Origin of the sequence: Phocaeicola coprocola DSM 17136, from assembly GCF_000154845.1 — a bacterium.
In the GTDB taxonomy this organism is placed as follows: Bacteria; Bacteroidota; Bacteroidia; order Bacteroidales; family Bacteroidaceae; genus Phocaeicola; species Phocaeicola coprocola.
Genome location: NZ_DS981460.1, coordinates 137,965 through 195,635, shown reverse-complemented (window position 1 = coordinate 195,635; position 57,671 = coordinate 137,965). Strand labels below are relative to the sequence as shown.

General features: G+C 39.5%; 36 protein-coding genes and 4 pseudogenes (1 of these 40 running past the window's edge). 17 read left to right on the top strand and 23 right to left on the bottom strand.

From position 1 onward, the window contains the following. The 4 genes from BACCOP_RS06605 to BACCOP_RS06590 all read left to right on the top strand — a co-directional run. On the top strand, nt 1-723 hold part of the coding region annotated (locus BACCOP_RS06605) for a transposase (protein WP_007567498.1) (this coding region is incomplete at its 5' end). The annotated region extends 452 nt beyond the left edge of the window; 723 of 1,175 annotated nt are visible. Between the two features lie 180 nt (nt 724-903). Next, entirely contained in the window at nt 904-4,101 is a 3,198-nt protein-coding gene (locus tag BACCOP_RS06600; RefSeq protein WP_007567496.1) for a SusC/RagA family TonB-linked outer membrane protein, read from the top strand. Between the two features lie 5 nt (nt 4,102-4,106). Next, on the top strand, nt 4,107-5,996 hold the full coding sequence (locus tag BACCOP_RS06595) for a RagB/SusD family nutrient uptake outer membrane protein (RefSeq protein ID WP_040311870.1): 1,890 nt from the start codon (nt 4,107-4,109) through the stop codon (nt 5,994-5,996). An 18-nt stretch (nt 5,997-6,014) separates the two neighbouring features. After that, nucleotides 6,015-6,722 (top strand): DUF3823 domain-containing protein, encoded by a 708-nt coding sequence (locus BACCOP_RS06590; protein WP_040311890.1) that lies wholly within the window; start codon nt 6,015-6,017, stop codon nt 6,720-6,722. Between the two features lie 333 nt (nt 6,723-7,055). Here the strand turns inward: BACCOP_RS06590 and nadB are convergent, their stop codons facing one another. Beyond that, on the bottom strand, nt 7,056-8,651 hold the full coding sequence (gene nadB, locus BACCOP_RS06585) for an L-aspartate oxidase (protein WP_007567490.1): 1,596 nt from the start codon (nt 8,649-8,651) through the stop codon (nt 7,056-7,058). Nucleotides 8,652-8,802: 151 nt separating this feature from the next. Here nadB and BACCOP_RS06580 point away from each other — a divergent pair, with 151 nt between their 5' ends. The 5 genes from BACCOP_RS06580 to BACCOP_RS06560 all read left to right on the top strand — a co-directional run bounded on the left by BACCOP_RS06580 (nt 8,803) and on the right by BACCOP_RS06560 (nt 13,350). Then, a complete protein-coding gene (locus tag BACCOP_RS06580) occupies nt 8,803-9,234 on the top strand; it encodes a PH domain-containing protein (protein WP_007567486.1) in 432 nt (143 codons plus the stop codon). 10 nt (nt 9,235-9,244) lie between these two features. After that, nucleotides 9,245-9,646, top strand: a complete 402-nt coding sequence (locus BACCOP_RS06575; protein ID WP_007567484.1) for a hypothetical protein — start codon at nt 9,245-9,247, stop codon at nt 9,644-9,646. 35 nt (nt 9,647-9,681) lie between these two features. Continuing rightward, nucleotides 9,682-11,022, top strand: coding sequence for a dihydrolipoyl dehydrogenase (lpdA, locus tag BACCOP_RS06570; RefSeq protein WP_007567479.1), 1,341 nt, complete (start codon nt 9,682-9,684; stop codon nt 11,020-11,022). Nucleotides 11,023-11,025: 3 nt separating this feature from the next. Further along, nucleotides 11,026-12,426 (top strand): D-alanyl-D-alanine carboxypeptidase/D-alanyl-D-alanine endopeptidase, encoded by a 1,401-nt coding sequence (dacB, locus tag BACCOP_RS06565; protein ID WP_007567477.1) that lies wholly within the window; start codon nt 11,026-11,028, stop codon nt 12,424-12,426. 129 nt (nt 12,427-12,555) lie between these two features. Beyond that, a complete protein-coding gene (locus tag BACCOP_RS06560) occupies nt 12,556-13,350 on the top strand; it encodes a gluconate 5-dehydrogenase (RefSeq protein ID WP_007567476.1) in 795 nt (264 codons plus the stop codon). A gap of 90 nt (nt 13,351-13,440) precedes the next feature. On the opposite strand, the gene BACCOP_RS06555 is transcribed toward BACCOP_RS06560, so the two are convergent. The 7 genes from BACCOP_RS06555 to BACCOP_RS06525 all read right to left on the bottom strand — a co-directional run bounded on the left by BACCOP_RS06555 (nt 13,441) and on the right by BACCOP_RS06525 (nt 24,438). After that, a complete protein-coding gene (locus BACCOP_RS06555; RefSeq protein ID WP_007567475.1) occupies nt 13,441-14,565 on the bottom strand; it encodes a PepSY-associated TM helix domain-containing protein in 1,125 nt (374 codons plus the stop codon). Nucleotides 14,566-14,574: 9 nt separating this feature from the next. Continuing rightward, nucleotides 14,575-15,972 (bottom strand): DUF4374 domain-containing protein, encoded by a 1,398-nt coding sequence (locus BACCOP_RS06550; protein ID WP_007567473.1) that lies wholly within the window; start codon nt 15,970-15,972, stop codon nt 14,575-14,577. A 23-nt stretch (nt 15,973-15,995) separates the two neighbouring features. Next, on the bottom strand, nt 15,996-18,386 hold the full coding sequence (locus BACCOP_RS06545; protein ID WP_007567470.1) for a TonB-dependent receptor: 2,391 nt from the start codon (nt 18,384-18,386) through the stop codon (nt 15,996-15,998). Between the two features lie 178 nt (nt 18,387-18,564). Further along, the gene (locus BACCOP_RS06540) at nt 18,565-19,176 is read right to left on the bottom strand and encodes a polysaccharide deacetylase family protein (RefSeq protein ID WP_007567466.1); all 612 of its coding nucleotides are present in this window, start codon (nt 19,174-19,176) and stop codon (nt 18,565-18,567) included. Nucleotides 19,177-19,293: 117 nt separating this feature from the next. Next, nucleotides 19,294-22,629: a DUF2723 domain-containing protein gene (locus BACCOP_RS06535; protein ID WP_040311869.1), complete on the bottom strand. Its 3,336-nt coding sequence runs from the start codon at nt 22,627-22,629 to the stop codon at nt 19,294-19,296. 179 nt (nt 22,630-22,808) lie between these two features. Continuing rightward, nucleotides 22,809-23,576, bottom strand: coding sequence for a metal ABC transporter ATP-binding protein (locus BACCOP_RS06530; RefSeq protein WP_007567459.1), 768 nt, complete (start codon nt 23,574-23,576; stop codon nt 22,809-22,811). A 4-nt stretch (nt 23,577-23,580) separates the two neighbouring features. After that, nucleotides 23,581-24,438 carry a metal ABC transporter solute-binding protein, Zn/Mn family gene (locus BACCOP_RS06525; RefSeq protein ID WP_007567457.1) on the bottom strand — a complete coding sequence of 286 codons (858 nt, stop codon included), beginning with the start codon at nt 24,436-24,438 and terminating at the stop codon, nt 23,581-23,583. A gap of 267 nt (nt 24,439-24,705) precedes the next feature. On the opposite strand from BACCOP_RS06525, the gene BACCOP_RS06520 reads away from it, so the two are divergent. The 3 genes from BACCOP_RS06520 to BACCOP_RS06510 all read left to right on the top strand — a co-directional run bounded on the left by BACCOP_RS06520 (nt 24,706) and on the right by BACCOP_RS06510 (nt 32,077). Further along, nucleotides 24,706-26,541, top strand: coding sequence for an alpha-L-fucosidase (locus BACCOP_RS06520; RefSeq protein ID WP_007567455.1), 1,836 nt, complete (start codon nt 24,706-24,708; stop codon nt 26,539-26,541). Nucleotides 26,542-26,700: 159 nt separating this feature from the next. After that, nucleotides 26,701-30,306 carry a glycoside hydrolase family 2 TIM barrel-domain containing protein gene (locus tag BACCOP_RS06515; RefSeq protein ID WP_007567447.1) on the top strand — a complete coding sequence of 1,202 codons (3,606 nt, stop codon included), beginning with the start codon at nt 26,701-26,703 and terminating at the stop codon, nt 30,304-30,306. Between the two features lie 151 nt (nt 30,307-30,457). Then, on the top strand, nt 30,458-32,077 hold the full coding sequence (locus BACCOP_RS06510) for a BNR-repeat neuraminidase N-terminal domain-containing protein (protein WP_007567446.1): 1,620 nt from the start codon (nt 30,458-30,460) through the stop codon (nt 32,075-32,077). A gap of 77 nt (nt 32,078-32,154) precedes the next feature. Here the strand turns inward: BACCOP_RS06510 and mnmD are convergent, their stop codons facing one another. The 6 genes from mnmD to BACCOP_RS06480 all read right to left on the bottom strand — a co-directional run bounded on the left by mnmD (nt 32,155) and on the right by BACCOP_RS06480 (nt 39,330). After that, nucleotides 32,155-32,808 (bottom strand): tRNA (5-methylaminomethyl-2-thiouridine)(34)-methyltransferase MnmD, encoded by a 654-nt coding sequence (mnmD, locus tag BACCOP_RS06505; RefSeq protein WP_040311887.1) that lies wholly within the window; start codon nt 32,806-32,808, stop codon nt 32,155-32,157. A gap of 29 nt (nt 32,809-32,837) precedes the next feature. Further along, on the bottom strand, nt 32,838-33,299 hold the full coding sequence (locus BACCOP_RS06500) for a YqaA family protein (protein WP_007567442.1): 462 nt from the start codon (nt 33,297-33,299) through the stop codon (nt 32,838-32,840). Continuing rightward, nucleotides 33,275-34,216, bottom strand: coding sequence for a hypothetical protein (locus BACCOP_RS06495; RefSeq protein WP_007567440.1), 942 nt, complete (start codon nt 34,214-34,216; stop codon nt 33,275-33,277). Before BACCOP_RS06495 ends, BACCOP_RS06500 begins: the two co-directional genes overlap by 25 nt. Before the next feature lie 97 nt (nt 34,217-34,313). Then, nucleotides 34,314-35,588 carry a phosphoribosylamine--glycine ligase gene (gene purD / locus BACCOP_RS06490; RefSeq protein ID WP_007567436.1) on the bottom strand — a complete coding sequence of 425 codons (1,275 nt, stop codon included), beginning with the start codon at nt 35,586-35,588 and terminating at the stop codon, nt 34,314-34,316. A 32-nt stretch (nt 35,589-35,620) separates the two neighbouring features. Further along, on the bottom strand, nt 35,621-37,903 hold the full coding sequence (locus tag BACCOP_RS06485) for a S9 family peptidase (RefSeq protein WP_007567435.1): 2,283 nt from the start codon (nt 37,901-37,903) through the stop codon (nt 35,621-35,623). Nucleotides 37,904-37,923: 20 nt separating this feature from the next. Then, nucleotides 37,924-39,330, bottom strand: coding sequence for a THUMP domain-containing class I SAM-dependent RNA methyltransferase (locus BACCOP_RS06480; protein ID WP_007567433.1), 1,407 nt, complete (start codon nt 39,328-39,330; stop codon nt 37,924-37,926). Nucleotides 39,331-39,585: 255 nt separating this feature from the next. Between BACCOP_RS06480 and BACCOP_RS06475 the strand changes: the two genes are divergently transcribed. Beyond that, nucleotides 39,586-41,619, top strand: coding sequence for a glycoside hydrolase family 65 protein (locus BACCOP_RS06475; protein WP_007567431.1), 2,034 nt, complete (start codon nt 39,586-39,588; stop codon nt 41,617-41,619). A 91-nt stretch (nt 41,620-41,710) separates the two neighbouring features. Here BACCOP_RS06475 and BACCOP_RS21030 read toward each other — a convergent pair whose 3' ends face one another. The 3 genes and pseudogenes from BACCOP_RS21030 to BACCOP_RS06465 all read right to left on the bottom strand — a co-directional run bounded on the left by BACCOP_RS21030 (nt 41,711) and on the right by BACCOP_RS06465 (nt 43,468). Further along, the gene (locus BACCOP_RS21030) at nt 41,711-42,061 is read right to left on the bottom strand and encodes a copper resistance protein NlpE N-terminal domain-containing protein (protein WP_227994775.1); all 351 of its coding nucleotides are present in this window, start codon (nt 42,059-42,061) and stop codon (nt 41,711-41,713) included. A 12-nt stretch (nt 42,062-42,073) separates the two neighbouring features. Beyond that, nucleotides 42,074-42,523, bottom strand: a pseudogene (locus tag BACCOP_RS21025) (copper resistance protein NlpE); the annotation flags it as partial. A 42-nt stretch (nt 42,524-42,565) separates the two neighbouring features. Next, nucleotides 42,566-43,468, bottom strand: coding sequence for a serine O-acetyltransferase (locus BACCOP_RS06465; RefSeq protein ID WP_007567427.1), 903 nt, complete (start codon nt 43,466-43,468; stop codon nt 42,566-42,568). 122 nt (nt 43,469-43,590) lie between these two features. On the opposite strand from BACCOP_RS06465, the gene BACCOP_RS21290 reads away from it, so the two are divergent. Further along, nucleotides 43,591-43,722 (top strand): hypothetical protein, encoded by a 132-nt coding sequence (locus BACCOP_RS21290; protein WP_260401375.1) that lies wholly within the window; start codon nt 43,591-43,593, stop codon nt 43,720-43,722. Between the two features lie 8 nt (nt 43,723-43,730). Here BACCOP_RS21290 and mnmA read toward each other — a convergent pair whose 3' ends face one another. Then, nucleotides 43,731-44,861, bottom strand: coding sequence for a tRNA 2-thiouridine(34) synthase MnmA (gene mnmA, locus BACCOP_RS06455; RefSeq protein ID WP_260401376.1), 1,131 nt, complete (start codon nt 44,859-44,861; stop codon nt 43,731-43,733). Between the two features lie 269 nt (nt 44,862-45,130). Between mnmA and cysS the strand changes: the two genes are divergently transcribed. Then, on the top strand, nt 45,131-46,609 hold the full coding sequence (gene cysS / locus BACCOP_RS06450) for a cysteine--tRNA ligase (RefSeq protein ID WP_007567421.1): 1,479 nt from the start codon (nt 45,131-45,133) through the stop codon (nt 46,607-46,609). A 76-nt stretch (nt 46,610-46,685) separates the two neighbouring features. Here cysS and BACCOP_RS06445 read toward each other — a convergent pair. Beyond that, a pseudogene (locus BACCOP_RS06445) lies at nt 46,686-49,253 on the bottom strand (glycoside hydrolase family 3 C-terminal domain-containing protein). Nucleotides 49,254-49,458: 205 nt separating this feature from the next. Here BACCOP_RS06445 and BACCOP_RS06440 point away from each other — a divergent pair. After that, nucleotides 49,459-50,319: a transposase gene (locus BACCOP_RS06440; RefSeq protein WP_040311868.1), complete on the top strand. Its 861-nt coding sequence runs from the start codon at nt 49,459-49,461 to the stop codon at nt 50,317-50,319. An 8-nt stretch (nt 50,320-50,327) separates the two neighbouring features. Here BACCOP_RS06440 and BACCOP_RS06435 read toward each other — a convergent pair whose 3' ends face one another. After that, the gene (locus BACCOP_RS06435) at nt 50,328-52,616 is read right to left on the bottom strand and encodes a GH92 family glycosyl hydrolase (protein ID WP_007567411.1); all 2,289 of its coding nucleotides are present in this window, start codon (nt 52,614-52,616) and stop codon (nt 50,328-50,330) included. Between the two features lie 235 nt (nt 52,617-52,851). Between BACCOP_RS06435 and BACCOP_RS21385 the strand changes: the two are divergent. After that, nucleotides 52,852-54,066, top strand: a pseudogene (locus tag BACCOP_RS21385) (transposase). A 476-nt stretch (nt 54,067-54,542) separates the two neighbouring features. Here the strand turns inward: BACCOP_RS21385 and tnpC are convergent. From tnpC to BACCOP_RS06415, 3 genes and pseudogenes are all read right to left on the bottom strand, one after another. After that, nucleotides 54,543-56,323, bottom strand: a pseudogene (tnpC, locus tag BACCOP_RS06425) (IS66 family transposase). Between the two features lie 88 nt (nt 56,324-56,411). Beyond that, complete coding sequence (gene tnpB, locus BACCOP_RS06420) at nt 56,412-56,756, bottom strand: IS66 family insertion sequence element accessory protein TnpB (RefSeq protein ID WP_007567398.1); 345 nt, start codon at nt 56,754-56,756, stop codon at nt 56,412-56,414. 177 nt (nt 56,757-56,933) lie between these two features. Beyond that, nucleotides 56,934-57,482, bottom strand: a complete 549-nt coding sequence (locus tag BACCOP_RS06415) for an ATP-binding protein (protein ID WP_235776948.1) — start codon at nt 57,480-57,482, stop codon at nt 56,934-56,936. Nucleotides 57,483-57,671 lie beyond the last annotated feature (189 nt).

Below are 57,671 nucleotides of genomic sequence, written 5' to 3'. Positions count from 1 at the left end.
AGCTATCTTATCTGTAGAAAAGACAAGCTACAGAGCCTGTCCAGAACGGTGGTTGCAGACGCATTCTTTTCCAAGGAAACATTCATAACACCTATGTGTGAGAACGATTTCCATGTCATCAGCCGCTTTCGGAATGACGTAATCCTGTACTATCCGACATTGGAGCAGAAAACAGGAAAACGTGGTCATCCCAAGTGGTTTGACGGCAGGATTGACTTTGCCAATCTGGATTTGACCCGGTGCAAGGAATACGAGGTGAACAAAGGAAAGCTATACGGATTGAGGGTATATGCAAAAGCTCTCAAAAGGTATGTTTCCTTAGCCGTCTGGTATCCGATGGACGGGAGGACAGACAAGTGGCAGCTTTACTTCTCTACAGACGATTCCATGGATGGACGTGAGGTGCTGGATTATTACAGAACCAGGTTCCAACTGGAATTTTGCTTTAGAGATGGCAAGCAGCATGCAGGAATCACCAACTGCCAGTCAACCGACTTCAGGAAGTTGGATTTTCACTTCAATGCATCGCTCGCAGCTGTCAACTTGGCCAAAGCGGCATGTAAGAGGCTCGGAATAGCCTATTCCATATCCTCTTGCAAGTCATTCATACACAATGCTTATATGCTTGAACGATTTATTTGCGTGTTCGGGATTAACCCAGACATGCAAGTTATTGACAAACTTTTCAAAGAACTCATTTTATTTACTGCCAGAGCCGCTTAGGCTTGGCGAATTTTTAACGAACTATTATAATTATAAATTGATTTGATTGTTTCTTTTGAATAGTTATTACCGTTTTTTGGATAGTTTTTATCTATAAAAATATTCATTGGTTACTAGTTTTGAAAAGTCTTAAAAATTAATATTAAACAATAAATTTTTGACCAATAAAATTTAGTTACTATGAGTAAAGAAGACAAATTTAATCTTTTGTTGCATGGCAATATGTGGCGAATACCTTTATGTATTGCTGCATTTACATTGTTTCCTAAAGGTAATTGCTATGCTGAAGCTAATGTTATGGCAGTTAATACTCCGGTTGAAACTTTACAACAGCAACGCACTGTCAGAGGAATTGTAGTTGATGAGAATGGTATTCCTATTATAGGTGCGACTATTAAGATTTTAGGTACAACTAATGGAACTATTTCCGATATGGATGGAAAATTCGAATTAAATGTTGACTCAAAATCTGTACTTGAAGTTTCTTATATAGGTTATTCTACGCAAAAAGTAAAATTAAATTCCTCTTCTTCTATACAGATTACATTAAAAGAGGAAACAGAGGTCTTAAATGAAGTGGTAGTTACTGGTTTTGGTATGGCTCAGAAAAAAGCTACTTTGACAGGAGCGGTATCTTCTGTAAAATCAACAGATATAGAAAGATCTTCTGCTGTGACAGCCAGTGGTGCATTGGTTGGTAAAATTGCTGGTTTAAATTCACGTCAGCAAGGAGGTGCACCGGGAGCAACAACCGCTTTACAGATTCGTAATATGGGTACTCCTTTGTTTGTAATTGATGGTGTTGTTTCTGATGAAGGTCAGTTCAATAATATGGACTTTAATGATATAGAAAATATATCTATTCTAAAGGATGCTTCTGCTGCTTTATATGGAGTACGTGCGGCAAATGGTGTAATAGTTGTTACAACTAAGAAAGGTCAAAGAAATACGCGAAATACAGTATCTGTTGATGCATATTATGGTTGGCAGAAAAATTCAAAATTTGTAGATCCAGCTGATGTAAAAGAGTATGTTCATGCTTATACTACAGCTGAAACTTTTTCAGGAAGAACGGATGGAAACAGACGTTATAGCAGAGAAGAATATGATAAATGGATGGCAGGTGCAACACCGGCTTATCAAGGATGGGATTGGGGAGATTATATATGGATTAGTGCTCCTCAGTATTATATTAATACTAATTTTTCAGGAGGAACTGATAAGGCAAATTATTATGTAGCTGTTTCACATATTAATCAGGATGCTACTATTCGGAACTATGGTGGATTCCGTAGAACGAATGCCCAGATAAATATTGAAATGAATGTAAATGAGAAGTTTAAAATTGGGGCTAGTATGAATGGACGTATCGAAGATCGGCGTCATCCTGGAGTGCCAGGTGTAGATGATACGTGGCTGCCTCGTTTTGCAACTTTGAAAAATCAGCCAACTAAACGTCCTTTTGCTAATGATAATCCTAATTATCCACAAAAGGTATCTGACCAACCTGAAACAAACTTTGCATTGCTGAATTACAATACAAGTGGACGTGTTTCTGATGTTTGGCGAGTAATTCAATTGAATGGTAATGCTGAATATGAAATACTGGATGGCTTGAAGGCAAAAGCTATGTTAGGATATTATTTTGGTCTTCAAGAATTTGATAATCAGGAATATAAATTTAATTTGTATGCATACGATGAAAAAACAGGGGAGTACTATGTAACCGATCGTATGACAAATCCTTATAGAGAAAGAAATCGTGATAGAGTAGAAGATCTGACGAGCAATATCCAATTAAATTATGATAAAAAATTTGGGAAACACGCAATAAATGTTGTTGCTGGCTTTGAGGCAACTAAGCGTAATCGTCCTAAAATGTGGATTCATTCTACTCCAACATCAGATGCTATGGATTTGATTCGTCTAAATGAGATTGTAGAATTTAATGATACAGGAAAAGGTACAGAAGCCCGTATGGGGTATTTGGCACGAGTCAATTATAATTATGCTGATCGATATTTAGTAGAATTTATTGGTCGTTGGGATGGATCATGGAAATTCCGTCCGGGTCATCGTTGGGGCTTTTTCCCTTCTGCTTCATTAGGATGGAGACTTTCAGAGGAAAATTTTTGGAAAGAAAATAAAATAGGTGAAATAGTTACTAATTTAAAAATTAGAGCTTCATATGGAGAAGTAGGTGATGATAATGTAAGTAATTATTCTCCATATGATTTCTTACCGGGATATACCTATAATAATGGTGGAGCTGTAATTGACGGTGAATGGGTTGTCGGATCTGCTACTCGTGGACTTCCTAATGAAACATTGTCTTGGTTAACAGCAAAGATTTTGGATATTGGTATAGATTTGGGATTTTTAAATAATCGATTGAATGCTCAGGTGGATTTTTTCCAGCGTAAACGTGAAGGACTACCTGCCCAAAGATATGACGTTCTTATACCTGTTGAAGCAGGTTTTAGCTTGCCACAAGAAAACTTGAATTCAGATATGCATCGTGGTTTTGATGCATCCATCTCATGGTCTGATAATATAAATGATTTTCATTATAGTATAGGTGCTAATATGACTTATTCTCGTTTTTGGGATTGGGAACAGTATAAGCCTCGTTTTAGCAACTCATGGCATGAATATAGAAACAGTATTTGGCATCGTGTAGGATATGTTAATTGGGGATATGAAGCTATTGGACGTTTTGAAAGTTGGGAACAGATTGCTAACTATCCAATAGATAATGACCGTAAAGGTAATCGTACTGTTGTTCCTGGAGATATTATGTATAAAGATCAAAATAGTGATGGAGTGATCAATGGATATGATGAGCGTCCTATTGGCTATCGAGTAGACAGTACTCCAACTTTGAATTATGGTATTAATCTATCTGCTTCTTGGAAAGGTTTTGATTTAGCAATGGATTGGACTGGTTCTGGAATGACTTCTTGGTGGCAACGTTATGAAACTGCTCGTCCATTTCAAAATGATGGAAACAATCCTAGTGAAGTCTTGACAGATGCTTGGCATTTGTCCGATCCATTTGATCCAGATAGTGAATTAATTCCAGGAAAATATCCAATGCTCCGTTTGCCTTCAGATGAGACAAGTGCATATGATAGCAGTACTTATTGGTTACATAATGTTCGTTATATAAAGTTGCGTAACTTAGAGTTTGGTTATACATTGCCTAAATCTTGGTTAACTCATACTGGTATCACTAATGTACGAGTATATTTATCTGCCACAAATTTATTAACTATATCTAATATTAAAAGTCTAATGGACCCTGAATGTGCTAGTGATAATGGATTGGATTATCCTCCAATGCGTGTAATAAATCTTGGTGTAAATCTTAAATTTTAAAAATGATGAAAACTAAATATTTGTATACTGCTTCTTTATGTCTAATGATGATGTTTGGCAGCTGCAGTGATTTTCTTGATCAAGAACCAGATACTATTTTGACCCAGGATCAAACCTATGGTGACGAAGCTTTGATGAAATCTGTATTGGCTAATTTTTATGGTCGTGTAATGTTTGGTCAGAAAATTGAAGATTCTGATGCTTGGCGTTTATTAGATGAAGTAATCACATATGACCGTAGCCAAGAAGGAGCTTGGGGACGTAATAATTGGAGAAACGGATATAATTACGTTTTGTTTCATGACCTGAATGTTTTTATGAATGGAGTACAGTCTTCTCCTGTTTTAAGTGAAGATGCAAAAAAAGCATATATTGCTGAAGCTAGATTTATTCGTGCTTGGACTTATTTCTGTATAGGTCGTTCTATTGGAGGAGTTCCTATTATTGGTGATCAGGTTTTCTCATATACTCCAGGAATGGATATTTCTACCTTACAGATTCCACGTAGTACTGAGTCTGATTTATACGACTACATTATCAGTGAGTGTGAGGAGGCTGCTAAAGGCTTGTCGAAGGAAACCAATAAAAATAATGCGCGTGCAAATTATTGGGTAGCCAAAATGCTTCAGGCGCGTGCTGCTTTATATGCAGCTTCGTTAGCTACTTATAATAATGTAGAAGAACATCCGGGACTTAGAACAAAAGGAGGAGAAGTGGGAATTCCTGCTGAAAAAGCAAAGGGATATTATCAAATAGCTTTAACTGCTGCTAAAGAAGTTATAAACGATGGTCCATATAAGTTAATGTTTTCAAATGATCAGAGCCATCAAGCTTTAGCTGATAATTTCTATAAGGCAGTATGTCAAAAGGATGGTAATAGTGAAGTTATTTGGACTTTTGACTTTGTTTCTCCTGGAAAAACTCATCAGTTTACCAAAAACAATCTGCCTAAGAGTATAGAACAGGATACAGGTAGTGATAGACTTTCAGTAATTTTGGAACTTGTTGAAGCGTTTGAACCTATTAATGCTGATGCATCACAGTTGGGTACATCTGTACAATTCGATGCAAGTAAATGGAATGAAGGTAATACCGAATTGAATAATCTGGTATTCTATGATTCTCCTACAGAGTTATTTGAACAGAGAGACCCTAGATTGATGGGGACAATTCTTGTACCGGGTTCTACTTTTGCAGGACAAAATATTGAAATACAGGCTGGACAGCTGATAAAAAAAGATGGAAAATGGGTTGAATTAACGGGAGCACGTAATTCATATGATGATGAACATCGATTGATTACTGCTAATAATGGTCCATTAGGAGGTGACGATCGAGAGATTAATCGTACAGGCTTCTATATTCGTAAATATTTGGATGAAACTCCTGCTGCTGGTACTATTGGTAGAGGATCTGCTATGTGGAATGTACATTTTCGTATTGCAGAGGCCTATTTAATTGCGGCTGAAACTCAGTGGATGATAAGTGGAGATGAAGGTGATTCTGAAGCTTTGTCTTATATTAATGAGGTACGTAAACGCGCTGGTGTAAATCCACTTACTTCTATTGATAAAAATAAGTTGATTCATGAGTATCGTGTGGAATTTGCATTTGAGGGACATCGCTGGTGGACTTTAAAAAGATTTATGGAGGCTCATAAGTTATGGAATGGAGATCCCAACTCGAGAACAGCACAGCGTCACGGATTATGGCCGTATAAAGTTGTTGCACCAGGAGATCCGAATGATGGAAAATGGGTCTTTATTGAAAAAGATATGGCTAAGTTAGGCTTGTGGACTAATCCATATAAGTGTACAGAAGCTGATTATTATGGAGAAATAGACAATGGATGGTTAAATAATAATCCTAAGTTAGTAAAGAATCCTTATCAATAATATAAAAATAATACAATGATGAAAAAGTTGATTAAAATATTATCATTTTTTGTTTTGATGATTGTCGTATTGTCTGGTTGTCGGAAAGATAATTATGATGAACCTGAATCTTTTATAACCGGACGAGTTGTATATCAAGGTAGACCACTTCAGTTAAAAGGAAATGAAGGTGTTGTTTTACAATTGTATCAAAGTGGTTATGAACTTCATGATCCATTTAATGTACATGTTAATCAAAATGGAGAATTTTCGATTTGTATTTTTGATGGGCAATATCAGTTGATAACAAAAGCAGGACATGGTCCATGGACTTCTGAAGGAAGAGATACAATATATATTGATCTGAATGGTTATGCTAATGTTGATGTAAATGTGCAACCATATTATTTGGTTGATAATGCAAAAATAACTCTTGATGGAAATAAGGTTAATGCTTCCTTCGATGTTAATAATGTTGCAGGAAAGGGTATTGACCGTGTGATGTTATTATTGGGAACTACACAGTTCTTATGTGATGATAATCATAATGTGGATAGATATGATGAAACTGATAACATGGCTGAATACAAAGACGGAGGTAAGACTTATGTATTTCAAACAAGAGATTATGCCGAACATCAAATGTTTCAAACTGCTCTGAAACGTGGTACTTTGTTTGGTCGTATTGCATTATGGCCTTCCGGTTCTGACCAAGCTATATATTCTGAAGTAATACGTTTAAAATGATAATGGTTATATCTTTCTAAATTTACATTTATAGGCTATAAAGGGACTTACTTTAGATATAATTTTAATGTAAGTCCCTTTTTGTATATAAATGAATAGAAAATGCCATTAATTGCACAATAATTATCGGTGAATGAAATAAGAACAATTTTTCTTTGCAATAAGTGAGTTGTTTTGTAAAAAATCTGTATTCTCATACAATACTTCGGTAAAAATTTACCGAAGTATTGGTTTAAAGAATAGGGATTTAAATCTAGAATTTTGGGATGCATAATATAAAAAGGAGTTGTATCAACGAGATACAACTCCTTTTTGTTTTATCAACAGTGGATTTTATAAAACTTCGGTATTGTCTTGTTGTTTGGCTGGATGCGGATAGTCTATGGTGTAATGTAGCCCTCTGCTTTCTTTACGTTCCATAGCCTGACGCGTAATTAAATAGCCGACATTAATCATATTACGCAGTTCACAGATTTCACGTGAAGCCTTTACACGCTTAAACAATCGTTCTGTTTCTTCGTATAAGATGTCCAGACGATTCCATGCACGAACAAGACGAAGATTGCTTCGTACGATACCTACGTATGATTCCATTATCTGATTTACCTCTTTCATGCTTTGAGTAATCAGGATGCGTTCTTCATTGCTGATTGTACCTTCTGCATTCCATTCAGGAATATCTTCATTGAAGTCATAACGGTCGAGAACGCTTAAAGCATGTTTCGCAGCAGAGTCTGCATACACGATAGCCTCAATAAGCGAATTGGAAGCAAGACGGTTTCCTCCATGCAATCCGGTACAAGAGCATTCTCCAATAGCATACAGACGTTTGATGCTAGATTGTCCGTCCAAGTCAACTTTGATACCGCCACACAAGTAATGAGCAGCAGGAGCCACCGGAATATAATCCTTGGTAATATCTATACCCTGGCTAAGACATTTTTTATAAATATTGGGGAAGTGTTTCTTTGTTTCTTCCGGATCTTTATGGGTTACATCCAAATATACATGATCTTCACCCCGTTGTTTCATTTCACTATCTATGGCACGGGCTACGATGTCGCGCGGAGCAAGTGATAAACGTGGATCATATTTTTGCATAAATTCTTCTCCGCCGAGATTTCTTAATACAGCTCCATATCCACGCATGGCTTCTGTTATTAAGAAACTAGGACGGTCTCCCGGATGATACAAGGCTGTTGGATGGAACTGGATGAATTCCATATCCTTTACAAGTCCCTTAGCACGATAAACCATTGCGATACCGTCACCAGTGGCAACCAGCGGATTGGTTGTATGGGTATATACAGCTTCACATCCTCCTGTAGCCATTACTGTGACTTTTGAAAGGAAGGTATCTACATCTCCTGTTTTTTCATTCAATACATAAGCACCAAAACATTTAATGCCTGGTGTATGACGGGTTACGATGATGCCAAGATGATGCTGAGTGATAATTTCTACAGCATAGAAGCTGGTAAATACTGTGATATTAGGATGTTTTTTTACAGCTTCGATCAGGCTCGTCTGAATTTCTGCTCCAGTATTGTCCTTATGGTGTAAAATGCGGAATTCGGAGTGCCCTCCTTCTTTATGTAAATCGAATTCTCCGTTTTCGGTTTTATCGAAGTTAACTCCCCAGTTTATTAATTCTTCAATCTGAGCAGGGGCATTACGCACTACTTTTTCTACAGCTTCCGGGTCGCTAATCCAGTCGCCAGCTACCATTGTATCGTGGATATGCTTTTCGAAGTTATCCACTTTCAGATTCGTTACAGAAGCAATTCCTCCTTGTGCATAGTAGGTATTGGCTTCTTCTAGTCCGGCTTTGCAGATCAGTGCAACCGAACCTTTATGCGCAACTTTCAGCGCAAAGCTCATTCCGGCAATTCCTGAACCGATAACGAGAAAATCGAATTTTCTTACCATAATAAAATATGTATATATTGTTGCAAAACTACAAAAAAACTGACATGAGAGCACTGTCTCTTTGTTTTTTTTCTAAAGAACCTTATGATAAGTATGGTTTTCGGTGATAAATTGCTATCTTCACAAAGAATTAATAAATCTTGTAGATATAATGGACAGGACTTTTCACTCTAAAGTAGACTGGTGGTACTGGTTACTGATGGCTGTAACTGCTTTTTTATTGTTCGATTTCTTTTGGTTTCATTATACCATAGCCACATTACTGGTTGCTGCTGTGATGATATTTGAAATTGAAATGTTAATACATACACGTTATATTGTTACGGGTAGTGGCAAGTTATTGATTGAAACAGGACGCTTTGTGGCTGATAAAACTATATTACTGAATACTATTGTCGGTATGTGCGAAGTAAATTCTTTCTCCATTGCTCCTGCCCTTTCTGTTCATCGAGTTGAGATAACTTATCGTGTCGGTGATAAACATGAAAAAGTTTTTGTCTCTCCTCAAAATGCGGAAGATTTTATCCGATGGGTACAGAAAAAAATGAAAAGTGGCGAAAATACAGATATGATCGATAACTAAAATATGTTTTATGAAAAATTTCAAACCTCGAAAATCGGTAAAGAGATTTATATGTGAAACTCTTATAAGTGCTCTTGTCCTGACTGTTATATTAGGTATAATCTATTATCAGGAAAGACTTTGGGTACTTGCTATGGTATTGATTTTTATACTTGATGTATTGTTCTGCATGTTCGAAGAAATAAAAGAATACCGGATAGATGATGATGGAACAGTACATGTAGTTTGTTATTTAGGCTTTTCAAAGGTCGTTTTGAAGGGAATTACCAAAGTGTATTTTGACCCCCAGCGTAAAGCTCTGCGTATCATTGCTGAAAAAAGTGACAGGTGGTATCCTTTACAGGAGCCGGAATTGTTTGTAGATACTCTATACGAATATTATCCGGATATGGAATACGAAAACTGGAGCTGATATAAATTGAAACCTATTAATCTAAATAAAATAATATGAAATTCCAACTTGCAATTATTGGTGGAGGTCCTGCCGGATATACAGCTGCCGAAGCTGCCGGTAAGGCTGGATTGAGTGTTGTTCTGTTCGAAAAGAATAGTTTGGGAGGTGTTTGTCTGAATGAAGGATGTATACCGACGAAGACATTGCTTTATTCAGCTAAAGTATACGATTATGCCCGTCATGCATCGAAATATGCTGTAAGTGTACCAGACGCTTCTTTTGATTTGCCGAAAATTATTTCACGAAAAGCCAAGGTTGTCCGTAAACTGGTTTTAGGGATTAAGGCTAAACTGGCAGCACAGCAGGTTACTGTTGTTAATGGAGAAGCTTATATTGTGGATAAGAATACTGTACGTTGTGCAGATGAAACGTACGAATGTGAACATCTGATTATTTGTACAGGTAGTCAGACTGTTATTCCTCCGATACAAGGTATTGATCAGGTTAGTTATTGGACTCACCGTGATGCACTCGATAATAAAGAATTGCCTCGTTCGCTTGCTATTGTAGGAGGAGGAGTTATCGGAATGGAGTTTGCTTCTTTCTTTTCCAGCTTGGGAGTACAAGTAACCGTCATCGAAATGATGAATGAAATCTTGAATGGCATCGATCGTGAACTTGCGGCTTCTCTTCGCACAGAATATTCAAAGAAAGGAGTTAAATTCCTGCTTGGCGCCAAAGTAACCAGTCTTTCACAGGATGACGAAGGAATACATGTACATTATGAAAATGCGGATGGAGCAAACAGTATATGTGCCGATAAGCTGTTGATGAGTGTAGGTCGTCGGCCTGTTACAGAAGGCTTTGGTCTTGAAAATCTGAACCTGGAGCTAACAGAGCGTAGGCATATCCGTGTCGATGCTCATTTACGTACCTCTGTTCCTGGAGTATATGTATGTGGTGATCTGAATGGCGTTTCTTTGCTGGCTCATACGGCTGTGAGAGAAGCAGAAATAGCCGTAAAAGATATTTTGGGTGAGCCGGAAGAAATGAGTTACCGTGCTATTCCAGGAGTTGTTTATACCAATCCGGAAATTGCTTCTGTAGGGCAGACAGAAGAGGTGTTGCAGGCAAATGGTACTTCATATCGTACAGTGAAATTGCCCATGGCATATTCAGGACGGTTTGTTGCTGAAAATGAAGGCTCAAATGGAGTTATTAAAGTTTTGGTAGACGATAAAGATACGGTGCTTGGCGTACATATATTGGGAAATCCTGCTTCCGAGTTAATTGTCTTGGGAGGTATGATGGTAGAAGAACACCGTAATCTGGAATATTTTAAACGTTTTGTTTTTCCGCACCCAACAGTAGGTGAAATCTTTAGAGAATTGTAATATATGAAGCGAACAGGACTAGTATTAATCTCTCTCATAATATGTTGTTGTACACTGGCTGCCCAGTCTATTGCCGGAAAGCTGGATGCATTGGTTTCTTCAGAAAAAGTATTGACGACTTCGGAGGTTGGCATTAGTGTTTTCAATTTGACACAAGGAAAGCAGATGTATGCCTATCAGGATAAAAAACTTTATCGTCCTGCCTCCATTGAAAAAGTGATAACATCGGTTACTGCATTGGCAGAGCTTAGAGAATATTATCTTTTCAATACACGGATTGCTTATACAGGAACTATCGTTCAGGACAGTATATTACAGGGAGATTTATACCTAGTCGGTGGATTCGATCCGGAGTTTATGGATGAGGATATGAATAAACTGGTAGAAGCTGTTCATAACTCCGGAATACGTTGCATTCAAGGGAGCCTGATTGCAGATGTATCGTTGACAGACTCTATTTATTGGGGGGCAGGATGGTCTTGGGATGATACTCCCGAAGCCTTTCAGCCATATTTATCTCCGCTCATGTTAAACAGAGGATGCGTAAATGTAACAGTAATTCCCACATCGAAGGGAAGAAAGCCGAAAATAGAGGTTATACCAGAATCTGATTATTACACCGTTTGCAATTTAGCTCAGAGCTATGCTCCGCAATGTGGGAAACTGAAAGTTACCCGTAACTGGCTGGATAATGGTAATACGATTTGTGTAGATGGAAATGCTAATTACAGATGTACAAAGACACTGAATATGTATTCGTCAAAAGATTTTTTTCTGCATACATTTGCTTATCGTTTAAAAGAAACGGGTATTTCTATACAGTCAGTCCGGTATGGAATATGTCCGGATGAGGCAACTGGTATGTATACATTTTCACGACCGTTGGAACCTGTATTAAAACGTGCGTTGAAGAAAAGTGATAATCTGTCTGCCGAAGCAATGTTTTATCATCTGGCTATCAGTCGTTCTGGGAAAAAAAATGTAGGTTTTAAGGATGCGCAGGAAGTTATTCACTCCTTTATGAAGCATGAGATCGGGCGTAATCCCGATAATTACAGTATCGTAGATGGCAGTGGTGTATCACTTTACAATTATATCTCTCCTGATTTGATGATGGAGTATCTGAAATATGCTTATGCACATCCTGAGATTTTTCATACATTTTATGAGGCTCTTCCCGTTGCGGGAGTAGATGGGACACTGCATTATCGTATGAAGCAGGGAAAAGCATATCGGAATGTACGTGCCAAGACCGGTACTGTTACAGGGATAAGTTCGCTTGCCGGATATGTAAAAGCAGGAAATGGCGATATGCTTGCTTTTGTTATTATCAACCAGAATGTTTTACGAGGTAAGGAAGCTCGTGCGTTTCAAGATAAGATTTGCGAAATATTAGCACACTAATAAAAAGAAATTAGTATATTTGTGAACTTAGAAAATTAGAATAAATAAATCCGTGTTCGTAAACGGAAAAACAATTTGCTTTTTTAAGGTTGATATTAGTTATTAACAATATAAACACTAAAGAAAACTATGGTTAATTTTTCACTCGAAGGTAAAGTAGCTCTTGTAACAGGAGCTTCTTACGGTATCGGTTTTGCAATTGCAACAGGTTTTGCACAGGCTGGTGCAAAAATTGTATTCAACGACATCAAGCAGGAACTGGTAGACAAAGGTCTTGCAGCATATAAGGAACTGGGTATTGATGCTCGTGGTTATGTTTGTGATGTAACCAACGAAGAAGCTGTAAATGCTCTGGTTGCCCAGATTGAAAAGGAAGTAGGTGTTATCGATATTCTGGTAAACAATGCAGGTATCATCAAGCGTATTCCGATGTGTGAGATGTCAGCAGCCGAATTCCGTCAGGTAATCGATGTTGATTTGAATGCTCCGTTCATCGTATCAAAAGCTGTTATTCCTAGCATGATCAAGAAAGGTCACGGAAAGATTATCAACATCTGTTCAATGATGAGTGAACTTGGCCGTGAAACAGTATCGGCTTATGCAGCAGCAAAAGGCGGCTTGAAGATGCTTACCCGCAACATCGCATCTGAATATGGTGAATTCAACATCCAGTGTAATGGTATCGGTCCGGGTTATATCGCTACTCCTCAGACCGCTCCTTTGCGTGAACGTCAGGCAGACGGTTCTCGTCATCCTTTCGATGCTTTCATTGTTGCCAAGACTCCTGCTGCACGCTGGGGAAATCCGGAAGACCTGATGGGACCGGCTATTTTCCTTGCTTCGGATGCTTCAAATTTCGTAAACGGTCATGTGCTTTACGTAGACGGTGGTATTCTGGCTTATATCGGAAAGCAGCCTAAATAATTTTAGCTCTTCCCGAGCGATATAAAAAAACTAGCTGAAGTTTTTCCTAAAACTTCAGCTAGTTTTTTTATTTTTTGTACGAATTTTCGGTCAAACTTCACGATGTTTTTTCCGACTTATGCGCTTTATCCAAAGGTAATATCCTGTAAGTGGTAAAATACCTCCTACGAACGCAGACAGAAAATATAGAATACGGGTTATGATACCTCCCCATTGTCCGGTATGGAATGAATATATGATTCCTTTCATCTTGCTGGATATAGGTTGTTCATTGGTATCATAGATTGTTATTTCTGTAATTTTTCCAGTATGAGCATCAAACAATGCTGTGTCACCTTTCCGTTTTCCTGTCTGAATGATTTGTGCATTATTTTTGTTTAACTGGATTGTGCCATAGCTGTTATACTTTGTTTGCAGTTCCGCAAGGGCAGTATCCCAGGCCAGATAGTTTGTTTGCTCTGCTCTCTTTCTTTTTTCTTTATTATTATGTCCTTCTCCATGTGCGGCAGTCTGCTGTGGCTGTTCGGTAGAAGCACCAAAGAGTGCATAAAATCCGGTACGATACCATCGGAACGACCACGTTAGTCCGGTAAGAGCCATGATTAGCAGAAAGATGGTTGCATAGAAACCTAATGATACATGACTGTCGTACCAGAAATGGAACCAGCCTTTGTTGCATGATAATTTAAGCCGGTTTTGCAGACTTTTGCGGCTACGGGGCCACCAGATTACTAAACCTGATATCAGAATAACCACCATGAGCAGGGTACTTATGCCTACAATGGTTTTTCCTGTTGACGGAGCTCCTTTCTGAGCAGGAGCATCCAGTAGCCAGCGATGCAATTTGCGGACAGTCTGGAAGAAAGAACTTCCTTCTACCCATCCGTTTATTTCTCCCGAATAGGGATTAATACTTAACTGGCGGCGTCCGGCATTTTTAAAGCTTACCATCCAGGCTTCTTCAGGATTTTGGGCTGTTTGCAGGCTGTTTACTTCCAGGGTATCACTTATTTGGTTGTTGATAAGTGCGACAATCTGCGAAGGTTTTAGCGGCGTAGCCCCTTCTGTATAGTCTACGGTATATAGATGAGGACTGACTGCACGGGTTATTTCCTTCTCGAATACCAGGAGTGCCCCTGTCAGGCAGACAATTGAAATAATCAGCCCGACAGGAACAGATATCCATAAGTGTATTTGTTTGAATAATTTTCTCATTGTTGTGTTTTAGAATGATTTTGGTGACAACATGCCTACAGCAGCAACTTCATCTGCTACGATACTTACACCTTTAGTTGCCGTTGCCGTTGTCGGATCAATTTTATACAGAGCCGGACTACTGCCATCGTTTGTTACTACAGGAATATAGGCTACTCCGTTTGTACAGAAAGGAGCTCCTAGCGACGTTATGCTACTTTGTTGTGGCATGCCGCTTGATACAGTTGTAAGTTTTCCCTCTTCGGCCTTGAAAATGGCAAGTTCGGTTACAACAGCATTTTTTCCGGTCATCATACCTGCAACTCCATCAGTGTACATTTGCAGAAGGAAGTAGTCTTGAGTAATATGCCAGCATCGGAACATTGGCTTTTTACTGCCCAGTTCTTCCAGATTATAGTAATAGCTTGAGTCGAAAGTTGTTTCTCCTGCCTTGATACGCATTACTCCTGAAGGGAGTGTACCGGTAACTTTTTTCAGATCGCTGGAAGAAGTTGCTGTACGTCCATATCCTGGAGAGAAAACATACAAGTCGCCGTTGTCGGCAGCCCAGATTGTCTGATAATATTGAGAACGGTTTCTTCCACAGGCAAATCCGATTTTGTCTGTTTCTACAATGGTCGGTGTTTCATCGAAGCTGCTTCCGTTGTAGATTGCGATGAATGCCTTATCTGGATATTGGGTAGACGGTATTTGTCCTGCCGTATACGAACCTGAACCGGTTCCTCCATCAGATTTGGCAACTAAGTCAGTGTCTGTTATTTTATCGGGATATGTATTGACACCGTAATGACTCATTCCCATCGGAATGACCGAGGTATAAAGTTTATTGTTTGCTTCTACAAATCCGGCGAAGCTGACAAACTCACCATTTCCGAGAAAGTCTTCTGCAATCTGTGTACCTGTAGTTGTTTTACCATTTGTAGCGTTCAGATAATTGAACTGAATATATTTGGCATAATGTTCTCCGTCTGTTTCTTTGTTCCCGTCGTTGGTAGAGGCTGTTATGACATTGTTTCCCCAAATACCATATGTAGTAATTCGGTTAAAAGTGTAAGAGTTATATTCAACTGGTTTACCGGTAGACTGGCTCAATATATACGATGCACCGGTTCCAGCCTCTCCATTATTGTATTTTAAGCTGAACAGATAATTTGTTCCGTAAAATACCCAGTAAGATCCTCCGATAGTTTCAGTTCCACTTCCTATGGAGGTGACACTTCCTTCATCAAGCGATTCGGCTGTAATGAGATAAGTTGCATCACCGGTTTTTGCTGCAATTACATATTTATCAGTTTCGGTTACTGAACCTCCTGAATTTCCATTTGAATATTCATCGCTGCATGAACTGAACAGGCTGCTTGAGCAGACTGCTATTGCCAGGGCATGTGTAAAATACTTTTTTTGCATGTTCTTTTATGTTTTAGTTTAATTTATTTTCCGAAATTCACTCTTATTTTTCCATAAAAAGCTCGCCCTGCTTTTTGCAGGCTGAAATTATCATACAGTTTGGCATTAGTCAGATTCCGACATTCGAAAGAGAGATTGTAACGGCCTCCTTTCAAACTGTATCCGATACTGAGATTATGTGAAATCTGTTCAGGTACACGGATTTTGGTTGTCGGATCTCCCAGATTCTCCCAGTATAACGGAAATTCATGCTGGTAGTATCCGTCGTAACCCAATGTCAGTACATTCCCTTTGTCAAACAGATCATGCCAGGTAAACGAAGCATCGAAGTTAGCATACAAGTAAGGCTGGTTAGGTATACGCTGGCCATAAGTCAGACTTTCCTGCTGTGTACCTCCTGCACGGTATTTTTCTTCGTCGCGTGCATTCATGGAATTGAACGTTCCTCCAATGTTGAACCACCGTGAATAATTGTATCTCAGTGAGATATTATATCCTTTAGTTTTTACCCTGCCGTGATTTTCGTAATATCCGAAACTCATATTGCTTACTTGTGAAAGTCCTCGCTTGATATAGTCTTTCGTATCGCGGTAGATGAGGCTTCCTTCTACGTAAATGGCATGTTTGCCAATATGATAAGCATAACTCAGATTCAGGTTGAAGTTATCGCTTCTTTCTGGTTTCAGATCGGCTTTTCCTGCTTCCAGGTCTTCATCACCGAAAAGCTCTTCGGTTGTGGGAAGTCGGTATGCTTTTTCGTAGGATAATTTTGCTTGCAAGTCCTTTATGATAAAATACGTGCCGGCTACTCCATATCCTAATGAACTAAGGTGTTTCTTCAGGGTGGTATAGTTTCCTATTCCATCTGAATTTTGTGATACAGGACCTTCGTTGTACTGGTTATAGTATTTAGTGAAAGCCGAGATATTCCATTTATCGGAAGGCATGTACCGGTATGAGAGTCCGGTGATGTTCTTTCGTGTTTTTTTAGGAATACTGAAATCAGACAGCTTGGAGCTCCCCGAGATATACGAACGTGTAGTACGGTGAAAGGTACTGATTACATGGTTCAGGGTGAAAGTATGTGCTTCTCCTATACGGTAATTGGCTGTAAATGTTCCATTCCAGTTCGTATTTTTCGATTCATTATTCTGATGCGACTGTTCTCCCGGTGTACCGGTATATTTTTTATCTCCCAGCCAGTTGTATTTATAGGCTGCGGTATCAATGTTATGTGTGATGTTATGGTTGTAATTGGCTGTAGCCGAAATATCCAGTCCTTCGATGAGCAGGTTACGCTTACGGTATTCTACTGATGGAACGAACGAGTATCCTTTACGGTGCTTTTGTCCGAATACGACATATTGATATACTCCTGTCTGGATTTCTTTATAGAAGTGAGAATAGTTGAAACTGAATACCAGACGGTCTGCCCAGGTTTTATCCATGACTCCTATTTTACCGATAACAGCTTCATTATGAAATGTATCGTTAAAACGTTTTACATGGTATATTTTATTTTTATCTGTACTCTCGGTAATACCGTCTTCACCAAACTCGGTAATGTAATTGTCGATATAATAATCATTGTCAGAATAATTCTGGAAAGCATTGATTTCATACATCAGTCCATTCTTGAATGTCTGACCGAAGTTTACATACGATTTATGTGTATTGAATGAACCATATGAATATGAGGCGTCAAAAAACCAGTTGCGGCGTTTCTTGTTGGTTACAATGTTGATAACTCCTCCCAACGCATCTGTTCCGAAGCCTACAGGCACAACACCTTTGTATACTTCAATGCGTTCGGCAAAATTTACAGGAATATTGTTCAGATCGAAAGCTGTTCCTGCTCCTTCCTGGGGAACACCATCGATAAAGACTTTTACATGCTTACCACTGAATCCGTCCAGCATCAGCTGCATATCCGATCCTACACCACCCGATTCGCGAAGTTTCATTCCGGGAAGTTGGCTTAAGGCTTCACTTAGGCTTTTAGTTGAGTTATGAAGCTCTTTTGTATCGACTGCTACAGCATTGAAAGCTGATTTTTTTACACGGTTTACTCCGGTAGATGTTACTACCACTTCGTCCAGTTCTGTAACTGAAGGTTTTAGCACAACTGTTTGTTTATTACGCTCGTTTGGTACGATTTCTATCGCTTTTTCGTATGTTTCAAAGCCTACGGCTGAAATAATCAGCGTATATTTTCCTGCCGGTGCGTGTAAATGGTAAATGCCTTGTTCGTTGGTAGTACATCCATACTGTGTACCTTTTAGATATACAGTAGCAAAATCGATAACGCTTTTATCGGTTGATACTACTTTACCTGACAGTAATGTGCGTGGTTGTGCAAAAAGAGAAGCAGAATAAATAACTGCTATTAAAATGAGTATGCCGTTTTTTATCATTAATTCTTTTTTCCTTAAAAATTATACCTGTTATACCTTTTAAAAACCATTTTATTCGATGGTGCAAAGTTATTCAGGCAGGAAAAAAGAATCAATCGCAAAAATTTGGTATTTGTCTGGCTGAAAATCTCAGATATAACTAAAACAGCAATACCTAAAAGTTGGTATTATGCTGTTTTTAGTCGAATACTTTAAACGTATACCCTTGTTCCAGCAGCCATTCTATAGACCGGGGAAGAGCATACTTCATGCGTGGTTCTGATTTAATTGAATCGTGGAAGGTGATAATGGAACCGTTGCGAACATAGCGTTTTACTATTTCGAATACTTGTGGTCCGTTTAAATGCTTGCTATAATCGCGGGTTACCAGATCCCACATTACGATGCGGTATTTTTTCTTTAATACCATGTATTGAAGCCATCGCATGTGTCCGTGTGGCGGACGGAATAAATCTGTGTGGAGATATTCGTTTGCCTTGTCTGTATTAGCGAGGTAATTTTTGCTGAGAAACTCAAATCCACGGATATGATTGAATGTATGATTTCCTATGCGGTGTCCGCGCTCTACTACCATACGAAATTCAGCGGGGTGTTTGCGTACATTATCACCGACCATGAAGAAAGTAGCTTTTATGCCATATTTGTCCAGCAAGTCGAGCACCCATGGGGTTATTTCGGGGATGGGGCCGTCATCGAATGTCAGATAAACCGATTTTTCATTTTTATCCATACGCCACATAGCGCTGGGGTATAGCATACGTAAGATTTGAGGAGGTTGTTCTATTAACATGAATCGATTAACTCTTTGTTAGTTAGCGATGAAAAAAGAAAATCACAGAGGAACAAGTTTATTCGGTTACAAGGTTTTGTTCCTCTGTGTTTTCTATATATTGATTATATGATAATCTTATTTGTTTTCCTGATGCGTTCCACCTACACGACTTTCAAGCAATTGGTATAATTGTTCAAACTTTTGTGCATAGTGGGCTGCCGATTCTGGTTCTTTGCCTGTTTTAGCATCTTTCAGATTCGATAAAGATTTACATACATCATCCAGAATGTAGAAATGACGCATGCATTCTTCATACGATCCGGCAAAACGGTCATTGTCAAGGCTCAGATACCAAGCTGCATATTCTACTGAGTTGTTTGCCAGCTGCTCAAGGATATTTTCAGCTTTCTGTGTTTGTCCCAACTGGATATAGTTGTCAGCCATTTCTTTAGAACTGCTGTATATATAGTCGTGACGTACAGTTGTACTTGGAATAACCTTTTCACAGTAATCTAGCACTTTCAGTGCTTTGTCTTTCTTGCCTTCCTTTATTAACTGGCTGGCAAGCTGAACAAACAAGCGGCGGTGAGTATCACACATACGGAGTACAGTTTCGTCTAGATAGATATCCGGATTGTCAATTCCTCCAAACTTGAACTTGTTCATCAGATTATCGTACATCTTCTCGCTGTCAATGCGGCGTCCCAGTTTGGCATTGTCAAACGGAGTAATACGATAGGCAAGACCTTCCTGCAAGAAATTGTTTGTCAGATTCAGGTGATTGTCTGCACCTACAGTAATAGCCATGTACATCGGGCGTTCCCAGTTTGTATTGGCAAGCATTTCCAGCATCATCAGTTCGCTCTTATATAACACACGCTTACCTTTGAGTGAAATGCTCATGTAGTCTGGTATAGAATCAGGAACCAGCATACCGGAACGTTTGATAGCCTCTTTGTCCAGTTTAATCACAAGACTGTCTGTTGGAATCATCTGTAAGCCTTCCTTCGGAGAGCGTACCCAGTATTTCAGGATATTTTTCAGTTCGTATGGATTATCTCCAAATTCCTTTTTAGCTTCTTCCGGATTTTGCTTATAATAATTATTGATGGTTTCCATGGCTTCCGGACGTACATATACAGCTTCGTTATGTCCCTGTACGTAATCTATACGTTCCCAGTTGATAGGAACTGAAGGTGATTCATAAGCCGGACGGCGCATCTGGTCGATGTACCAGTCTGTCTGCAGGTAACTGAGGTTACATACACGTACGTCTGTACGGAATCCTTCGGTTTCCTGATTGTACCAAAGCGGGAATGTATCGTTGTCACCATTTGTAAAGATAATCGGGTTTCCTTTATCTTGTACGGTACTCAGATAATTCTGTCCAAAGTCACGACATGTATAACGTCCGCTACGGTCGTGGTCGTCCCATGTCTGACTTACCATTTGTATAGGCACGAGCAGACAAACTACACTAGCTAATATAGCTGCCGGTTTTTCACTCATACGTTTATTCAGCCATTCGGCAATAGCAGCTACTCCCAATCCTATCCAGATAGCAAATGCATAGAATGAACCGGCGTATGCATAGTCACGTTCACGTGGTTGCTGAGGTGTCTGATTCAGATAAAGTACAATGGCAAGACCTGTCATAAAGAACAGGAAGAATACAACCCAGAACTGCTGGATTCCTTTTTCTCCCTTATATGCTTGCCAGAACAGACCGATAAGTCCGAGTATCAAAGGAAGACAATAGAATACGTTGTGCCCTTTGTTGTTTTTCAACTCAGAAGGCAGTAAACTCTGGTCGCCTACCAGGTACTTGTCAATGAACGATATACCTGTTATCCAGTTACCATGTTCTATTTCACCTTGTCCCTGTATATCATTTTGACGTCCGGCAAAATTCCACATGAAATAACGCCAGTACATATAGTTCAACTGATAAATAAAGAAGAACTTAATGTTATCCCATTGAGTAGGAATCTTCACCATTAGCATTTCTCCACATTGGTCGTAGGGTACTTGTCGTCCTTCTACTCCTCCCAACCAGTCTTCATAAGCTTTGGCATGATCAGGACTCCACATGCGTGGGAAAAGCATATTCTGAGCGTACTTGTATTCCGTTTTATTGCGTACAACTTCATAACTGTCTTTTTCATCCGGGCGTTCTTTTTCCTTACGCTGGTATACCGGAGTTCCTTCAGTCATGTCGTATGTACAGCCTCCGTCTACTTCCTTTAATGCTATTTTGGAAGCATAAGTCTGACCGTAGAACAATGGGCGTGTACCATATTGTTCACGTCCCAGATATTCTCCCAGTGTGAAGATATCTTCTGGAGAGTTCTGGTCCATAGGTGTATTTGCCGATGAACGGATTACGATGACTGCGTATGAAGAATATCCTACAACAATCATCATCAGGCTTAATAGGAATGTATTTAGCGTACGAGCACTTACACGTAATTTCTCAGGCAAATCGGCAAACAGATAAAAAGCCAGTATTGCCAATACGATGATACCGATCAGCACGCTGCTCCAGCCATGTCCGTAAAAAGGAATACCCACAAGTCCGACAGTTGTCAGGAATGAGATATTCATGAGTTTGCGGCTGCGAACGGTAAAGCTTTCGTATACTCCCCATATAATGCTGGCTGCCAATACTATGATATAGATAATCAAGCCAGTGTTGAAAGAGAATCCCAGACCGTTGACAAACAGCAGCTCGAACCATCCGCCTACCTTTACAATACCTGGAACAATACCGTATAATACTGCTGCTACAAGTACCATTGAACCTATGAGGGCAAGCAGACTGCCTTTGAGGTTAGCATTCGGATTTTTCTTGTAGTAATATACCAGTACAATAGCAGGAATACACAACAGATTCAACAAGTGAACTCCGATAGAGAGACCTGTCAGATAAGCTATCAGGATAAGCCACCGGTCGCTGTGAGCTTCATGTGCACGGTTTTCCCATTTCAGGATTAGCCAGAATACCAGAGCTGTGAACAAGCTGGAGTATGCATATACTTCACCTTCTACGGCACTGAACCAGAACGTATCACTCCATGTGTAAGCAAGAGCTCCTACAAGTCCTGATCCCATGATAGCAATCAGGCGTCCTGTCGTCATGTCTTCTTCACGCGGGCATATTAGCTTTTTTGCCAGATGAGTAATGCTCCAGAACAAGAACAATATACATGCAGCACTCATCAGTGCACTCATAATGTTCACCATTCGAGCTACTTGCGACGGATCACTTGTAAACTGACTGAAAAGATTTGCTGTAAGCATGAAGAAAGGTGCGCCAGGGGGATGACCAACTTCCAGTTTATATCCTGTTGTTATAAATTCGGGACAATCCCAAAAACTGGCGGTCGGCTCTATGGTAGAGCAATAAGTAAAAGCTGCAATCACAAATGCCAGCCATCCAACCAGATTGTTAATCTTATTGTACTGTTTCATGTGAGTTGTTTTATTTCTCATTAAAGTTCATTGTCCGCAAAGATAGTGATAATCTTTTTTTTCATAACAGATTACACCGATTTTCATGGTTTTTAGCATATTGATTTAAAAGAATATGGTATCGGCTTCGTTGCCAGCTTTCATACCCTTTGCATAGATCGTCATACTTTTTTATTGAATCAGTCGTGGTGATGGCATTTCAGCACCCGGTGAGGTAAATCACCATGTCCTAATAATTCGATCGGACAGCCAAAGTGTTCTTCCAGCCATTCTGCGGGGATTTCAGTATCAGGATGGTAATCTAGCGTACCATTGACACAAGCTATCGATTTTACATTTTGCAATACGGTACCGATGTCATGACTTACCAAAATGATAGCACGTTCTTTATTGATTTCTTCAAGGAGTGAATAAAGTTTTGCTTCGAAACGTTTGTCGATATAAGTATTGGGTTCATCCAGTATTACGACTTGAGGATCAGAAACTAATGCCCGGCCTAATAGTGCACGTTGCAACTGTCCGCCACTTAGTTCCCCGATGGCTCTCTTTTCAAGTCCTTCCAGTCCCATACGGGCTATAACATTTTTTACTTGTTCGTGCTGTTGTGCTGTAAAAGAGCGCAATAATGCTTTTTGTCTGTTTAGTCCAGACAGTACCACATCATATACAGATATAGGAAATTTTTTGTCGATAGAACTGTATTGTGGCAGATATCCCATGCTGATTTCCTGAACTTCTTTTCCTTCATGGTAAAACCGAATATCCCCCGAAATGGGATGTAACAATCCCAAAATGATTTTTATCAGTGTTGTTTTTCCTCCTCCATTCGGTCCGATTACTCCAAGAAAATCTTTCTCGTACACAGTCAGATTAATATCTTCCAGTACTTTTTTGCGCTCGTATGCTGCGCAGATATGATTTAACTGTATAATGGATTGTTTAGTCATAAGTTTATTCGCTTAATGCTTTGGCAACAGCTATCATTTCTTCACTCCATTTGTAGCTTAAAGGGTTAATGGAAACAATTTTTACACCTGCTTCCCGGGCAATGATCTCTGCATTGCGGCTATCAAACTCTTTCTGCACAAAGACTACCCGAACGTGTCTTTCTTTACACCGTCGGATAAGTGCCTGTAAATGTGCGGGTGAAGGTTCTTTTCCTCCTTCTTCTATACTGATTTGCTCTAACCCGTAATCGCGTGCAAAATATGAAAGTGCAGGATGGTAGATAAGAAAAGCACATGTTGTATTCTGTAAGTAAGCCCGGATTTCGCGGTCTGTGCGTTCTATCTCTGATTCTAGTTTTGCAAGGTTTTCTTTGTAATAAGAAATATTTGCTGAATCTAGTTTACAGAGAGTATGAAAGATGTTTTCGGCTATGATATAGGCATTTTGAGTAGAATTCCATACATGCGGTTCTACTCCTCCGGAATGTGAATGATTTCCGTGGTGGACTTCGTCTTCCCGTATCAGTTCGATACCTTCCGACATATCAAAGAATTTAACTTCCGGAGCATTGCTTTGTAATTTTTCAGCCCAAGCTTGTTCGAATCCAATGTAACCGATACGCAGGAAGGCACAACTTTTGTTTAAAGTGACCAGTTGTTGTGGGGTAGGGTCGTATGTCTCTGGATTGCTTCCTTCGGGAACCATACTGATTACCTGAAATTTATCTCCTGCTATAATTTCCGTAAAATAACGGAGTGGTTCAATGCTTACCGTTAGGGTCATTGGCTGAGACTTTTGTTGTTGACTGCCACATGCAGCCAGCAACAAAAGGTTTAAAAGAAGAATGATATATTTTTTCATAAAATTATTATCAATAATTTAAGTTTTGACAAAGATACAAAAACTTATTTTTTATTAGTATATTGACATATCCTAATGTGTATTACGGCTACTAAACAACTTTGATTTCATAAAATGAAAATTTATTAAATATTTATTGGTATAAATAAGTGATATTATCAGACATTATGTTAAATTTACGCAGGAAACCTAAAGTTATTGTTTAGCTAAGATTAAAAAACAAGTAGCAGTAAAAAAACTAATACTAATCTGATAAATTAAAACTAGATGAAAAATCTTAATCAATTTCTTGTGTGCTTATTTCTCTCTTTATTATCAGTTGTAGGACAAGCTCAGCGGAATACTCCTTATTTTGTTAAGCATTTGCAGTTTTCTGGTAATGAAAGTTTAGAGCAAAAGGCTGTTATGGCGGCACGTCTGATTCCTTCTTCGCAGCAGTTAGAGTGGCAGAAGATGGAACTTACTGCTTTTTTACATTTTGGTATTAATACTTTTACCGGTAGAGAATGGGGAGATGGAACGGAAGATCCAGCTTTGTTTAATCCGACTGATTTAGATGCTGAGCAATGGGTACGTACATTGAAAGAATGTGGATTCAAGATGGTTTTGCTTACAGCGAAGCATCATGATGGATTCTGTTTGTGGCCAACTAAAACAACTAAACATTCAGTTGCATCTTCACCTTGGAAAAATGGTAAAGGAGATGTTGTGCGTGAACTTCGTGATGCATGTAGTAAATATGGAATGAAATTTGGAGTTTATCTGTCTCCATGGGATCGTAATGCTTCTTGTTATGGAAACTCTCCAGAATATAATAAGTTTTTTGTTGCGCAATTAACAGAGTTATTGACCAATTACGGCGAGGTACATGAAGTTTGGTTCGATGGTGCAAATGGGGAAGGCCCTAATGGGAAGAAACAGGAATATGACTGGGATACATTTTATAAAACAATTCAACGTTTACAGCCGAAAGCTGTAATGGCTATTATGGGAGATGATGTGCGTTGGGTTGGTAATGAAAAAGGACTTGGTCGTGATACTGAATGGAGTGCGACAGTTTTGACTCCAGGGATTTATGCGCGCTCAAAAGAAAATAATAAACGTCTTGGAGTTTATGAAACAGCAACGGATCTGGGAAGCCGTAAAATGTTAGAGAATGCAACAGAATTATTTTGGTATCCTTCGGAAGTTGATGTTTCGATTCGTCCGGGATGGTTTTGGCATGAAGAGGAGAACTCTAAAATAAAAAGCTTGAAACAATTGTCTGATATTTATTTTCGGTCGGTTGGTTATAATTCTGTATTACTGTTGAATATACCTCCTGACCGTCGTGGACTGATAAATGAGGCAGATATCAGCCGTTTAAAGGAATTTGCTGCTTATCGTCAACAGGTCTTTTGTGACAATAAACTGATAAATGGAAATACGTATTGGAAGGCTGCTCAAGGTGAAAAACATGTTTATACTGTTCGCCAAAATACTCCGGTAAACGTGGTAATGCTACAGGAAGATATTTCAAAAGGACAACGTGTTGAAAACTTTATAATTGAGGCGTGGTTAAATGGAAGCTGGCAGTTATTAGGAAAAGGAACTACGATTGGGTACAAGCGAATGCTTCGTTTTCCAGAAGTTATGACGGATTCACTCAGAATATGTATAGAATCTACTCGTTTGGATGCGAATATTATGAATGTAGCTGCTTATTATGCACAGCCTTTGATTGATGAGGAGCAACTGACTACTTGGAATAATCTTTCTAGAGATTCTTGGAAAAAAATATCGGTTTCTCCTTTAACAGTTGATTTTGGCAAAACTGTTACGGTAAAAGCTTTTACTTATGCTCCTTTGAACGAAGAGGCTAAACCTACTATGGCATATCATTATAAACTCTACATTAGTTTGAATGGAACAGACTGGCAGGAAGTTATATCAAACGGAGAGTTTAGCAATATTATGCATAATCCATTACCTCAAACAGTGGCACTTCCTCAGAGTAAACAGGCACGGTATATAAAGATTGAGGCAACTACTCCTAATGCATCGACAGCTGTAATTGAACTGGAGGAATTGGGGGTAACTGTTATTTCTGATGACAATAAATAATGTACATATTTATTGTCTGATATAATAGCTTGGTATTTGTGGAGTGTTTTTATCATCGAGTGTTAAAATGAAAGTGTATTTACTTGTTTCTGTATTGTCTGTTGTAATCATTAATAGACATTGAAAAACTATAAAAATGAAAGTTCCAATATTGGTTTTATGAAAAAGATACTTATTTGTTTGATATATGTATGGGTAAGTGCTGTTTGTACAGCACATGTTCAAGTTGGCTTTGCTCGGAATAAATTGTACAATATTGTACCTGTAAATTATTCTGGTAAGGCTGTAGGATATGATCCTGATAGCAAAAGGGTGGTTTTGAGTGTTAGTAATGATGCTGATAAATTGCAGCAATGGAGTGTCACTAATTTATCTGGTAGTTTCCGTTTTATAAATCCTTTTGAGAATAAAGCAATTCATGCTACAGGGGATAATACATTGAGAATAACAGAAAACAATGGCTCAGATGAATCTCAGTTATGGATTATAAAGAAGAGTGGCAAGTTCTTGCAGATATATCCTTCTAATAGCCCTGATTTGATATTGGCTTGCCAACAGAAAGGGCGGTTGGTTTTAGTTGATAAGGTAAAGTTTCTGAATAATCCAGAAACGTATTTTTATATTAATGTTAGTAAAGTAGCAATGCCTGCGGAAGCTGCTTCTGGTACATTAGAACGTCCTAAGGTTTATTGGGAAGACGAGACTATGTTTGCAGAAAATAAAGAGCCGGGTTGTGCAACTTACATTCCTTATATAACCGAGAAAGAAATGCTGGCTGATAAAGATTTTTATCGTACACCATGGGTGTATAGCCAGAGCTCTTCGTTTAAATTGTTGAATGGCAACTGGTATTTTCATTTTGTATCAGAACCTTCTCAACGTCCGGAATCATTCTATAAAGAAGATTATGATGTATCGAGTTGGGAGACTATTCCAGTTCCTTCAAATTGGGAAATGCAGGGGTATGACCGTCCTATTTACGCGAATGTAGAGTATCCTCATTCCAATACACCTCCTTATATTGATGCTCGAAAGGGATTCAATGATGGTGGAGCTAATTATGGGATTAATCCGGTGGGTTCCTATGTGCGTTTCTTTGATTTGCCTGCTGGATGGGAAAAACAGCGTACATTTATCCATTTTAGTGGTATATATAGTGCTGCATTTGTATATCTGAACGGAGAATATGTCGGTTATACACAAGGATCGAATAATGTGGCAGAGTTTGATTTAAGCAAATATCTGCGCACAGGAAAAAATCGTTTGGCTGTTCAAGTATTTCGCTGGAGCGACGGTTCGTATCTTGAATGTCAGGACATGTTCCGTATGAGTGGTATTTTCCGGGATGTTTATTTATATAATGTTCCACGAGTAAGTGTACGTGACCATTATATTACTTCTAAGTTAGATGCAGCTTCAGAATATACCAGTGGCGAAATGTCTGTTAATATGATGCTTGATAACCGTGATCGGATGAAAGGGGTGAAGAATCTGATTGTAAAATTATTCGATCCAGATGGAAGACTGGTAGCAGAAACAGAGCAACAGGTTAATTATTCAGATAAGAAAGAAACTGTATATTCAAAAGCTACATTCAAGCTGAAGAATCTTGTAACATGGACAGCTGAAACTCCTAACTTGTATACGGTTCATATTATCCAGCGAAATGGGGATAATGATGAAATGGTCTTTTCTACCAAGTATGGTTTCCGCAATATAGAACTGAAGGGTACAGTGGTATATATTAATGGACAAAGAGTATTTTTCAAGGGAACTAATCGACATGACACACATCCGGTTTATGGTCGGGCTGTTACTGTAGAATCAATGTTGCGTGATGTGACACTGATGAAACAGAATAATATTAATACTATCCGTACTTCTCATTATCCGAATGATGCGAAAATGTATGCTATGTTCGATTATTTCGGACTTTATACAATGGATGAGGCTGATTTGGAAGACCATGCTAATCAGTCGATCAGTGATATGCCTTCTTGGATACCTGCTTTTGTTGATCGTATTGACCGTATGGTACTTAGAGATCGCAATCATCCAAGTGTAATTTTTTGGAGCTTGGGTAATGAAGCTGGAGGAGGAAGTAATTTCCAGGCTTGTTATGATGCTGCCAAACGATTGGATAACCGCCCCATACACTATGAGGGTACACGCGATGGAAAAGAATATGGCGGAAATCGTTTTAGTGACTTGTATTCGAAGATGTATCCGGGTATGAAATGGATGAATACATATGTAAGCTCATTGGATAAACCGATGTTTATTTGTGAGTATGCTCATGCCATGGGTAATGCTATTGGAAATTTAAAAGAATACTGGGAAAGCATTGAAGGAAGTTCGGCTACTATTGGTGGAGCTATTTGGGACTGGGTAGATCAGGCTATCTATGAGCCTCATGAAATGAAAAAAGGTATTTATCGTCTGCATACAGGGTATGATTTTCCAGGTCCTCATCAGGGTAACTTCTGTTCGAATGGAATAATTCCGGCAACTCGTGAAGAATCGCCTAAGTTGAAAGAAGTAAAAGCTGTATATCAGTATGTACATTTTGCTGATAAGGGAGTTGATGTAAAAAGAAATGAGGCTAAAGTGTTGCTGAAAAACACATATGATTTCCTTTCACTTGATAAATTCTATTTGCGGTGGCAAGTTGTAAAAGACGGTTTTCGTATGCAACCGGATAGCATGATGCTTCCAGCTGTAATGCCTGATGATTCACTGTTGGTGGCATTGAATCTAAAAGGTATTAATTTAAAGAAGGCTATAAAGAATGGTGAGGAAGTCATGCTTGATTTGTATGTATGTCGTACAGATGCTGAAACTTGGGCTGGTGCTGGGCATGAGGTTGCAAAACAGCAATATGAATTGTCTGCACGAAAGGAATTACCTGAGTTAAAGAGCTTACATGGAAAGAAACAGAAGTTGGCTGTTTCTGACAATGAAAACTTATTGACGGTCAAAAATGCTTATATAGAAGCCTCTTTCGATAAGACAACGGGGCAATTGGTTACATTAGTTATGAACGGCCAGCAGGTTGTCAGTCAGGGAGGAGGATTTGTATACGATAATCATCGTTGGATTGAGAATGATAAATTTACTGAAACGGCTAATGGACTGTCGGAAAAAGGAACATGTACGGTGACCGAAGAGAAAGGCAATATTATTGTTACCACTAACCGTGAAGGTAGTTTATGTAGTACGGATATCGTATATACATTTACTCAAACGGGAGTCATGGATATGGAGGTTGTTTTCCGTCCGCATACAGCTGATTTACGTCGTTGCGGCTTGGTGGCAAACATTGACTCAACATTGAGCAATATCGATTATTATGCATATGGTCCATGGGAAAATTATAATGACAGAAAAGACGGTTGTATGGTAGGTCGTTATACGACAACAGTGGAGGATATGGAAGTTCCTTATATGAAACCTCAGTCTATGGGAAATCGTGAAGGCCTTCGTGAACTGACTTTATATAATAAAGAAGGTAAAGGTGTAAAGATTCAGACTGAAGGTAATGTGTCGTTTTCTGCTCTGCGATATACAGATAAAGATTTGATGGAAGGACAGCATGCTTGGGAGTTAGAGAAACGTCCGTATATTGTGCTTCATCTGGATGCTGTACAGCGTGGAGTAGGAAATGCTAGTTGTGGGCAGGATGTAGATACATTACCTGCTTATCGTATTCCACAACAAGAAATGAAGTATAAATTACGTTTCTTTACTTGTTCTCTGAATAATTAAGTCATATTAATCAGAAGTCAAAGCTGATATCTAAGAAGTTTAATATTGATGAAGACATTCTTATAGTCAGTTTAGACTTCTGATTTTTATTTATATCTTAGTATTAATAGAAACTATATTGAAGGTAGTTTCGTAGATAATTTGTTAGCCTATGAAAAAATTATTATCATTTTTAGTTGTGCTTTCATGCGTTCTCGGTATAAAAGCAGCAGATACAGTCTTTATAAAGAATCCTCAAATACCAATTCTGATAGAGCGGCATGATAATGTTTTATGTTACATGCGTATTAATGCGCACGAGGCAAAGGTCTTGGATAATGTTTCTGTGACATTTGGACAAGATGTACCTTTAGAGCAGATTAAATCAGTAAAACTATACTATGGAGGTACTGAAGCTATTCAGGACAGAGGAAAGAACCGTTTTGCTCCTGTAGAATATATTTCCGCTCATGCGCCAGGCAAGACTTTATCTGTCAATCCGTCATATGCTATTAAGAAATCTGAAATTGTTCCCCAAAAGAATTCTGTATTGTTGACTGGAAATCAGAATTTATATCCGGGAGTAAATTTCTTTTGGGTCAGTATAGAAATGAAGCCAGAAGCATCGTTGCTTACAAAAATCACTGCTGAAGTGACGGGGGTAACAGCAGATGGTCAGTCGTTACCAGTTAAATGTGTATCAGCACCGAATGTTATACGTCGTTTGGGAGTAGGTGTGCGTCATGCCGGAGATGATGGTGCAGCAGCTTTTCGTATCCCAGGTTTGGTGACAACCAATAAAGGTACATTGTTAGGTGTATACGATGTGCGTTATAACAGTAGTGTGGATTTGCAGGAACATATTGATATCGGTTTGAGCCGAAGTATTGACGGTGGAAAGACTTGGGAAAAAATGCGTCTGCCTCTAGCTTTTGGAGAATACGGTGGGCTGCCAGCAGCTCAGAATGGTGTAGGAGATCCCTCAATTTTGGTTGATACAAAAACAAATACAATCTGGATTGTTGCGGCATGGACACACGGAATGGGTAATCAGCGTGCATGGTGGAGCTCACAGCAAGGTATGGATGTAAATCATACGGCTCAGCTTGTTTTAGTAAAAAGTACAGATGATGGAAAAACCTGGTCTGAGCCGATTAATATAACCGAACAAGTAAAACACCCTGAATGGTATTTTTTGTTGCAAGGTCCGGGTAGAGGTATTACTATGGAGGATGGTACATTGGTATTTCCTATTCAATATATAGGTAAAGACCGGATTCCTAATGCTGGTATTATGTATAGTAAGGATAGAGGAGAAACATGGACCATTCATAATCATGCACGTACAAATACTACGGAAGCTCAGGTTGCTGAAGTTGTTCCTGGAACACTGATGTTGAATATGAGAGATAATCGTGGAGGAAGCCGTGCTGTTTATACAACTTCTGATTTGGGCATGACGTGGAAAGAACATGAGTCATCACGAACAGCATTACCTGAGCCTGTTTGTATGGCAAGTCTTATCAGTGTGAAAGCAGCGGACAATGTTTTAGGTAAGGATATATTGATTTTTTCGAACCCGAATACAACCAATGCCCGTAAAAATATTACTATAAAAATAAGCCTTGATGGTGGAAATACATGGGCACATCAGTTGCTTTTAGACGAAGGTGAGAACTGGGGTTATTCGTGTCTTACGATGGTAGATAAAGAAACGATTGGCATTCTTTATGAAAGTAGTGTTGCACATATGACTTTCCAATGTATCAAGCTAAAGGATATCGTGCAGTAAGTAAAAAATATATGTATTTATTAATATAAGAATTTCCCTTCGTATTTCATGGAAACGTGAATACGAAGGGAAATCTTTTATTTTGAAGCTCTCAATATCTCTCGTTTTCCACCTGGAGGGCCTGGAAGACGTTCTACGGTAAATCCCGCAGTTTGCAGCATCCGGCGTATTACTCCTTTAGCACAGTATGTTGTGAGAATACCACCAGAATTTAGAGAAGCATATAGGGTGTTGAATAGTTCTTGGCTCCACATTTCCGGTTGTTTTTCTGGAGCAAAAGCGTCAAAGTAAATGAGGTCAAATGCTCCTTGGAATTTATAGTTCGTAAAATCTCCTTCTACTTTATGTAAAGTAAAGTAAGGTGTTAAGCTTATATCTGTATTCCATGCTGAATTATGCAGTGCATAGAAGTCGTTACTACGTTCCGGGCAGATCTGTTCTGGATAGGCAAGTTGATGTACAATATCATTACTTACAGGGTAGCGTTCTATTGTTGTATAGTGAACTTGACGTTTTGAATTATCAGCTTCCAACAGAGTGAGAAATGCATTGAGCCCGGTTCCGAAACCGATTTCCAGTATTCGCAGTGTAGAGGAGGGATGATGTTTCATTCCCATGTTGATAAATATATGTTCAGACTCCGTCAAAGCCCCTTTTACGGAATGATAATGTTCGTTTAGTTCAGGTACGAAAAGTGTATAACTTCCATCTGCAGTTTGTTCTAGTTCTATCATAAATTAAAATTGATATAATAATTATTTTAGAAAAGACTGATAATACCAAGAGTTGCTGCTACTAATATAGCGTAACGAGCCAGCTTACCGATGCTCATCGAAACAGTAACAATCCCAATATGAGCTCTCATCAATCCTAGTACAATTAAAATTGCATCTCCTACTACAGGCAAAAAAGAGAATAATGCCATCCATGCTCCCCTTCCATGTATAAATCGGGTAGCACGTTCCATTTGTTTCGGAGTTACTCCAAGGTATTTTTCTATCCATTCCATTTTTCCAAGATGGCCTATCCAATAGCAGGTAAGTCCACCTAAAACGTTGCCTGCTGTTGTGGCAATGGTAGACCATACAGGGTCGAGCCCTAAGCCAACACAAGCAAGTAGGACTGCTTCAGAACTGAATGGTAAAATTGTTCCGGCAAGAAAAGCAGACAAGAACATACCAAAATATCCCCAGTCGGTCAGAAGTTGAAGAAATATATCCATAAATTAAATAAGCACAATGCAAACCAGATAACAAGAACCGTAATAAAAGTTATTCGGGTAAATTTACTGAAAGTAAGTGAAAATAAATGTCCTCCCATAAATACCATCGGAATAATAGCTAAAGGAAGTAATGCTTTAATATGAGATGGTTGTAAAACCATAAGAATATTTATCCATACTCCCATGGATAGTATCACTTGTAATAAAATACGAGTTTGTACTTTGTCTTTATATGCAAATCGTAAATAAGGAATACTAAATGCAATCCATAATATTGTGATAACTCCCCATAAAGTATAATAGCTGAAATGTATGGGTGCATAATTTATTTGATCAAACTGTAGAATATGCGAAATTACATTGTAGAATTCTTCGGTTTGATCCGTATATAAGTCATATCCCAGCAGAAGCCAGTAAGGTAATGTAAAGCCAATGATTCCGGCAAAAAAGGTTTTTCCTTCGAGCGAACGAAGGTTAATCATATGAATATATAGTAGCGGAGTAATCCAAGCTATACAAGGAAGAATAAGGCTACTTAACCCCATCCACAAGAAAGCATGGAATATGGCGGTCGAAGCATGGGGAGATTCATAGCTTTGAAACAGTGAATATAGCATACAAAGAAAGAATACTGGAAGTAATAGTGTAACATTCCATGTATGCAAGAAAGGTGTTGCCGCATAAAACAGAAGAAAAAAAGAAGCAGGAAGCGTCGTACGTGTACGTATCAGTGCAAACTTCGTATCCGTTTCCAGTAGCAGGTAAGTAGTAAGGCTGAATATTAATAACGAGCCAATATTTGCCCATAAATGTGGAGTCGATATGACCCATAGAATAAGTGTTAAAGTACTTACAACTGGAAGTGTGGCACGTCCTGTCGCAACTTCGTATTGAAATCTGTTTCTGGTCTGGATCATGTGACGGATATTGATGACAAAAGAAATGTCACCACAGCTACACTCATTTACTCTTTAAACAGAATAATTGGTGTAGCTGTGGTGATGAATTGAAATATTATAAGTCGAAACCGATATCAGAACGGAAATATTTCTTTTCGAATGAAATTTTTCCGGCATTGGTAAAGGATTGTTTCAATGCTTCTTCCTTGTTGGTACCGTATGAGCTGACAGCTATCACACGACCTCCGGATGTGACAACCTGATTATCTTTCAATGCTGTTCCGGCATGGAATACGATGCTGCCTCCTGCTTTAGCTTCTTCGATTCCTGTTATAGGGAATCCTTTTTCATATGCTTCTGGATAACCGCCAGATACCAGCATAACGCATACTGCAGAACGTGAATCTATTTCCAGTGTCTTTTCATTGAGGTTTCCTGCCGCTACTCCTTCAAACAGTTCCACAAGGTCACTCTTAATGCGCAGCATGACACTTTCAGTTTCAGGGTCACCCATACGGACATTGTATTCAATAACCATCGGTTCACCTTTTACGTTAATCAAACCGAAGAAGATAAATCCTTTATAATCGATCCCTTCAGCTGCCAGGCCTTCTACTGTCGGACGAATAATGCGTTCGTCTACTTTCTTCATCCAAGCTTCGTCTGCAAACGGTACTGGCGAAACAGAACCCATACCTCCGGTATTCAGACCTTTATCGCCCTCGCCGATACGTTTGTAATCTTTTGCTTCAGGTAAGATTTTATAGTTCTTTCCGTCAGTCAAAACGAAAACAGAACATTCGATACCACTCAAAAACTCTTCGATAACAACGGTTGCCGATGCATTACCGAACATACCGCCGAGCATTTCTTTCAGTTCTTTTTTTGCTTCCTCTAAAGTCGGAAGAATCAGTACACCTTTTCCAGCACACAAACCGTCAGCTTTCAATACATACGGAGCTTGTAATGTTTCGAGGAAAGCAAGACCTTCTTCCAAATTGGCAGAAGTAATGCTTTTATATCCAGCTGTCGGGATGTGATGACGTTGCATGAATCCTTTAGCGAATTCTTTACTTCCTTCGAGTACGGCACCTGCTTTTGACGGACCGATTACTGGGATATTGGCCAATGCAGCATCGTTCTTAAAGAAGTCGTAGACACCTTTTACCAATGGATCTTCAGGGCCTACTACTACCATGTTGATACCATTTGCTACAACAAATTCTTTGATAGCTTCGAAATCGTCTGCTTTTATTGCTACATTTTCACCAACTTCACGTGTTCCGGCATTACCTGGAGCGATGTATAGTTTTTCTATTTTCGGACTTTGGGCGATTTTCCATGCTAGTGCATGCTCACGTCCACCTGAACCTAACAGTAACAGTTTCATATGTTTACAGTATTATGATTTGTTTCTTTATTTTATTTCAAATGATCAAGAAAATAACGGGTGATGTGTTCGTGCAAGTGTACGCGGTCGCGCCCCATCATGTTGTGACCGTCTTCCGGATAGATGAAGAAATCTGGATGAGTTCCAGCGTCAATACAAGCACGTAAAAAACTGATGCTGTGTTGCGGTACACAGGTAGGATCCATTCCACCGATAATTACTTCCAGACGACCTTTCAAGTTACCAGCCTTTAAGCGAAGATTTGATTCTTTATATCCTTCAGGATTAGCTTGTGGAGTATCCATGTATCTTTCTCCATACATAACTTCGTAGAATTGCCAGTCGATAACCGGACCACCAGCTACTCCTACCTTGAAGATATCCGGATAAGTCAGCATAAGATTAGTTGTCATGAATCCCCCGAAGCTCCATCCATGAACACCGATTTTGTCTGCATCAACATATGGAAGTGATTGCAGGAACTTGGCTCCTTGTACTTGGTCTTTCATTTCTTCTGTACCAAGATGGCGGAAGGTACAATTTTCGAACTTAATACCGCGATTATCACTTCCACGGTTGTCAACAGTAAGCATTACATAACCTTGTTGTGCCATGTAAAGATCCCATCCACGTGCATCATAAAAACGGGTATTATGTATCATTTGTGCATGTGGACCTCCGTATACGTAAATAATAGCCGGATATTTTTTGTTCGGATCGAAATTAACAGGCTTAATTAAGCGGTAATACAAATCTGTTTCTCCATCGGCTGCTTTAATTGTTCCTACAGTAATTTCCGGTAAATTGTAGTTTTCCTTTAGCGGGTCGGTTGCTGTGAACAGAGTTGTACCTTTTTTCCCGGTAGTAGGAAGAATACTGATTTCACGTGGAACATTGTTCGAAGTGAAGTAATCGATAAGATAGGTTCCACTTGCTGATAATTTGGCCTGGTGAGTACCATCTTCCATACCGATCAGTGTACGTTTCCCATTTTTTACGTTCAGACTGAATATATTAGTCTGTAAAGGAGATATTTCCGTACTTGCAATTATGATTTCTTTACGAGAAGTATTGAATCCTAAAACATCTTGAACCAGCCAGTTGCCTTCGGTCAATGGGATTGTTTTCAGATATTCACAATATTGGTCTTCACTATCCTTTCCAGTTTTCCATTCACCTTTCAGTTTGGTTTTTGTATCCATAAGATACAAATGGTTGAAACCGTCTCGCTGTGTCTGATAAATAAACTGGCTATCATCCCAAGGTAAAAATATCAGAGGATGCTGAGGCTCTACGTAACGAGTATGTTTCTCTTCATAAAGCACTCCTATCTTTTGTCCGCTTACGGCATCATATTGAACCAGTTGTGCATGATTCTGGTCGCGGTTCAGTTCGATAACGAATATACTCTTTTCGTCAGGGACCCAACTGATGTTAGTAAAATAACGGTCAGTAGGATCACCGGCTTGTAAATAAATTGTCTTGCCATCTTTTACATTGTATATTCCGACAGTTACTTTATGGCTTGTCATACCAGCCATTGGGTATTTGTCGGGAACAAGCTCGGCAATGCGTGCTGTAGTATTTACCTGTGGATAATCAGTTACCATACTTTGGTCCATACGGTAGAAAGCCAAGTAAGTACCTTTCGGACTCCAAAAAGTACCTTTCATGATACCAAACTCATTACGGTGTACAGCTTGGCCATATACGACATCCTTTTCCTGCTGTTGATTACCTGTAACTTTCGGGTTAACCATGCTGCTGAAATCCCTTTCATGTGCTACATACAGGTCATTCCCGATAGTATATGCCATGTAGCCATTTTCTTTACAGAAATCGAAGTTTGTCGGGCCTTCTCCCTGCAGGTTAAATAGATTGACTATTTTCTTTTTGCTGAAGTCATACCATATCATGTACTTTTGTCCGGGAGTACGGTCGTCATACTGGGTAAAAGTAATCACATTACGGTCACCCCAAGGAAGTGAAGCAGCCATCAGTGTACGAAGTGGTTTGATATGACTTGTAAGTTTGTAAGGCATTTCGCCATTTTTCAGCGCTTCATTTACCTCTTCCAGTGTGACGAGTATACTTTCTTTTCCGCTTTTAGTATCTATTTTTTTGATGTTCTCTATATCTGTACGGACACATATATCACCCCACCATTGTAGTCCGGGCATGCTTTTCGGCACAAGATTAAAATAATTATCTCCACCCGGTATTACATCATTGAGGGTGAATGTCTTTTTCTCTTGGGCAGATGAAATTGTTGCTATCATACAGAATAGAGCTATTATTTGAAATATACGCTTCATTTTCAGTGGATATACGTTACTTATTCATTTTCTGTATTTTCTTCGTTTGCACGACGACGGTGCATGTAACGAGGTGCGGGTGCCTGCTTAGGGCGTCCGTCATCAGTAGAAGGACGTGAAGGACGATTTTCGCGAGAAAAGTTTTTCTTATCGTTTTCCTTACGCTCTGTTCGGAAACTTGTTTTTTTATCTCCTTTATATTCTACTTTTTCTGCACGCTTCCGTGGACGGGTTTCGTTTCCTTCCCGCTTAGGCTTAAATTCTTTGTCACTGTTTTCACTACGGAAGGTTTTGTATTTTCCATCGAAAATCTGATATTTCCGGAACTGACATTCCAGTGAACCATTAAACAAAGGAACTTTGACTGATGGCTTTAGTCCAATTTGATCGAAACATTCGTCACGATAGCTTAATATCCAGGCATCATTGCCGCTGAATGCATGTTTCAAGCGTTCTCCAATCATTTGGTATAGGCCTAGCAGATCATCAGAAGATATTCGTTCTCCATAAGGTGGATTAGTCACAATGATACTCTTTTCTTTAGGCTGTTCAAATTGCTGGAACGGTTGGATTTTTAGAATGACATCCTTGCTTACTCCTGCTGCTTTTACATTGTGCACAGCAATTTCGTTGGCTTTCGGATTGTTGTCATATCCGTAAATTTTATGGTTAAATTCACGTTCATTAGAATCATCATTATAGATTGAATCGAATAAATCCTGGTCGAAGTCACGCCACTTTTCAAAGCCAAACTCTTTACGGAATACTCCCGGAGCAATATTGCGTGCGATAAGTGCTGCTTCAATAGGAATTGTTCCAGAGCCACACATCGGGTCTATTAAATCACATTCGCCTCTCCATCCAGTCATCAGAATCATTCCGGCAGCCAATACCTCGTTTAAAGGAGCTTCTACTTGTTCCTGACGGTAGCCACGGCGATGAAGTGATTCACCCGAACTGTCGAGTGAAAGTGTACAACGGTCTTCTGCAACATGGATATTAATAGCCAGATCCGGATTGCTAATACGTACAGATGGACGATTGCCTGTCTTTTCACGGAAATAATCGACAATAGCATCTTTTACCTTATAAGCAACAAACTTCGAATGACGGAATTCATTGGAGAATACTACCGCATCAACAGCAAAGCTGCTCATATTATCCAAATAGTCTTCCCAAGCAATACTTTTAACAGCTTCATACACTTCGTCTGCTGTTTTTGCAGTAAAATGTTTGATTGGTTTTAAGATACGAATAGCCGTGCGCAAGCAAAAATTAGCACGATACATCATTGCTTTGTCACCGGTAAAAGAAACCATACGGCGTCCGATTTCAATATTTCCGGCTCCCAACTCGGTGAGTTCTTGTGCCAGCACTTCTTCCAGTCCCTGGAAGGTCTTGGCGATAAGCTCGAATTCTTGATTCATTTTAACTAAATTACGTAATTTCAATTAATTGTGCAAAAATATGAATTTTCGGTCAGCCAGTCAACTGTTTGATAAGGTTTAAATACATTTTGTTGTAAAGAAAGTCAACTTTGATATTTTTATTATGTAATATCTTGCTTTCGTGAAAAATATTACTGCTGCTCGCTTTACCCTCAAGGAAGTTGATTTTTATTTTGAAGAAAAATGTATCTTTGCCAAAGCCTGAATTGAAAATAATAAGAAATGTACTTCAGAATGAAAATTACTATGAGAATACATGCTCTATGTTTTATACTGGGAATAATCTTGTCTGCAACGTCTATAAGAGCTGAAGAAGAAAGACTATGGCAACTGCATGCTGTTGATATTCAAGCTCCATATGCTCCTGCTCCTATGGCAAACGGATGTATAGGGATTCTTCCTCAAAAAGAACCTTTTGCTGTAGAGCATGTTATGTTGAATCATGTATTCGATGCTGCATCTCCCCATGTTGTTAGTCGAGTAATGAGAGGAATTAATCCGTTTTGTCTTTCTATGAAAATAGACAATAAAAAAGTTGATACTTCAAATATCTCTGACTGGCAACAAACGATAGATATGCGTCGTGCTGTACATCAAACAAGTTTCCAGACTTTAGAAAAAGCAGATGTTTCTTATGAGTTGTGTGCTTTACGCAATTTGCCTTATGCCGGTTTAATTCGTGTGACTGTTCAGGCATGTAAGGATATGTTGTTGGAAGTCCGTTCAGGAATGGGTATTCCAGACGATTATTCGCAATCTTCAATTCGGCATCGTGAAATGGAAGCTGATGGAAATCGTATGTACATGCTTGAATCGGATGCAACTTCTCGGTTCGGATATCGTCGGGTAGCTTCTACTTCTTCTTTTCTTTTCAATGGCGAACAGATAAAGCCTATGTATGATGAAGCTACTCGGGAATTGTTTTTTTCGATTCAGTTAAAAAAGGGAGAAACATTTTGTTTTTCTTTAGTGGGAAGCGTATGTTCATCGCGTGATTTTTTTGATCCTTATAATGAAGCAGAGCGGCAGGTAATTTATGCAGTGCATGAGGGAGAAGAAGCATTGATGCAGGCACATTATCGTCTTTGGGATGAACTATGGCAAGGTGATATACGTATTGAAGGAGATGATGACGCACAGCGTATCGTAAGATTTGCCTTATTTAATTTATATTCTTCTTGTCGTGGAGGTAGTCGCTTAAGTATCCCTCCTATGGGATTATCGTTGCAGGGATATAATGGACATATCTTTTGGGATACAGAATTGTGGATGTATCCCCCTATGCTTCTGTTGAATCAGGATATAGCCCGATCAATGCTTGATTATCGCTTTGACCGTCTTCCTGCTGCTCGTAAAAAAGCATTGGCATATGGTTATCGGGGAGCAATGTTCCCGTGGGAGAGTGATGATTCTGGTGAAGAAGCTACGCCTACTCATGCATTGACCGGTCCGTTTGAACATCATATTACAGCCGACATAGGAATTGCCTGCTGGAATTATTATTGTGTAACTCGTGATATGCGTTGGCTGCAACGTGAAGGTTATCCACTGCTCAAAGAAATTGCAGACTTTTGGGCAAGTCGTGTTACTCGCAATCAGGATGGTTCATATTCAATTCATAACGTGACCGGAGCTGATGAATATGCAAACGGTGTTACGGATAATGCGTTTACTAACGGTGCAGCGTCACTTGCGCTTAAGTATGCTTGTCAGGCTGCTGAGATTTGTGGAGAAAAGGTTCCGGAAATATGGCGGGAGATTGGAGAAAATATCCGCATATTACAATTCGAAAATGGTGTGACACGTGAGCATTCCACTTATAAAGGCGAAATGATCAAACAAGCTGATGCAAATCTGCTAGCTTATCCACTAGGGGTGATAACTGATGAATACAGACAGAGACAAGATTTGGAATATTATGCCGAGCGTATAGACCAAAAAGATGGACCGGCTATGTCGTACTCTGTTTATTGCGTACAGTATGCTCGTATGGGAGAAGCAGATAAAGCATACGAGATGTTTCGTCGTTGTTATGAGCCCAATCTGAAAAAGCCTTTCGGAGTTATTTCGGAAACTCCCACAAGTAACAATCCATATTTTATGACTGGAGCAGGAGGTTTATTGCAGGCTGTATTGAATGGCTTTTGTGGACTCCAGATTACGGATGAAGGAATCGTCCAGCTTCCGTCAGCGCTTCCTTCTCACTGGAAACGGGTAACTGTTACAGGTGTAGGTTCTGATAAAAAGACTTATGTAAGAGAAAGGTAGTATGATGTAATAAAACAACTTTCTAAAGTATCTAAAAAAATCCTTCTCACAGTTGAAGAGGTAACTTTAACATTGTGAGAAGGATTTTTTATCAGTTAACTTTTTTCAGTTGATAATTCAGGTTCGACTGACTTTTTTCCAGTTTATCATTTAGTAAGGTAAGAGTTTGGTCATTTTCTACCAGGAAATTAAAGGTTTGCTTTTGGTCATTTGTTATAAGTTGCCATACGGTAGCGTTTTCATTTCCGGCCATACCACGTAAAGTGAAGCGTTTCCCTTCATAAGTAAATGTCTTATCTTTCCCGTTTTCAGCTTCTTTGTAAGTCAAAGCCAACGAAAATGTTCCGTCTCCGCTATGCTTTTTACTTTTGATGGTTAACGAATAGAATATCCCGGGACCGGAGGCGGCAGGAAGCAATCCTTCGTAAGTAAGGGTTTGCATTGGACCTAGTTCATCTTTACTCTGAGTATAGATAAGTTTATTCCTTTGGCTGATAGTCCATATACCATCAATGAAACGCACATTTTTGGTATCATCATCTTCGATATTCCAAGCATATTTGCCTGTAGGTAATGTACGTCTTTCCAAGATTTCCTTAGGCTGTTCGTCAGAAAAGAATAGCTCTGCTAATGTCGAATCGGGGCTGAAAACAATAAAGGCCGATCGTTCACTTCCATCAGCCGCATCGACTCGTATTCCCTTCTCAAAAAGACGGATACAATCTTTCTGTACTTCGCTCCACGTATATCCGGCTGAAGCAAGACAACCATGCTCATCTCGGTCGTTTCCTACTGCTTGTGGGATATTCTTTAAAGAGTCACTATTGTTATCTGTTTCTTGCTTTTTTTGAGTATTGCAAGCAGTCAGCAATATAGCTAGACATATTGTAATTGTTGGTTTCATATTTTTTCTATTAATCATTAAAACTTTGTTCTTATATATAATTTATTCCCTGCGTTGTACGATGCGTGAACCAGCTGGTACACTTTCCGTTACCCAAATGTTACCACCAATTGTTGCACCTTTACCAATGGTGATACGTCCTAAAATAGTTGCATTAGAATATACGATGACGTCATCTTCCAGAATGGGGTGGCGGGCAATACCCTTTATTGGATTTCCGTTTTCATCGAGTGGGAAACTCTTGGCTCCCAATGTAACTCCTTGGTAGAGCTTTACATTATTACCAATGATACACGTGGCACCGATTACTACACCAGTACCGTGGTCGATAGTAAAATGATGCCCGATCTGTGCTCCGGGATGAATATCAATTCCGGTTTCCGAGTGAGCCATTTCGGTAATGATGCGGGGAATAAGCGGAACATTCAGCATATACAGTTCGTGTGCAATGCGATAATTGGTAATTGCACGGATAATAGGATAACAACAGATGATTTCTCCAAAACAGGTAGCTGCTGGATCTCCGTAATATGCTGCTTCTACATCGGTAGCAAGAATACGTCGTATTTCAGGGAGTCTGCTGATAAAACGTGCTGCTATGGATGCAGCTGTATCTCGGTCAGGAATTTTCTTGATTACATTATCCGAAGGAGTATTCTCTAGTCCGAAACACAATCCAGCTTGTATTTGCTCTGTCAGCAAGCCAAAAAGTTCTTCTACATTTACTCCGATGTGGTAGTTGATAGTTCTTCGGTGGACGGTAGAGTTTCCGAAATAGCCAGGGAAAAGAATTTCTCGGGAGAGTTCTACAATTCGGCGCAGTGATTTCCCTGATGGAAGCGGATCGCCATCTTTATATTGATGAAACAAACCTTCGTACGAATGCTTGTCAGAAAGTTCGCTTACAGCTTGTGTCAGTGTATGTGTGTAATCGGATAGACTCATAGCTTTCTGTATTTGGTTGAAAAACAAAATTAGTCATTTTCATTAAGTCAATGAGGGAGAAGGTATGTTTTCGTCTTTATTTATGGATTATAATTGTATTTTTGCAAAAAAATACAGATAATATGGTAGTCAATAAGAAGAATCCATTTGCTTGGAAAGCAAAGCAGACGGGGAAAAAGAAATCCAGCGGTAAGCGAGTAGGAAAATCAAAACCCGAAAAAGCAAATAATCAGTTAAACAGGAGGGTCAAGTGATAATCTTGTTATAATGACGAACAAATAATGCCTCCACCCAATACGACGTCATCGCGATAAAAAGCAGCGGCTTGTCCGGCTGCGATGGAAGTCAATGGCTCGTGTAGTTTGATATGCAGTTGTCCGTCGGGGGTAGGGATAACGGTACAACGGTTGGCCTGCTTGCGATAACGGATTTTTACGATGATTTCATCAGTTGTTTCAAATAAGGCAGAAGGATTCGTTACATGCCAGTCGGTGAGATACATTTCTGTTTGTCCCAGTGAGCAGAGCTGGTCACTGAGAATAATACTGTTGGTCTGAGGGATAATCTGTTTTACAAACAATGCTTTATTCAGATAGATTCCTAACCCCCTGCGTTGTCCGATGGTATAGAAAGGGTAGCCTTCGTGCTTTCCTAAGCAATTACCGGATTCATCATAAAAATTACCGGGCATGATAAGCTCTTTTTTTACATGCTCTTTTAAAAAACTGCGGTAGTCCATAGGGCAAAAGCATACTCCCAGACTGTCGCGCTTGTGAGCAGCTTTCAGGAAACCACGTTCGGCTGCAATTTCGCGTACCTTATTTTTGGTCAGTTTTCCCATGGGCAATAGCATACGTTGCAGTATGTCTTGAGGCAATCCCCACAAGAAAAATGACTGGTCTTTATCTACATCTGTTCCGGTTGTGATATGCCAATATCCGTCAATATTCCGTTTTTGTACATAATGTCCAGTAGCAAAATGATAGATGCCTTTTTCATCGGCTAGTTTCTTCAGTAACGGCCATTTCAGATAATTGTTGCAAAGGGTACAGGGAACAGGAGTACGTCCTGTCATATATTCATTGATGAAATAGGAAATGATTCGTTCGCGGAACTCATTGCGTGCGTCATAGGTTATATGAGAAATATGCAGACGTTCACATAATTCGCGTGCATCATCCAGGTATTCGGTATTGTTGTCTTTTTCATAGAAACGAAAAGTCACACCGGTTACTTCGTAGCCGGCATCTTGCAGGAGCAGGGCAGCTACTGAGCTATCTGTTCCTCCGCTCATACCTAACAGGACTTTGTTGTTTTCTTGCATATATTTTACGTATGGGCATAAAAAAAGGAGTACCGCTGTACTCCAACCTTTGTTAACCTTAAATCTAATACTATGAAAAACACAATGCAAAGGTACGGACTTTCAGGATATCTGCAAATATTTGGACCGAAAAACTATGTTTTATAACATGATTTAAGAAATTGCTCACCTCTTCTATGTTTGTTAACTAAATTTCTTGCCTTAGTTTTTGACGAATATATATAGCTTTCCGTATTTGGTAAGGCATATAGGAAGCCTGTTTGTGAAAAAAAATATCCTCTGTTTCCTTATTATTTCTTTTTTCCGTACTTTTGTGACTTAACTAAAAGAGATTATTTATGGAAAATAAGCTGACTATTTATAATACGCTTACCCGTCGTAAGGAACTTTTTGTTCCGTTGCATGCTCCTCATGTGGGTATGTATGTGTGCGGGCCTACTGTTTACGGTGATGCTCATTTGGGACACGCTCGTCCGGCTATTACATTCGATATTCTTTTCCGTTACCTGACACATCTGGGTTACAAGGTACGTTATGTCCGTAATATTACTGATGTTGGACATTTGGAACATGATGCAGACGATGGTGAAGATAAGATTGCAAAGAAGGCACGTCTGGAACAGTTAGAGCCGATGGAAGTTGTTCAGTATTATCTGAACCGCTATCATAAGGCTATGGAAGCTTTAAATGTACTTCCTCCAAGCATTGAACCACATGCTTCAGGACATATCATCGAACAGATTCAGTTGGTAGAGGGGATTCTGAAGAATGGATACGCTTACGAAAGCCAGGGGTCTGTTTATTTTGATGTGGCAAAATATAACAAAGACCATCACTATGGAAAGCTTTCCGGACGTAATCTGGACGATGTTATCAATACTACCCGTGAACTTGACGGACAGCAGGAAAAACATAATCCTGCCGATTTCGCCCTCTGGAAATGTGCCCAGCCGGAACATATCATGCGCTGGCCGTCACCGTGGAGTAATGGCTTCCCGGGATGGCACTGTGAATGTACTGCTATGGGACGCAAGTATTTAGGAGAAAACTTCGATATTCACGGAGGAGGCATGGATTTGATTTTCCCGCATCATGAGTGTGAGATTGCTCAAAGTGTAGCTTCTCAAGGACATGATATGGTACGTTACTGGATGCATAATAATATGATTACCATTAACGGTCAGAAGATGGGTAAGTCGCTTGGTAACTTTATTACGCTTGATGAATTCTTCACTGGTTCGAACAAGCTTCTTACTCAGGCTTATTCAGCAATGACAATCCGTTTCTTTATTCTTCAGGCACATTATCGTAGTACAGTTGATTTCAGTAATGAGGCTCTTCAGGCCGCAGAAAAAGGACTCGAACGTATGATGGAGGGTGTGAAGAACTTGGAACGTATTACTCCTTCGAAGACTACTTCGGGCATTGAACCGGCTGGATTGCGTGAGAAATGTTACGAAGCGATGAACGATGACTTGAATACACCGATTGTTATTTCTCATCTGTTCGACGCTATCCGTATGATTAATACTGTAATCGATAAGAAAGCAACTATCAGTGCCGACGACCTTGAAGAGTTGAAGAGTGTATTCCATACCTTTGTGTTCGATATTTTGGGATTGAAAGCTGAGGCTGAAAACAATGCGGCGCGTGAAGAAGCTTTTGGCAAGGTGGTAGACATGCTTCTCGAACAGCGTATGCAGGCAAAAGCTAATAAAGATTGGGCTACCAGCGACAAGATTCGTGATACACTGGCTGCATTAGGCTTTGAAGTAAAAGATACAAAAGACGGATTTACCTGGAAATTGAACAAGTAAACCTGTATTTTTGAGTAATAGAATAAACGCGGATTTGTGCAACTTTTATCTGCATGAATCCGCGTTGGTGTTTTTATTATTGATTCATGTCAATAGTTAGTGGTTGCTGAAGACGGATATCTGCCGAAGATGCTCCTACCATAATCGTATAGGTACCCGAAGGATGCAGGAACTTACCTTGAGTTTCATCCCAATAGCGCAGTAGGTCTTTACGCAATTTAATTGTTATTTCCTGTTCCTCTCCTTTTTTTAAAGTTATGCGTCGGAATCCTTTTAGCTCTTTTATAGGCATTATTTCATTGCGAGAGGGAAGCTGTACGTAAATCTGTGCTACTTCATCACCTGCATATTTACCTGTATTTTTCAGTTGAAAAGAAACTAAAATTTCATTCAGGCCGTCACTTATTTGTAAATTTGAATATTTAAATGTTGTGTAACTTAAACCATATCCGAAAGGATAAAGCACATCTCCCTTAAAATATTGATATGTACGTCCTTTGGTAATATCATAATCATTAAAATCAGGTAAATCTTTTAAACTTTTATAGTAAGTCAATGGCAAGCGTCCTCCTGGATTATAATCCCCAAAAAGTACTTCTGCCACAGCCTTACCTCCACTTTCACCAGGATACCAAGCGTTAACAATAGCTGGTATATGTTCATCCATCCAATTGACTGCCAATGAACTACCAGCAATAAGTACTACAATGACATTAGGATTTACCTTATATATTTCTTGCAGGAACTCCTGTTGATCTTCCGGAAGCAAGATGTCACTTCTGTCTTGTCCTTCACGCTCTATCGATTTATTGATTCCCAATACCGCAATCACTGTCTCACACTCACGTACAGCTTTCCCGGCTTCGCCATACAGATCTAATCGGCTTGTTTTACCTACTTTAGGAACACTCCACTGTAACTTTGCCACGGCATAATCACGATTGTCATAATATTCGGCCTTCAAATGATAATCCTTTCCTGCTTGCAAATATACGGAAACTGTATCTGTACGTACTGAATGTCCTTGCCATGCATCTATCTGCACTTTATCATCAATGCTCAGACGGCAACCATCGTCCGAAGTGAAGCTGAGTACATATTGTCCGGTAACTGTAGGACGTAGCTTACCTGTCCAGCGAACTGATCAAGGTGATTTGAAAAGAAACGGATCCGGTGCTTGGTTTCCAGGTTCGAAGTTAATCCACTCTTCTTTCCTTACTTTGGGGATACCTTTCAATTGGATATTATCAAAATACTCAGCTTTCAGCCCATCTGGGAAACTAATTCCTTGGATAAGCTCCATGCCATCTACAGCGGACCTCCATGGGGCATATACAACTTTAATATCTTTGCCTACCCGTTCTTTTATGCCTTGCAAAATAGAAATAGGGGCTATCACTGGCGAACCACTGTAATCACCAAACTCACAGTTTCCAGCATTGATTCCAACTACGGCAATTGACTTTAATTTTTTTGTATCAAGTGGCAGTACCCAATTATGATTTTTAAGTAATACTATACATTGACGGGCTGCTTCAAGTGCCACTCTTTGATGCAATTTTGAACCGATTATAGACGGAGATATCTTAGTATAAGGATTGTTTTTACCATTGTCAAAAAGGCCTAACCGCATTCGTGCTTTTAAAACATGATAGGCGGTCGAGTCAATATCGGCATCACTTACCATATATTGTTTGTAAGCATTTAACAACGGTTCATAATAAACATCATCACCACATTCCAAATCAAGACCTGCTTTGATAGACAACGTAGCTGCCGCTTCTTTCGTTTTCACGTATTTATGTGCGTTAACCAACAAGGAGGGACCTCCGCAATCGGATACCACATATCCCTGAAATCCCCAATCATGTCGCAAAACTTTGGTTAACAGCCACGAATTCAACGTACAAGGAACATTGTTTATGGCATTATAAGCAGACATGATGGAAGCAGCTTTTCCGTCCTTTATGCAAGCCTCAAAGGCCGGTAGGTAATATTCCCTTAATTGCTTCTCTGAAATTTGCGGATTGCATTCAAAACGATTGTGCTCCTCATTATTGGCTGCAAAGTGTTTAGGTGTGGACACGACTTTTAGATAACGGGCGTCATCTCCCTGTAATCCGCGAACAAAAGCAGTTCCCATCGTACCACTCAAGTAAGGATCTTCACCATATGTTTCTGGGGTACGCCCCCAACGGGGATCACGAGCCATATTGACTGTTGGAGACCAGAAAGTTAGTAAATCACTAAATTGGCCTTTCTGTAATTTACCTTGGTCCAGTTCATTCCAGCGTGCACGTGCTTCATCTGAAATAACAGTAGCTACTTGATATTGTAATTCTGGATTCCAAGTAGCAGCTAAACCAATAGCTTGAGGAAACACAGTGAAACGCCCAGGACGGACTACTCCGTGCAAAGCTTCATTTCCGTGATAATATTTGGGTATATCTAGCCTAGAAATACCTGGAGAGGTGGCGCGCAATAGGCTTACCTTTTCTTCCACTGTAAGTCGGGATAATAAATCCATGATTCGTTCGTGAAGAGGTGCATCTTCGTTTTTATACAATTCCTGAGCCTGCATCGGAATTACGTAGGCTATTATCAGCAACAGTCCGGCAAAATTAATTTTCTTAATTCTGTTCATGGCACTTTGGGAATATTAATTATTAATGCGAATCAGCAGTTGAAAACATCTTCTGATTCTTGATTTAAAAGTTTGTAATTCAGTCAATTATCTCATTGTTTTATTTTACAATCTCCTTGAAAATCAGTAAATTAGAAGAATAAAACCACTCATTTTTCTAATTATGATTCCCAAGGAGAAAAAGTTAATACTAATAGGTTTGTATATGTATATCTGTGATGTCCATAAGTCTTCTCTGCGTTTCCACTGCCAGAGATTCAGTAACAATTCCAATCCTGAGTTTACGGATGAGGAGGTTCTTACCATCTATCTGTTCTGCGGGTACTGCCAGAGATACTTCAACATCAAGGAGATACATACCTTCGCTAAGGAGTATCTGTCATCATGGTTTCCAAAATTGCCGTCTTATCAAACGTTTTGCGGACGCCTAAATATGCTTTCAGAAACATTTAAGGTGCTGGTGGAAACCATGATACAATCATTCAAGCCCAAGGATTGCGACTCCATTATATCCATTGTCGATTCTATGCCGATAGTGACCTGTAAAGGGAAAAACCGAGAGGGGAAAGTAGCTACGGAGATAACATCAAAAGGGTATTGCTCCACTAAGAACATGTACTACTATGGCATGAAACTGCATATGGTAGGACAGCGTAGGGAGGGAACCTTTCCTTTTCCGGAAATGATAACTCTGACACCGGCTTCGGACAACGACCTGACCGTATTCAAAAGCGAATGCGTGCCATACCTATCCGGAAGGACGGTGCTTGCGGACAAGACTTACAGCGATTTCTCTTTCTTTAATGAGAGTAATCCGGTTAAAGTGCTTACTTCGCATAAAGAGATTAAAGGGGAACCGGAAGTTCTCAAACAGAGGGAGAAAGCTGCAAGAGACCTTTTCTCGCAAGCCGTTTCTAAAGTCAGACAACCTATCGAATCCTTTTTCAACTGGCTGAATGAAAAAACAGAAATTCAAAGAGCATCTAAAGTAAGAGCTACCAAAGGGCTGTTGGTACATACCTTTGGAAAGTTGGCTATTGCTCTACTTACATTTGTTAATTTTTAATGTTTGAATCAGAAAGCCAACTGCTGATTGGCATTATTATATAATTTATCAGTTGAAGGAGGAACTGCATCAGGGGTATTACCCCATGTTTTATTCGGCTTATTTCCCATTACTAAAATTAGTTTGCCACCGTTCTTTATATCATCATGACTGAACCAAGGCTTGTTCCATTTTTGACCATTCAGATTAGCAGATTGGATATACTTATTCTCTTCCGATACTCCTTGCGCCTCAATTTCAAATATCTTTCCATTACTAAGCTTTACTTTTGTCTTGGAAAACAGAGGGCTTCCTATATTATAAGCGGGAAACCCTGGAGTTACAGGATAGAATCCCAATGAAGAAAAAACAACAAATGCTGACATGCCTCCTCCATCTTCATCTCCTGGTATTCCCATCAAGTCATTACGGAACCAAGTTTTTAATAATGTGCGAATAAGTTTTTGAGTTTTCCAAGGCTGTCCGGCGTAATTATATAAATATGGAATATGTAAACTAGGTTCATTAGCCATTGAAAACTGCCCTACATTTCCTGTATGATCTGGTAATTGTGCATAAAACTCAAATTTGCTTTTTCCTAATGGTTCAAGGAACATCTGATCTAGGTTGGAAATAAATTTTTCTTTTCCTCCCATTAAAGAAATTAAATCTTCAATATTATGAGGTACATCCCAGCGATATATCCATCCATTGTTCTCTCCATAGTAATTGCGTGCTCCTTGCCCTCCAGAATAACGATAATCAAATGGGGTTATCCATTTCCCCTTTTGATCTTTGGGATGGAAAAAGCCTGTCTGGCTATTATATACGTTACGGTAATTGTAAGCACATTTTGAGTAATAGTCAGCTTCTTTATTTTTACCTAAAATACGAGCAATTTGAGATAAACACCATTGGTCGTAAGCTGTTCCTAACGTAACTGCTATGGCTTGACGTTTTTCGAATGGATGTACATTTTTATCTATTTCTTGTTCTCCTTCTTGTAAAGCTGGTATGTATCCATTAATTTTATAAAATTCATCAATCCAACCGGCTTTAGCATCAGACCATGGAGCTAAAGTTTTTTCTTCTATGCCTTTACGACATGCTTCATAAGCTTTTTCTAGATTAAAATTCAGACCTTTAGTTGCAGCATCTGCAATTGTTGCAACAGCATGGTTGGAATTCATACGGCGGGAATCACCTGTGATTTCAGGGAAGGTGGGCATCCACATATTTCCCATTTGTTCAGCCATACGTAAATATGAATCAATTATATTAGTTTCAGTTTTTTCGTCAATTAACAATCGTAGTGGATGTGCAGCCCTGTAAGTATCCCAGATCCAATCGTCCGTATAGAATGGTTTACCTTTATCTTCATGAATTTTACCATCAAATGCACTAAAATAACGTCCATCTTCACTGATGCAAACAGGACGTTCGAATACACGATAAAATGAGGTATATAGGACTCTTTTGTTTTCTTCATTGTTATCTTCAACTTGAATTGTTCTCAATGCTTTGTTCCAGATCTCCCGTCCTTTTTTTAATATTGTATTCAGATCTGCTTCTGTTAGTTCACGCTCCATATTTTTACGGGCCTGTTCTACACTTATAAAAGAAATACCATAATATAAATTAACGGTCTTAGTTCCTTTAGGGAAGTGGAGTACGGCACATGCATCATTTCCCTTGGCCTCTTTTATAAAGGAATTTATCTGCTTATTCTCTAAAATTCCTTCTTGTAGAGGAGTGATGTCAGGTTTCATATATAGGTATATGCGCGTGTTATTTTCTAGTTGTTGGTATCCACTTACTGTACCATTATCAATTTTTATTCCTCCATTTCGGGAGTTAATCATTATGTATGCAGGACGGTCTGCCTGTTGATATTCAATTTGGTAAATGGCAGATTGATGTGAAGGGGCATATTTTATATTTATTTGCTCTTCATCAAGTAAAACCTCATAATAATATGGTTTTATAATTTCATGATCATAGCTATAGTTGATGACAGGAGATAGATTGTTGTCTTGATGAGGGCTTAAGTTAAAAGCCGAGCAACCACGATGGCTTGTTACAGCTAGGGGTAATCCATGTAATTGCTGGTCTGTATAGTCACTTCTTTCCGGATATATTCGCAGCATACTATTAGGAAGGTGAATTGTTGGAAATGTTGGAACTAATAGGTGACTTATGTTACCCATATATGGATTTACATAATCAACTGGTTCTAGCTGTTTATTAATATCAGGATTCGATTTACAAGAGAGAAGCATGAAAGTTATGCTTATAATAATAGAGTAATATAATTTCATAGTTTTTTACAATACTTCGGTAAATTTTTACCGAAAAATTAAAAGTTAAACAATAGAACCGGCAAAAGCTGGTTCGGAAACACTAAAGAGGTCATTGAAATGTTGTCAAAAACGAATGGTTAAGCATGAAGAAATGTGCTGAAAAAGGAGAGCTAACATGCTGATAATAAAGGATGAAAGTATTGCATGATTCGTTATTTCTTAGTAAATTAGAAGTCTCTGAACTCTTCTGATTATGACTAAAGAAACACTCCTTATGCAATACCAATCCGAGTGCCTGTCGGCTCTCAAATCAGTAGCGAATATACACAAACCTTTTGAAAAAGCATTCATGGACACCATGAAATTATTCATGGCCATCCCGGATCGTATAAATTTCCTTCAATTGGGCAGATATGGCTGTTTCTCAGAACAGACTTATCGTAACCTTTTTGAGCATGAAACTTTCGACTGGTTTGCGTTCAACGGATCTATCATCAGCAAGCATCTCACAGGCAAAAGAAAAGCCATTGCCATCGACCCTTCCATATTCCCAAATCAGGCAAGAAGACACCTTGGATAGGTTACTTCTGGTCCGGTTGTGCAGGAGAGTACAAGCGAGGATTGGAAATCATGGGCATCGGTATCATTGACATCGACAACCATGAATGCATGACTTTAGGTTCCATTCAGACACCGGATTGTAAGACCTTGGATAATATGGACAAGAACCTTGTTGACTGGTACAGCTGCTATCTTATCAGCAGAAAAGACAAGCTGCAAAGCATATCCAAAACGGTGGTTGCAGACGCATTCTTTTCCAAGGAAACTTTCGTAACGCCTATGTGTGAGAACAGTTTCCATGTTATCAGCCGCTTTAGGAATGATGTTGTCCTGTACTATCCGACATTGGAAAAGAAAACAGGAAAACGTGGTCATCCCAAGTGGTTTGACGGCAGGATTGACTTTGCCAATCTGGATTTGACCCGGTGCAAGGAATACGAGGTGAACAAAGGAAAGCTATACGGATTGAGGGTTTATGCTAAAGCTTTCAAAAGGTATGTTTCCTTAGCCGTCTGGTATCCGATGGACGGAAGAACAGACAAGTGGCAACTTTATTTCTCTACAGACGATTCCATGGATGGACGCGAGGTGCTGGATTATTACAGAACCAGGTTCCAGTTGGAATTTCTTTAGAGATGGCAAGCAGCATGCAGGAATCACCAGCTGCCAGTCTACCGACTTCAGGAAATTGGATTTTCACTTCAATGCATCGCTTGCTGCTGTCAACTTGGCCAAAGCGGCATGTAAGAGGCTCGGAATAACCTATTCCATATCCTCCTGCAAGTCTTTCATACACAATGCTTATATGCTTGAACGATTTATTTGCGTGTTTGGGATTAGCCCAGACCCGCAAGTTATTGACAAACTTTTCAAAGAACTCATTTTATTTACTGCCAGAGCCGCTTAGGCTTGGCGAATTTTTAACGAACTATTGATCATAATATTAGTGGAATTAGTTTTATTCATTATTAGAATCTGATTAAACAAAGAAAATTCAGAAATAATTAAGTTGAATTTGTCATAGTGATTGAATATTAAAGGTTTAACAATTATATTGATTTTTAGCACAAATATAGGTTTATCCTATTAATTCACTCTTAATTTTGTCTTAATAGCAATTGTAATAGTAATAAAAATGTGAAATTTTAAAAGTTTAACAAAAGGTATGTATCCTCTAATAAAAAACCGAGGTCGTTTCAACTTCGAAACGACCTCGGTTTTTTATTAAAGAGAGAGATTGTCAAATTAACGAACAAATTCTTCATAAGAAAATTCGGGAGGTGTATTTAATATTCGGTAACCATTCTATTTTCCGCCACGACAATTTTATCGGCTGTTTTTCAGCCGATAAAATAAAAATGTCCGCAAGAAAATAGTTTAGTTTTAACATTCCGATTTATAAAAACATGGCAGAAGGACTTTCTTGTCGCAGTCCTTACCATGAAGAATACATTCAAACAAGTGCTTCAGGTAATCCTGAGGGGCTATATCATTAAGCTTGCAGCTTTCTATCAGAGAAAAGATGAATGCCGAGTTTCCTGCTGCATCCTCACTGCCTATGTTCATACAGTTCTGAGCAGCAGCTTTACAGGTTTCATCCTTTGCTCACAGAGGTTGTTCGATATTTCCGCAGAACCGTCCTTGAGGATATTTTTCAGGGATTTCCACTGGTTTATCGTATAGTTCACAGCCTTTCTCATCAGTTCGTTTGCCATGAGTTTGGTATCCTGCATCATCATGACCACCTTATGATGGATACGTTCAAGAATAGGTCTCGTAAGCTTAAGTCTTTTTTCCTTAATCTGCTCACCGCTGAGTTTCATTGTGCGGAACAAGTCTTCATTTCTGAACATATCACCGATAGGGTCTATTATATCCATCGCAGTTCTGTCTGATGGCAAGGCATCGACCCACAGCCTCCTGCAGTGTGTCCAGCATCCTATATGAAGCACCTTTGAGTCTTCTCCGTCGAACATCCTGTAAACCGTATATCCGTCTGTAGATACAGATCCCATAAAATGTTCAAGGAAGGTCTTTGCTACATCAGAGGCTCTGCTGCCGTTATTGTAATGATAGTAAACCAACTTGACATGCTTTGCAAAAAAAGCCCATAAATACTTTCTCCTGTAAGCCTTGCCTTCCGGTGTTTCAACTCCGACAAGCTCGGTCGTCTCGTCAACCATAAGGTATTTTGCCTGTTGTACAAACTCCTTGAAGACATCTTCCATAAACTCCCTAAGTCTGGAGATTCCGTTATGGATATAGCCGTTCAGCGTGGTGTTGCTTATGTGGATGCCTTCTCTTGCAAGCAGTCTTATCTGTCTGTTCTCAGGCATACTGAAGTCATATTTCAGACAAAGCAGACGGGCAAGCAAATCAGGGGAAAAGATTCCTCCAAGGTTTTTCAAGGGATGCTCCATCGTGTTAGTGAAAGTGCCGTCTGCAAGCTTTACCCTTGCCACCTTGTACACATGCTCCACGTTATGAGCACGCACATGTTCTATAAACCTGTATTCCCACACATCAGCCATTCCGTTACGCTTCATAAGCCTTGCACCATCCGGGAGTTGGTAATAGTCTTCTATTTCATGAACAATTACCTTATCCACCTTCAGCCTGGTCTTTGCTGCACGGGGAGCAGTTTCCTTTTTCCTTGAAGGCCTGCAGTTCTGTGCAGGTACGTTACCGGAAGAGGTATTGCTGCCGGTACCGTTACCATCGGTCTTATTATCATCATCACCTTTCTTGCCAGAACCGTCGTACTCGGACTTCTCCATTGCAGACTTGTCGATGTTACGGTTGTTCAGCAGCCTTCTTTGCTCTGAGGTACGGCCGAAACGGTGTTTCCTGCTGCCCTCAAGCTGAAGCCTGAGATTGGATATCTCATTTGCCAGCATCATGTTCACCTCGTCTTTTGCCTCAAGCTGCTTTCTCATAAGTTCCATCTCTTTCCTGTAATGTTCAACCGTACTCGATTGCTTTTCGAGGGATTCTTTGAGGTCATTGATTGTATCAACCAGAGCCTTGGAGTTCTCTTTGTTTGATTCTTCAATAGCCTTAAGCCTCGCAATCAGTTCGTTTACTTGTTTGCGAAGCCCCGCCTTTTCCTCATTCGCCAGACCCAGTTGGCAGCAAAGTAACTCGTATGCCCTTTCATCAATCATGATATAAAGGTACGAAAAATCAGGCAGTTACGCAAACTTTTTATCGTTTATTCTTATATTATTTTTATTGATAATCAATGTATTAATATTAATCTTTCGGACTGACGTACATCTTGTCAACTACTATACTTTCCGTAAGATAGGCCATGTCCGACCATTGTATCCGGTAGCATTTGGAGACTTCATCAAACACAGGTTTCTTGAATCTCCCCATGACAGGACGTTTCTCGTAAAGCACATAAAATCCGCGTTCATAATGAAGTATTTTCACAACTTTTCGGTTCCTGGACATGAACATATATACATTGGATGCATCGCTCGGGTCAAGTGACATCTCTTCCCTTATACTCTCACACAGGCGGAAGATTCCTTTCCGCAAATCCACATTACCGTTGAACAGGTAATAGTTCAGGTTAGCGCTAAGTCCAAGCATATCATCCTATCATTTTATTAAGCAACAGACTCAAATCAAGAACTGTGGTATTTCTTAGGAACAATGTGGCACCTGATGTCAATTGCAGTTTTACCTGCATATTCCGGCGGATACCCGTTCAGCATTTCCGGTGATATCCGTTCAGTCCCCAGTTAGTATTCAGTGTTGTTGGCAAAGTTAATACTTCTTTCTTAGGCTCTCTCCTTTAAGGTCAAATTTTATTGCCTTATGCACGATTCTGTCCAGACAGGCTTCCGCAATGAGCTCGCTTTGGAACACATCATACCAGTCTGCAACGGGAAGCTGGCTGGCCAGGATGAGTGCCTTCCGGTTGTACCGGTCATCTATGATCTGTTCAAAGTCATGCTGTATCTGGCCGTCCAGCTTGACCATCCCAAAGTCATCGATAATCAGCAGGTCATGTGCGTTCAGCTTCCGGAAGAAGTTTGTTTCCCGTCCTTCCAGATGTGCAAGCTTCAGGTTCTCGATGAGCATGTTCATCGTGAAGTACAGTACCTTCCGGCCGTTCCTGCATGCCCTGTCACCCAGGGCACAGGCAAAGTAGGACTTCCCGGTTCCTGCCGGTCCGGTAATGATGACCGTCATTCCGCCCGTGATGTAATTTCCGGTTGCAAGGTCGGCTGCAGAGCAGGTCTGTATGCCCCTTGCCGTGTCCGTTTCAAGTTCTTCCATCGAGGCTCTCAGACGGAAGCCGGCATTCTTTATAAGACGCTGGATGCGGTTGTTCCCTCTCGTGTCACGTTCGTACTGAGCATGATCTGCATGCCTTCACGCAGGTAAGCTTGTCCAACTGATGTGTTTCTTCCAGAGAGCTCAGCAGCTGCATTCCCGAGCTCAGCTCGTGCAGGTCTTCTGTTCGTGCTCATAATCATTTATTGGTGGTGGTTTATGTCA

Excerpts from the sequence above, each read along its gene's own strand:
- BACCOP_RS06595 (WP_040311870.1), top strand. The coding sequence starts at position 4,107 with ATGAAAACTAAATATTTGTATACTGCTTCTTTATGTCTAATGATGATG.
- nadB (WP_007567490.1), bottom strand. The coding sequence starts at position 8,651 with ATGGTAAGAAAATTCGATTTTCTCGTTATCGGTTCAGGAATTGCCGGA.
- BACCOP_RS06525 (WP_007567457.1), bottom strand. The coding sequence starts at position 24,438 with ATGAAAAAATATATCATTCTTCTTTTAAACCTTTTGTTGCTGGCTGCA.
- BACCOP_RS06515 (WP_007567447.1), top strand. The coding sequence starts at position 26,701 with ATGAAAAAGATACTTATTTGTTTGATATATGTATGGGTAAGTGCTGTT.
- purD (WP_007567436.1), bottom strand. The coding sequence starts at position 35,588 with ATGAAACTGTTACTGTTAGGTTCAGGTGGACGTGAGCATGCACTAGCA.
- BACCOP_RS06540 (WP_007567466.1), bottom strand. The coding sequence starts at position 19,176 with ATGTTAATAGAACAACCTCCTCAAATCTTACGTATGCTATACCCCAGC.
- BACCOP_RS06580 (WP_007567486.1), top strand. The coding sequence starts at position 8,803 with ATGGACAGGACTTTTCACTCTAAAGTAGACTGGTGGTACTGGTTACTG.
- BACCOP_RS06475 (WP_007567431.1), top strand. The coding sequence starts at position 39,586 with ATGAAAATTACTATGAGAATACATGCTCTATGTTTTATACTGGGAATA.
- BACCOP_RS06520 (WP_007567455.1), top strand. The coding sequence starts at position 24,706 with ATGAAAAATCTTAATCAATTTCTTGTGTGCTTATTTCTCTCTTTATTA.
- BACCOP_RS06440 (WP_040311868.1), top strand. The coding sequence starts at position 49,459 with ATGTATATCTGTGATGTCCATAAGTCTTCTCTGCGTTTCCACTGCCAG.
- BACCOP_RS06590 (WP_040311890.1), top strand. The coding sequence starts at position 6,015 with ATGAAAAAGTTGATTAAAATATTATCATTTTTTGTTTTGATGATTGTC.
- dacB (WP_007567477.1), top strand. The coding sequence starts at position 11,026 with ATGAAGCGAACAGGACTAGTATTAATCTCTCTCATAATATGTTGTTGT.
- BACCOP_RS06495 (WP_007567440.1), bottom strand. The coding sequence starts at position 34,216 with ATGATCCAGACCAGAAACAGATTTCAATACGAAGTTGCGACAGGACGT.
- BACCOP_RS06465 (WP_007567427.1), bottom strand. The coding sequence starts at position 43,468 with ATGAGTCTATCCGATTACACACATACACTGACACAAGCTGTAAGCGAA.
- BACCOP_RS06435 (WP_007567411.1), bottom strand. The coding sequence starts at position 52,616 with ATGAAATTATATTACTCTATTATTATAAGCATAACTTTCATGCTTCTC.
- BACCOP_RS06485 (WP_007567435.1), bottom strand. The coding sequence starts at position 37,903 with ATGAAGCGTATATTTCAAATAATAGCTCTATTCTGTATGATAGCAACA.
- BACCOP_RS06535 (WP_040311869.1), bottom strand. The coding sequence starts at position 22,629 with ATGAAACAGTACAATAAGATTAACAATCTGGTTGGATGGCTGGCATTT.
- BACCOP_RS06530 (WP_007567459.1), bottom strand. The coding sequence starts at position 23,576 with ATGACTAAACAATCCATTATACAGTTAAATCATATCTGCGCAGCATAC.
- BACCOP_RS06480 (WP_007567433.1), bottom strand. The coding sequence starts at position 39,330 with ATGAATCAAGAATTCGAGCTTATCGCCAAGACCTTCCAGGGACTGGAA.
- BACCOP_RS06560 (WP_007567476.1), top strand. The coding sequence starts at position 12,556 with ATGGTTAATTTTTCACTCGAAGGTAAAGTAGCTCTTGTAACAGGAGCT.
- BACCOP_RS06545 (WP_007567470.1), bottom strand. The coding sequence starts at position 18,386 with ATGATAAAAAACGGCATACTCATTTTAATAGCAGTTATTTATTCTGCT.
- BACCOP_RS06555 (WP_007567475.1), bottom strand. The coding sequence starts at position 14,565 with ATGAGAAAATTATTCAAACAAATACACTTATGGATATCTGTTCCTGTC.
- BACCOP_RS21290 (WP_260401375.1), top strand. The coding sequence starts at position 43,591 with ATGGTAGTCAATAAGAAGAATCCATTTGCTTGGAAAGCAAAGCAGACG.
- cysS (WP_007567421.1), top strand. The coding sequence starts at position 45,131 with ATGGAAAATAAGCTGACTATTTATAATACGCTTACCCGTCGTAAGGAA.
- lpdA (WP_007567479.1), top strand. The coding sequence starts at position 9,682 with ATGAAATTCCAACTTGCAATTATTGGTGGAGGTCCTGCCGGATATACA.
- BACCOP_RS06575 (WP_007567484.1), top strand. The coding sequence starts at position 9,245 with ATGAAAAATTTCAAACCTCGAAAATCGGTAAAGAGATTTATATGTGAA.
- tnpB (WP_007567398.1), bottom strand. The coding sequence starts at position 56,756 with ATGCTTGGACTTAGCGCTAACCTGAACTATTACCTGTTCAACGGTAAT.
- BACCOP_RS06550 (WP_007567473.1), bottom strand. The coding sequence starts at position 15,972 with ATGCAAAAAAAGTATTTTACACATGCCCTGGCAATAGCAGTCTGCTCA.
- BACCOP_RS06510 (WP_007567446.1), top strand. The coding sequence starts at position 30,458 with ATGAAAAAATTATTATCATTTTTAGTTGTGCTTTCATGCGTTCTCGGT.
- BACCOP_RS21030 (WP_227994775.1), bottom strand. The coding sequence starts at position 42,061 with ATGCAAACCCTTACTTACGAAGGATTGCTTCCTGCCGCCTCCGGTCCC.
- BACCOP_RS06600 (WP_007567496.1), top strand. The coding sequence starts at position 904 with ATGAGTAAAGAAGACAAATTTAATCTTTTGTTGCATGGCAATATGTGG.
- BACCOP_RS06500 (WP_007567442.1), bottom strand. The coding sequence starts at position 33,299 with ATGGATATATTTCTTCAACTTCTGACCGACTGGGGATATTTTGGTATG.